Below are 57,671 nucleotides of genomic sequence, written 5' to 3'. Positions count from 1 at the left end.
TCAGTTTGAATATAAAGAAAAAAGCAGGAAAAAAATGCTCGGATTGTCACTAAACAACAATTCATTGATTTATAGCAACATACAAAACGGCTTGCCGTGCTAGGCAAGCCGTTGGCTTTGTCAGGGCATTATCGCGGCAAATTAATGCCCCGCGTGAGCGCCAGGCTTGCGCACCGTCATTTCCACGCCGCTTTTTGCCGCCGCCTTGCCCGCGCCCTGGCCGCGCACCGGTTCCGGCAAGGCGCCCGTCCATTCATAGGCCACGCTGCCGGCCGGGTGCTTGTACCAGCCAGGGTCGCGGTAGTCGCCGGTTTTCTGGTCCTTGCGCACCTTTACCGTGGTAAACATGCCGCCCATGCCGATGGCGCCGAAGGGGCCGTCGCCGGCCATCATCGGCAAGGTATTGTCGGGGATCGGCATCTGCATCTCGCCCATGTCGGCCATGCCCCGCTCGCCCATCACCATGTAGCCGGGCACGAGCTGGTTGACCTTCGCCGCCACGCCCTGGTGGTCGACGCCTATCATGGTGGGCACGTCGTGCCCCATGGCGTTCATCGTGTGGTGCGACTTGTGGCAGTGGAAAGCCCAGTCGCCCAAGTCCGTGGCCGTGAACTCCACGGCGCGCATCTGGCCCACGGCCACGTCCGTCGTCACTTCGGGCCAGCGCGATTCGGGGCGCGTCCAGCCGCCGTCCGTGCCCGTCACCTCGAATTCATGGCCATGCATGTGAATCGGGTGGTTGGTCATGGTCAGGTTGCCCACGCGCACGCGCACCTTGTCGCCCTGGCGCACGACCATGGGGGCTATGCCGGGGAAGACGCGGCTGTTGAAGGTGAACAGATTAAAATCCGTCATGGTCATGATCTTCGGCGTATAGCTGCCGGGATCGATGTCGTAGTTGCTGAGAAGGAAGACGAAATCGCGGTCCACCTTCATGAAATTCGGGTCTTTCGGGTGCGTCACCCAGAAACCCATCATGCCCATGGCCATCTGCGTCATTTCGTCCGCATGCGGGTGATACATGAAGGTGCCGGGCCGCTTGGCAACGAATTCATAGACAAAAGTCTTGCCGGGAGGAATGCCCGGCTGGGTCAGGCCCGTGACGCCGTCCATGCCGTTGGGCAAGCGCTGGCCATGCCAGTGCACGCTCGTGTGTTCCGGCAATTTATTGGTGACGAAGATGCGCACGCGGTCGCCCTCCACCACTTCGATGGTGGGACCGGGCGACTGGCCGTTGTAGCCCCACAGGTTGGCCATCATGCCGGGCGCCAGTTCGCGCACGACGGGTTCGGCCACCAGGTGGAACTCCTTGACGTTGTTATTCATGCGCCAGGGCAAGGACCAGCCATTCAGGGTGACGACGGGGTTGTACGGGCGACCGTTCGGCGGCGGGGGCGGCGCCTTCGTCTCCGCGCCGGCCATGCTGACGGCTTCCGGCAGGGACGCCGCACCGACGCGGCTCACCGCTGCCGCACTGAGGGCGACGGCGCCCGCGTTCATGAAAAAGTTTCTACGTGTAATCATCATTATTCCTTTGCCGCAGTTGCCGCACCTGGGCCGCTGCCGTTGATGGTCGATTGCAATTCAGTTTGCGCGATCCAGAAATCGCGCTGGGTTTCGATGGCGCTGTTTACGCTGGCGACCTGTTCGCGCGCATCGGCCAGCAGCTCGAACACGCTGGCCAGCATGCCGTTGTAACGCAGCAACACTTCATGCGAGATTGTCTTGCGCAGCGGCACGACTTCATCGCGGTAGTGGCGCGCCAGGTCGTAGGCCGTGCGGTAGCTCGAATACGCCTCGCGCACTTCCGAGCGGGCCCGTACCGCCGTGCCCGCCGTGCGCTGCAGCGACTGTTCATACAGCGCCTGCGCCCTGGCGTTGCGCGCCGTGCCCCAGTCGAACAGGGGCAGTTCCAGCGATACCTCATAGCCGTTTTCGCGCGGCGCCTCGCTCGTGCTCTTGTTGGTATAAGCCACGTCGAGCACATTGATGAAACCCGTGACCTTGGACAGGCCCAGTGCACTGGCGGTCGCATGGACGTCGAGTTTCGCTCTTTGCACGTCGAGGCGCTGCTCCATCGCCTGCGCCTCGATATTGCCCGCGTCGGCCGCCTGGGCCGGCAAGTCGGGCAAGCGCGACGGCAAAGTAAAGCTGGTCTGCCTGCCCCACAGGCCCAGCAAGCGCGTCAGGTGCTCGCGCGTCACCAATGCCAGGTGGCGCGCGCGCGCCAGGTCGCCGACGGCATCCGCATAAAACACTTGCTGGCGCGCCTGGTCGAGGCGGCTCCAGTTGCCCGCCTGCCGCAGGCGCGTGGCCAGCTCGGCGCCCGCCTCGGCCGACAGCAGCGCCCGCTGCATGAACGCTTCCGTCTGCACGGCGGCGACCGCATTGAAATAGGCGCGGCGCGTCTCAAGCGCCAGTTGCACGGCGCTGCTGGCCGCCTGCAGCTTGGCTTGCTCGAAACGGCCCCGCTCGATGTTTACGCGCATCGGCATGGTCAACAGGCCCGCCAGGTCGAAGCTGACGCCGCGGTCGATTTCATTGCCGTGGCTGCCGTGCGAGCGACCGAAGGACAGGCCCGGGTTGCGCAAGCGCCCCGCCTGCACCAGGTCCGCCTCGGACGCGCCCAGCTCGGCCAGTGCCACCTTCATGCCATGGTTGTTCATCAGGGCGATGCGCACGGCGCTGTCGGCGTCCAGGGGCCGGGCCAGCAGGGAGGCCAGCTTTTCCTCGCCGCCCTTGTCCGTCAATGCCGCGGGGGCGCCCGTGCGGGCGTCGGCCAGCGCGGACACCGTCTGCATGCCACCGTCCTCGCTGAAGCTGGCGCAGCCGCTGAGCAGCAAGGCGGCCGCCAGCGCCAGCGGCGTCAGGCAAGTTGATTTTGTGAAACGTGCCATCTCAGTGTCCCTCATGCTGGTGTTGCGGGGCGGGCCGGGCAGCCGGCTTGGGGCCGGACCTCTCCATCGGCATGGTGTGCCCTTCCATCGCGTGGCCCTGCATCTTGTGGCCCTCCATCTTTATCATGCCCATGTGGCCGCCGGCCTTGCCGACTTTGTCGTTGACGGCGCGCCAGGCCTGGTCGGGCGTGGCGTCTTCCTCGGCGGCGGGACGGTAGCCGGCAAAGGCGGAGCGGTAGGCGGGGGCCGGCACGGGCGCTTGCGCCTCTTGCGGGGCGGGCTGGGGCTGGGACTGCGCGGCGGCCGGCGGCAGCGCGGCTGATGCCACGCCGGCGGCCAGCGCGAGGCTGAATAATTGTTTCATGGTACTTCCTTGAATGACGGGGTATGGCGCGGCGGGCGCGCCGTCGGAACGCCGGGGGCGGCCGGCACGGCCGCGATGGGCGTGCAGCGGCCGCGCCGCCGGGTTCAAGGGCGGTCAGGCGGAGCGCGTGCTTCTCGGGGGACGTTCGGGGCCAGGCGGGATATGCCCGGCGAACAGGGAATCGGGCGCCAGCGCCGGGGGCGGCGCGCGCAGGGTCAAGGCGTGCAGGGCGGGCATGCCGGGCGGCGCCGTGGCGCCCACGGTGCAGGCGCCATGGTTGCTGCAATCGTGGCCATGGTGCGTGGCGCCGCCATCGGCCATGGCCATGTTCAGCGGCTGGCCTTGCATCTGCATGTCGCCCATGTCATGGCACTGGGGCGCCGGCATGGCCGCGACGGTGACGGTGACCGCTGCCGCCAGCTCGTCCACGCAGCAGCTGCGCATGGCCGACGCAAAGCCCTGCAAGGGCAGCGTAACGGCCAGCAGCCAGAGCAGCGAGCGGGCGAGTGAGCGGAAAAAGGCACGGTTCATGACACAACTATAAACCTTCCCACATGAGGAAGGTCAAGCCCCTATTTGCGCCCGTCGCCGTGCGTCAGCCAGATGACGTACACACCATCATATCCCTGCCCTTCGAAGATGGCCTGGCCATCGGCAAAAGTCACTTTCTGCACTTCATTGATGGTGAAATACGCGCGGCCATCGGCCGCCTCGACGTCGCCCCAATGGCGCGCGCGCGGTGGCCGGTAGCCGCTGGCGCGCCCGATGGCGACCAGCAGGTCGCCGATCATGAAGTCGAGCAACATGTCGGCCAGCAGCGGCCGGTGCCCCGCCAGCATGGCCGAGATGCCGGGGTAGCCCGCTTCCTTGAGTTCGGGCAAGTCGCTTTCCTCGTACTGCAAGTCGTCTTCGCGGCAAGTCTGGATAAAACTGTTGAACGGTTCGTCGAGCAGGCCCGCCAGCGCCGCTTCCGGCACGCTCAGGCGGAACGGGTGCAGCGGCAGCGCGCTGCGCTGGCCATAGTTGAGTTCGCGGCAGCCGAGGAAGGCCAGCGGGTGCAACCGGCCGCCGACTTCGCAGCGGATGCCCGACACCTGCGATACCTGCGCCATCAGCTGCCCATCCCCGCCGCCCGCATCAGCAGGCGCATCGCCCAGGCGGCCAGGCCCAGGGTGGCCACGCTGGCCAGCCAGATGCCGGCCAGCCACGCCAGTCGCTTCCGCCATGATTGTTGTCCTTGTTCAACTTGTTTCATCAGTGATAACCATCTTCCGGCAAGACTTTGCCACGAAACACATAATATGACCACACCGTATACATCAGGATCACGGGAATGATGAACAGCGCGCCCACCAGGGTAAAGCCCTGGCTTTGCGGCGGCGAGGACGCCTCCCAGATCGATACCGACGGCGGGATAATGTTGGGCCACACGCTGATGCCCAGGCCCGTGTAGCCGAGGAAGACGAGGGCCAGGGTGCACAGGAACGGCGCCGTTTGCCGCCCGCGCCGCAGGGAGCGCAGCAGCAGCCAGCCCGCGCCCGCCACCAGCAGCGGCACGGGCAGGAAGCAGAACAGTTGCGGCAGCGCAAACCAGCGCGCGGCGATGGCCGGATCGACCAGCGGCGTCCAGATGCTGATGACGGCAATCACGCCCAGCAGCAGCCACACGAGCACGCGCGTGAGGCGCCCGGCGCGCGCCTGCAGGCCCCCCTGCGTCTTCATGATCAGCCAGGTACTGCCCAGCAAGGCATACGCCGCCACCAGACCCGCACCCGCGAACAGCGAGAACGGCGTGAGCCAGTCCAGCGCGCCGCCCGCATAGCTGCGCCCTTCCATCGGCATGCCCTGGATGTAGGCGCCCAGGGTCACGCCCTGGAAGAAGGCGGCCGCCACCGAGCCGGCGATGAAGGCCTTGTCCCACAGGTGGCGCTCGCGTTCGCGCGCCTTGAAGCGGAACTCGAAGGCCACGCCGCGGAAGATCAGGCCCATCAGCATGAAGCTGAGCGGCAAATAGCAGGCGCTCAGCACCACGGAATAGGCAAGCGGAAAGGCGGCCAGCATGCCGGCGCCGCCCAGCACCAGCCAGGTTTCATTGCCGTCCCAGACGGGCGCCACCGTATTCATCATCACGTCGCGCTCGCTCTTGTCCTTGAAAAACGGGTACAGGATGCCGATGCCCAGGTCAAAGCCATCCATCACCACGTACATCATGATGCTGAACAGGATAATGACGGCCCACAGTAGCGGCAGATCAATGCCCATGCGAATTTCCTCCTTGTGCTGGTGCTTCAAGATGCGCGGCCGAGATAGGCCGCGCGGGCGTGCGTTCCTGGCCGGGGCCGCCTTGTTCGACGCGCTCGCCCTCATGCGGCTGCGGCCCCACGCGGATCAACCGCAGCAGGTAGCCGATGCCCGTGCCGAACACGGCAAAATAGATGACGACGAACAGCACCAGGGTGATGCCCAGCTGCGTGGCGCCATGCGCCGAGACGGCGTCTTGCGTGCGCAGCAGGCCGTAGACGGTCCACGGCTGGCGGCCGATTTCCGTCGTGTACCAGCCGGCCAGCATGGCCACCAGGCCGCTGGGTCCCATCCACAGCGCGCAGCGCAGGAACAGGCGCGAGCGCCACAGCGTGCCGCGCCAGCGCAGCCACGCGCTCCAGATGCCCAGCGCGATCATCAGCATGCCCAGGCCAGCCATGATGCGGAAGGACCAGAAGACGACGGCGGAAGGGGGCCGGTCGCGCGGCGCGAAGTCCTTCAGCGCGGGGATCGTGCCATTCCAGTCGTGCGCGAGGATCAGGCCGCCCAGGCGGGGGATTTCCACCTTGTACAGGGTTGCCTCGCGCGCCATGTCGGGCCAGCCGAAGAGGATCAGCGGCGTGCCCTCGCCGCCCTTGTTTTCCCAGTGACCTTCCATGGCGGCCAGCTTGGCCGGCTGGTGCTCGAGCGTGTTCAAGCCATGCAGGTCGCCGATCACGGCCTGGATGGGCGCGACGATCAGCAGCATGGACAGGCCCATGCTCATCATCTTGCGGATGGCCGCATTGTCGTTGCCGCGCAGCAAATGCCAGGCGGCCGACGCCACCACCAGCAAGGCCGTGGCAAGGAAGGCGGCCACGCTCATGTGCAGCAGGCGGTAGGGAAACGAGGGATTGAAGATGACGGCCAGCCAGTCCACGGGCACGATCCTGCCGTCGACGACTTCATGCCCCTGCGGCGTCTGCATCCAGCTGTTCGAGGCGATGATCCAGGTGGCCGAGATCAGGGTGCCCAGCGCCACCATGGACGTGGCGAACATGTGCAGGCCGGGCCCCACGCGGTGCCAGCCGAACAGCATTACGCCGAGGAAGCCCGCTTCCAGGAAGAAGGCCGTCAGCACTTCATAGGCCAGCAGCGGCCCCGTGATGCTGCCCGCGTAATCGGAAAAGAAACTCCAGTTGGTGCCGAACTGGTAAGCCATGACGAGGCCGGAGACGACGCCCATGCCGAAGTTGACGGCGAAAATCTTCGACCAGAAGTGGTACAGGTCGCGGTACACGGCGTCCTGCGTGCGCAGCCACGCCGCTTCCAGCACCGTCAGGTAACTGGCCAGGCCGATCGTGATGGCAGGAAAAATGATGTGGAATGAGATGGTGAAGCCGAACTGGACGCGCGCCAGCTCCAATGCCGTAAGCCCTAACATGTGTTGCCTTCCCGACGTGTGACGTCTGTTTTACCCAGGCCTCCACTCTAGGCTTGTCCGGCAAAACATAACAGACTCAGAAATCGGAGAAAACATAGGATCAGTTTGACGTTTCCCGAATGGCAAGGTCAAGCCGCTCCGGCGTAAAAACGCCTCAGGCCGGCTCCGTGATGCCCACGCGGTTGCGGCCGTTTTCCTTGGCCACGTACAGGGCCGCGTCGGCCGCCAGCAGCACGGCATCGGCGCCGCCCGCCTTGCCCGCCGCCTGCTCCGACGACACGACGCCCAGCGATACCGTCACGGGGCCGGCGCCGGGGATCTCGGCGGCGGCCACCCTGGCGCGCAGGCGTTCGGCCACCTGCAGCGCCACGTCGAGGTCGGCGTCGGGCAGCAGCATGATGAATTCATCGCCGCCATTGCGGCACAGCACGTCGGCATCGCGCGAGCAGGCGCGCATCAGCTGCGCCAGGCGCAGGATGACTTCATCGCCGACGGCGTGGCCCCAGCGGTCGTTGACTTGCTTGAAATGGTCGATATCGATGGCGATGACGGAAAACGGCCGCGCCTGGGCCTGCCAGGCATCGAGCGCCGCCGCCATGCCGCGCCGGTTCGACAGGCCTGTCAGCGGGTCCGTCTGCACGTCGAACTTCAGCTTGCCGATCTTGTTCTGCAACAACCCCAAGCCCTTCAGCAAGGCTTTCTTGATCTGCGCCGCTTCCACGTACCACGAGCGGATGGCGGCAATGCGCTCGGCCGTGCCGGGCGCATCCATGCGCCGCGCGCCCTCGGCCAGTTGCACCAGGGGCCGCGAAATCAGGCTGGCCAGCCACCAGATGAATGGCAGACTGAGCAAGGCAATCGGCAGCGAATGCCACACGGTATTGGCCATCAGCTGTTGCAGCGGCGCCAGGGTCATGGCCGTCGGCCGCTGCGCCACGATGCCCCAGCCCGTCGACGGCATGACGGCATAGCCGGCCAGCATGTCCACGCCCAGGCTGTTGCTCATGCGCTGGTTGCCGGCGCCGCGCTGCGCGATGATGGTGTCGATGACCTGGTTGCTGCCCGCCACGTCGCCCAGGCGATCCGGGTCCGGGTGGTACAGCAGGCGCCGGTTCTGGTCGACCACGTACAGGTAGGAGCCGTCGCGGTAATAATGCTGGCCCAGCATGGTGTACAGGATGTTTTTCTGTTTCAGGTAGATGCTGCCGCCCACATAGCCCAGGTAGCGGCCATCCTTGCCGACGATGGGGTGCGAAATGAAGACCACCAGGTTGCCGGCCGAGGACATGTACGGCTGCGTGATCAGGGGACGCCGTTCGCGCAGCGCCTGCGCGGCGCCGGCCGAATCGAGCGTGCGGTGCTTGAGGGCCAGCGTTTCCGGCGACACGCCCAGCACCTTGCCCTGGGCGTCGACGATGAGCACGGAGTTGAAGCTGTTCGTCTGCAGGCGCAGGCGCTGCGCCTCGTCCGTCAGCCACTGCTCGTCCTCCATGCGCGACGGCAGGCCGCCGGCGCTGTAGGCCAGCTGCTGGCGCGCCGACTGCAGGAAATCCTCGGCCGTGCTGGCCAGCTTGCTCGCGTAGGCGTGGTTCGCTTCCAGGGTGGTATCGATCAGCAGCTGGCGCTGCACGCTGTAGCTCGCATAAAAGGTGTTGGCCAGGGAAACCAGGGCGCTGGCAAAGGCCACGAGCACGATCAAACGGCGCAAGTTCATGCGCGGAACAGGTTTAGTCCACATGGAGTCGGCAGGAAATTGGAAAGTATTGCGCTACAGAAAGGGCGCATTATACCGAGACAGCCGTGCCAATATTGAAATCCTGGCATCGTTGGTCAAAGAATGTGAACAAGCGGCAACGCTGAGCGCTGCCGCCTTGATATGCATCAAGCGTGCACGGCGTGCTTGCGCACCCAGTCCGCATAGCGCTGCATCCAGCCCTGGAAGAAGCCCAGGCTGGCCGGGCCGATGCCGCCGTGCTCGTCGAACAGGCCGTCCTTGGCCTGGATAAACATTTCCGGCTGGCCCAGCAGCGGCACGTCCAGGTAGGCCAGCACATTGCGCAAATGCTGCTGCGCCAGCGCCGTGCCCGTGGCGCCCACGGACACGCCGAGCACGGCGCCCGGCTTGCCGCCCCACACGCTCTGGCCATACGGGCGCGAACCGTGGTCGAGGGCGTTTTTCAGCACGCCGGGAATCGAGCGGTTGTATTCGGGAGTGAGGAAGAGCAAGGCTTGCGATGCAGAAATGTCGGATTTGAGGCGCAGCACCTGCTCGGCCTGCGCGCCATCGTCATCCTGGTTGTACAGCGGCAAGTCGCCGATCTCGATATGTTTAAAAGAAAACTCGGGCGGCGCCAGCTTGACGAGCGCGTCGGCCAGCTTGCGGTTGAAGGAATCCTTGCGCAGGCTGCCGACGATGATAGCAACGTTATATTGACTCATAGAAATCCCCGATGATGGTAAAAAAATAGCCCTGGAGTGAAGTTCACTCCGGGGCTATCTTGCCACACAATTATCGGTTTCGCGCTGCTTAGCGTGCGAAACCAGCGCACCTGAAAAAATGCTCAGGGCTAGGCGCCTTGCCGAAGACAGTACGAATGTACGGCAAGGCAAGGCAACAACGCCAGGGGCGTTTTGGCAGGTGCGCTAACGTGCCAGGCCCCGGTACTCGCGGTAGTAGCGTCCGCCCAGGTTCGTCAGCACCTCATAGCCGATGGTATTGGCCATGGCCGCCACGGCGTCGACCGGGTGTTCGGCGCAGATCAGGTCGACCAGGCTGCCCGGCGCGATGCGCTCGCGGGCGACGGCGCTCACGTCGAGGGTGATGGAATCCATGGAAATGGCGCCGATCTGCGGCACTTTCACGCCGTCGACGATGGCCAGGCCCTGGTTGCTCATGCTGCGCAGCCAGCCGTCGGCGTAACCGACGGAAACAGTGGCCACCTGGCGCGGCTCGCTGGCCGTGTAGCGGCGGCTGTAGCCCACGTGGTCGCCGGCGGCAATCGTGCGCGTCTGCATGACCTTGCCCTGCAGGCGGACCACGGAGCGCAGGGGATTCGGCTCGCCGCCCTGCGGCCCGATGCCGTACAGGGCCGCGCCCGGGCGCACCAGGTCGAAGTGATAGTCGGGCGACAGGAAGATGCCCGAGGAATTGGCCAGGCTGGCGCGGTACTGCGGCAAGCGGGCGCGGATGGCGGTGAAACGGGCCAGCTGCTCGCCATTCATGGGGTTGGCGCGCTCGTCGGCGCACGCCAGGTGGCTCATGAGGTAGCGCACCTTGATGCCGTCGAGAAAGTGAGCATCCAGCAGCCAGGCGTCGATTTCCTGCGGCGACAGGCCCATGCGCGACATGCCCGTATCCACCTGCACGATGGCGTCCAGGGTGGTGCCCAGCGCCCTGGCATGCCTGCGCCAGCCCGCCACCTGCGGCTCGCTGTTGAGCACGGGGATCAGGCCGTGGGCCGTGAATTCGCCTTCCGTGTCGACGGGCGGGCCGTGCAGCACGAAGATGGCCGCGTCGGGCGCCACGTGCGGGCGCAGGCTGATGCCCTCTTCCAGGTGGGCCACGAAGAAATGGCGGCACCCTTCTTCATACAGGGCCGCGCCCACTTGCGCGGCGCCCAGGCCATACGCGTCGGACTTCACGACGGCCGAGCAGGCGGCCGGGTGCGCCTTGTCGCGCAGCAAGCGGTAGTTGGCGCGCACGGCATCGAGGTCCACCGTCAGGATGGCGCCGCTACGTTCCTTTGGAGGCATGCTTCCCGCCATCTCAGGCTCCCGCGTATTGCAGCTTGCCGCCGCGCTGCGCGCCGCTGTAGCGGCTGACGGACAGGTCCTCGGCCAGGATGGCCGGCTGTTTCGACGACATCAGGTCGGCCAGCAATTGCGCCGAACCGCAGGACATGGTCCAGCCCAGGGTGCCGTGGCCCGTGTTGAGGAACAGGTTGCGCAGCGGCGTGCGGCCGACGATGGGCGTGCCGTCCGGCGTCATCGGGCGCAAGCCCGTCCAGAACGTCGCTTCGGCCGTGTTGCCGCCGCCGGGGAACAGGTCGTTGACGACCATTTCCAGCGTTTCGCGGCGGCGCGGGTTCAGGTTCAGGTTGTAGCCGGCGATTTCCGCCATGCCGCCCACGCGGATGCGGTCGTCGAAGCGCGTCACGGCGATCTTGTACGTTTCATCGAGGATGGTCGAGACGGGCGCCTTGGCCGCGTTGACGATGGGCACGGTGATCGAATAGCCCTTCAGCGGATACACGGGGATGTCGAGCAGCGGCTGCATGAAGCCCGTCGAGTAGGAACCGAGCGCCACGACGTAGGAATCGGCTTTCACGATTTCCGCGCCGCATTGCACGCCGGCAATTTCATCGCCCTGCGTCAGCAGCGCATCGATGGCCACGCCGTAGCGGAATTTCACGCCCAGCGCGACGGCCATTTCGGACAGGCGCGTGGTAAACAGCTGGCAATCGCCCGTTTCATCGTTGGGCAGGCGCAGGCCGCCGAACAGCTTGTCCTTGACGGCTTCCAGGGCCGGTTCGGCGCGCGACAGTTCATCGCGCTGCAGCACTTCATACGGCACGCCCGCGTCCTTCAACACTTCGATATCCTTCGAAGCGTCGTTGTATTGCTTTTCAGTACGGAACAATTGCATCGTGCCTTGCTGGCGGCCTTCATAGGCGATGCCCGCCTCGGCGCGCAAGACCTTGAAGCAGTCGCGGCTGTACTCGGCCAGGCGCACCATGCGCTCCTTGTTCACGGCGTAGGCTTCCGGTGTGCAATTACGCAACATCTGCCACATCCATTTGAGCTGGGCGGCGCTGCCGTCGAGCGAGATGGCCAGCGGCGCGTGGCGCTGCATCATCCACTTCACGGCCTTCAGGGGAATGCCGGGCGCGGCCCATGGCGAAGCGTAGCCGGGCGAGATTTGCCCCGCATTGGCGAAGCTGGTTTCCAGTGCCGGGCCGGGCTGGCGGTCGATGACGGTCACTTCATGTCCTGCCTTGGCCAGATAGTAAGCACTGGTGACGCCGATGACGCCGCTACCCAGAATCACGATACGCATAGTTTCCTCATTATATTTTTTAGGCTATTGCCAGATTTACCGCTATGATATTGGGAATGACCCAGTATTTGTTCACGTATAAATCGAGAATTTCAGCAATAAATCATGAGAATACTTAAAGAATCGGCACGCGGACTGGATAAGCTGGACCGTCACATCCTGCGCATCCTGCAGCAGGATGGCCGCATCTCGATGAAAGACCTGGGCGAGCAGGTGGGCCTGTCGATTACGCCCTGCATCGAGCGTGTCAAGCGCATGGAGCGCGACGGCGTCATTACCGGCTACCACGCCAAGGTGAACCCGGCCGCGCTGGGCGCCAAGCTGCTCGTCTTTGTAGAGATTACGCTGAATCAGAAATCCGCGTCAGCCTTTGAGCAATTCCGGCGTGAAGTGTTGCAAATTCCCGAAGTGCAGGAATGCCACCTGGTGTCGGGCGACTTCGATTACCTGATCAAGGCGCGCATCCATGAAATGGCCGAGTACCGCAAATTGCTCGGCGACATGCTGCTGCAGCTGCCGGGCGCGGCCCAGTCGAAAAGCTATGTGGTGATGGAAGAAATCAAGGAAACCCTGGCGCTCTCGACCGACGTGTTGCAGAATCGCTAAAAGCACCGCCAACCAGTACCAGCAGCATCGAAATATGAGACTTTGTATAATCTGGTAGCACATTACCTGGTTCGCAAGCACACTCCCCTCCTGACATCACGCCCGTCCCCTCTGAGATTGGAAGCAGTGATGCACACCGGGAGTCCATATGAACACATTGATAAAACTGGCAGCTTCCTGCCTCGCGGGCCTGGCCGTGGCCATGTGCACCGCCAGTGAATACAAGGTCAACCGCGCGCCGGACAACGGCGCCATCTATCAGAACATCAAGGTGGGCAAGACCACCCGCCTCGACCTCGACGCGGCCCTGGGCAACGCCACCGTCGTCAGCTTCGACCCCGGCTATGAAGTCTGGGTCTACAAGAACCAGCTGCAAACGCCCGGCGTGACGCGGCTGATCCCCCTCCTGGGTGAAAAAGGCACGCGCGAAGTGGCCGTCATGTTCGACCAGGCGGGCGTGGTGAGAAAATTCCGCATACACGAGCCGCACAGGTAAGCCATGGGGACGCGCCAGCCGCGTTGGTCTACACTGGCGTTTTATTCTCCGCTCCCCCCCCATGCAACTACCTGCAAACCTCGCCCAGATCTCGACACACCAGGATTGGCGGCACGATACACCCTACCCGCCCCTCGGCTTCACCCCGTTTGCCGAGGGCGCGCTGGGCAATGGCGACACGTTCGGCCTGTACTGGCCCATCGGGCGCGAAGCGGCCGAGCCCATCGTCGTCGAAACGTGGCACGACGAGTGGCGATTGCAGCCGCACTTTTCCAGCCTGGCGGCGTTTCTGCAAGCCTACGCGACGGCGGAAGACGAGTACGTCGCCACGCCGTCGCTGGCCGACGACCCCGCCTCGCCCCGCGCCGCCTATCTGGAGGCCAGGGAATTGATTGCGCAGCGCAAGCCGGACGCCGCCGTCGCCCTGCTGGAAGCGGCGCTGGCCATCCTGCCCGAATACACGGATGCGCTGGTGCTGCTGCATGGCCAGTATGTGCGCGCAGGAAGAATCGACGACGCCGTCAAGGTGGCCATCCAGGCCATCATCTCTCCACCGTCGTTTGGCGGCCCGCCATTGAAGGCTTTGCAATGGCTGCGCGCGCAAGGCGTGCCGGACGGGGAACGCGACCCCATCCGGCGCGCCTGCGGGCAGTTGTCGCTGAACTTTGGCGGCAGCAAGGACAATGCCGACTACCGCGTGCTGCTGGCCGCCATCGACACCTATCTGGAGCAAGGCAAGCATGTTGCCGCCTCGACCCTGATGCAGACGTATGCCGAACTGATGAGCGCGGAAACCGTCTCGTTCCAGGAACGCCACGAATTTGACCAGGCCGCCTTCATCGCGCAGCAAATCGGCGTCAGCACCAAGCTCCAGCACGGCAGCCGCGACCCGGCATGCCAAGGGTAGCGCAAATTATTTGATATATTTGACATATTTATTTTTTATATTGCCGGCACACTTGTACCCACAAAGAAACATCTTCCCCCACGCCGCTCTGTAAAAACAAGAAAATCGGGTATCTTGCTTGGAAAATCTCAAATACCATTTGACTAATTCATTTAATATTTGTTTAATTGGGCATATTTAATTTATTTGTTTCCGCAGATGCCAAACCTGCGTCCGCCATCAAGCTACATCGCTCGCCTGTCTGACGGACACGTGGCACACACCGCCAGGAACAGTTGTGCCGGCGCGCGCCGGTCCGAGAACATTGGAGAATGCAATGAACCACCCGATCATGGACGCTGGCATCGCACGGCAAGGCATGGATGACATGGGCCTGCTTGCAGCACTGGGCAAGCTGCAAGGGCTGATGCAATTCGACCTGCGCGGCTGCGTGAGCGACGCCAACGCGTTCGCGCTGGACCTGTTCGGCTACCAGCGCGACGAATTGCTGGGCCAGCCACATCAGTTGCTATGCATGGCCACGCGCGAACGGCAACAGGAAGAACGGCAATTCTGGAGCCTGCTGGCCGAGGGCCAGTCGCAGGCGGGCGAATTTCGCCGCGTGGACAAGCAAGGACGGGAAGTGTGGATACAGGCCCGCTATGTGCCGCTGTCGCACGATGGCGGACAGCCCGACCATGTCATCGCGCTCATCGACGACATCACGGCCAATATGCACGCGCGCCAGGACTTTTCCGGCAAGATCCAGGCTATCGAACGGGTACAGGCCGTGATCGAATTCGATTTGCAGGGCCGCGTGCTGCGCGCCAATGACAACTTTCTGCGCACCTTTGGCTACCAGGAACAGGAATTGCTCGGCCGGCACCACCGCATGTTTTGCACCGAGGAAGATGTGCGGGCGAGCAGCTACCGGCAATTATGGGAAAGCCTGGAGCGCGGACAATTCCAGTCCGGCGAATTCCGCAGGCTGGACAAACTGGGCCGCGAAGTGTGGATACAGGCGTCGTACAACCCCATCCTGGATGTCGATGGCCGGCCGCTGAAGGTGATCAAGTTTGCCACCGACATCACGGCTGCCAAGCGCCTCAGCTCCGAAACGGCCGGCAAGATCGATGCCATCGCCCGTTCGCAGGCGGTGATCGAATTCGACATGCGGGGCACTATCCTGACGGCCAACAGCAATTTCCTGCGTGCCGTCGGCTACACGCTGGAAGAAGTGCAGGGCCAGCACCACAGCATGTTTTGCGACGACGCCCTGGTGCAGAGCGAAGGCTACCGCAACTTCTGGGCCGACCTGGGCGAAGGAAAGTTCAAGAGCGCCCGTTTCCACCGCCTCGCCAAGCATGGCGCCGCCATCTGGCTGCAAGCCACCTACAATCCCATACTCGACACCAACGGCCGCGCCTTCAAGGTCGTCAAATTTGCCATGGACATCACGCAGCAGGTCGAGCGCGAACAGACCGTCAGCAGCCGCGTCGCCGGCATCGGCGACGTCATGCAGGAGCTGGCCCGCGCCATCGACAGCATCGGCCAGGGTGCCGCGCATGCGAACACCATCGCACAGCAAACGGAACAGCATGCCCGGCAGGGGCGCGTACTGCTCGGTCAATCGATCGACTCCATCCTGGAGATCCAGAAATCGTCGCAGGACGTGCAGGAAATCGTCAGCACCATCAGCGATATTGCGATCCAGACCAACCTGCTGGCCTTCAATGCGGCCGTCGAGGCGGCCCGCGCCGGCGAACATGGCCGTGGTTTCGCCATCGTGGCCGATGAAGTGCGCAAACTGGCCGAAAAATCCGGCGATGCGGCGCGCAACATCGCGCGCCTGATCGACGCCACCATCGGCCGCGTCGATCAAAGCGGCACCCTGTCGGAACAGGTGCGCCTGTCCTTCGAACAGATCCGCGACTCCGTGCATAACACAACACAATCGATAGGCCAGATCGACCAGGCCACGGCCGCCCAGGTCGACTCCAGCAGGCATGTGGCGCAACTGCTGACGGACCTGCAGGCAACCGCCGCCGCGGGGCACTGAGCATGTCTGCCCCGGCACCGGCGGCGCAGGACTACGTGCAGGTGCGCATCGGCCTGCTGCAGGTGGGCATCGCGTCATTGCATGTGCGCCAGGCGCTGCCGCTACCGGCCGGCGTGCTGCCCATGCCGGGCGCCACAGGCGCCCTGGCAGGCGTGTTTTCGCACCTGGGCCAGGTGATACCCCTGATCGACTTGCGCGGCTGGCTCGACATGCCGGCCGATGCCCCCTGTGCCTACGTGCTGCTGCTGGCGGCGGAAGGCCGCCTGGCCGGCCTGGCGGTCGACGCCATCTGCAGCGTACGGAAAATCCATCCTGACCATATCGAGCAAGTGTGCCACGACGACGCGCCTGACCGTTTCTTCCGTCACGTCGCGCGTCACGCCGGCGGCGATGAGCTGCTGAACCTGCTGGAACCGCAGCGCCTGATGCTGCGGGCGCAAGCCTGGAGCCGGACGGCGGGCATGCAAACGGGACTCGATGCGCGCCCGCGCGATGCGCAAGCGGGCGGCAGCGTGCCGCTGGCGCTGTTCGAACTGGCGGGGCGCGTGCTGGCACTGCCCGCGACGCTGGTCGCCGAGGTCCTGCCGTGCCCGCCGCTGGACACGGCATTCGGCTGGAATGGACAACTGGCCGGGGTGGCGCGCTGGCGCGGACGGCAAGTCTATGTGCTCAACGGCGCCGTGCTCGACGGCGCCTTGCCGGCACCGTCCGCGCCGCCGCCCCTGCTGGCCGTGCTGGAACGCGACGGCCTTTGCCTGGGGCTGCGCGTCGACAAGACGCTGGCCGTGCGCGATACCGATAGCAGCCGCATCCTGCACGGAAGCGACGGGCCATGCGCTCACGCGCTGGTGGCGGCCACGATCACGGCGGCATCCGGCCCGCCGCAACTGGTGCTCGACGACGCGGCCTTGCTGGCCCTGTGCCCGCAGGCGTCGCAGGCAACGGGCGACCAGGCGCCGGCGCACGACGAGCGCAGCGGCGACGCCTACATCATCTGCGATGCGGGCGAGGAACTGGCCTTGCCGATGAGCGCCATCGTCACCATTCTGCCCCTGCCTGCCGACATGCAGGCGCCCGCTTCCGACGGCATGGCCGCGCCCGGCGGCAGCTGCACCTGGCAGGGACGCCCGCTGCCGCTGATCGCGCTCGGCCCGCAGGGTGCGCCAACGGCGCGCATCGTCGTCATCGAGCATGCGGCGCGGCATGTTGGATTGCTGGTACGCAATCTCATCACCCTGGTGCCCGCCTACGCGGCGACAAAATCACGCTTCCGCCAGTTTGGCGGGCCGCCGCTGACGATGATTACCCTCGACTCGGCGGAACGGGCCAGCAGTTACCGGCTGCTCGACGCGGCGGAAGTGGCAGCGGCGGCAGGCCATGCGCCTTGATTTCAGCGCGCCACGCACGCCTGTTTCTCGCGGAACAGCTTGCGGTACGCCGACGGCGACGTCTGCAAGCTGGCCCGGAAATGCTGGCGCAGCGACAGGGCCGTGCCGAAGCCGGCTTCTTGCGCCACGACATCGATCGAGGCCGCGCTTTTTTCCAGCAGGCTTTGCGCATGCGCAAGGCGCTGGTTCAGCAGCCATTGCTTGAACGACGTGCCCGTCGCCTGGCGGAAGTGGCGCGTGAAATTGCGCCGGCTCATGGCGGCCCGCTCGGCCAGCGCGTCGATGCTGTGCGCCTGGCCCAGGCTGGCCGTCACGCAGGCCAGCGCGTTTGCAGCCACGGACTTGCGCGCCTGGCTGGAGCGCCACGGCATCGACACCCTGGCGGTAACCGGCTACATGACGCACAACTGCGACGCCGCCACCATCTACCAGGCCGCGCACGACGGCTTGCAGGTCGAGTTCCTGCACGACGCCAGCGGCACCCTGCCCTACGCGAATGCGGGCGGCACGGCCAGCGCCGAGGAAATCCACCGCGTCTTTTGCACCGTGTTCCACTCGAATTTCGCCGCCGTCGCCAGCACGCAGGACTGGCTCGATGCCGTGCGCGAAGGCAAGCCGCTGGACAAGGACAATATTTATCTGTCGAACCAGCGCGCAAGAACAATTTCAATTACACCTTAATGGCAAGTACCGGATGCTTGAAAATATTTTCAGCCATCCCATTATCTTTCCCTGACACCGACCGTCAGATACGTTAGAGTTTTACAATTACACAGCTTAAAAAGGCTGTGTCCTTTTCCACGCTAACGGAACACGACCGAGATGGCTTTAGCTGTATTTGAATGCACACAATGTGGCGCGAACCTGGACGTAGAAGACCAGGCATCCACATTTACCTGTCCCTATTGTCACAATTCACATGAGCGCAGCCATGAGGCGGCATCCAGCCCCACCCCACAAACCTTGTGCGTCATGGCGGAGCGCTCGATTGCAAAAGGAATCTATGGCAAAGCCATGCAGTACGTTGAGCAGGGGCTGCTGCTTGATCCGTACCATGCAGGCTTGCTGGATCTGGAAATAAAAGCGCGCGATGGATTAAGCCAAGTCAACAATACACAGGCTGCGCGACGTGCCAACGAGGCAAAGCTGGCTGCCGACAAGGCCGAATCCGACCAGTATCACTATCAAGCGAAGCAAATGATGCGATTGCTGCGCGAGAATAAGAAAATCTACGGTACAAACATAGGTTTTAAAGTGCCGCAATCGGCCGATATGGATCTGGCACTGCAATATATCGACCGTTCGCTGGAGCTATTTCCCGAAAACCCGATCGCTCTCAATCTGAAGGGGCTGATTTTATGGGAAGGACACAAGAAAAAAGACGAGGCACGGGCTTTTCTGGAAAAAGCCGCCCAACTCGCGCCGCGCAATATCGACATCCAGAATAATCTCGCCTCGATCAATTCTTCGGCATGCTTCATCGCCACGGCGGCATTCGGAACACCTTTTGCAAGCGAAATCAATGTATTGCGGCATTGGCGTGACCGGCATCTGCTGCAATCTATTGGCGGACGCTGGTTTGTGGCGTGCTATTACCGCACCAGCCCTCCCTTCGCCAACTTCATTGCCACACGCCCAACATTGAAACGGCTGGTTCGCTGGCTACTCCAGCCACTGCTGACTTATGCGGCAGTCCGCTTGCGCAAGGGCCATCGCCATTCCGCCCCAGGAAAAACGTCACGGCATTGCGAATGATGCGAAAACTTACGCTTTTGGGCTTGGCCAGCCTTGCCACGTTCTCGCTGGCCACCACCGCCCTGGTACTGGAGGGCCTCAACGACAAGCTGGCGCCCGCCGACGTAATCGTCGTGCCCGGCAACACGATCCTGCCCGACGGCACGCCCAGCCCCCGCCTGCAGGCGCGGCTCGACGCGGCGCTGACGCAATTCCAGGCGGGCCGGGCGCCGCGCATCCTCGTCAGCGGGGCCACGGGCAAGGAGGGTTTTGACGAGGCCGCCGCTATGGCCCGCTACCTGCTCAAGCGCGGCGTGCCCGCCGGCGCCATCCTTGAGGATAATCAAGGCTGGACCACGGACGCCACGGCCCGCAACGCGGCGCTTCTCATGCGCGCGCACGGCTGGAAGACGGCCATGCTTGCCACGCAATATTTTCACGTGCCCCGCTTCCGGCTGGCGCTGGAGCGCAGCGGCATCGCCGTCAGCGGCCAGGTGCACGCGCCGTATGTCGAGTGGCGCGACCTGTATTCCGTGCCGCGCGAAACCGTCGGCTATGCCGTGTATTTCATGCGCCATTGATCCCGGTTCTTATAACGTCTGACAAAACCGTAGCGAGCGGCAGTGATTTGTGGCTAAGAAGCGCAACCGTGCTTAGCACGGGGCCGCCGAGGTGCGAGGTGGTGAGCATCGCAGGCCGCAAAGCGCGACGCGCAGTAGGTTTGGTCAGATGTTCTTACTCGCTCCAGTCGCGCGAGCGTTCCACGGCCCGCTGCCATTTATGCAAGCGCGTCAGCCGTTCGTCGGCCGCCATCTTCGGCTCGAATCGGCGTCCCACCTGCCACTGGGCGGCGATTTCTTCCTGCGACGTCCAGAAACCGACGGCCAGGCCCGCCAGATAGGCGGCGCCCAGGGCTGTTGTTTCCGTCACCACGGGGCGCACCACGGGCACATTGAGGATGTCGGCCTGGAACTGCATCAGCATGTCGTTGCGGGCCGCGCCGCCGTCCACGCGCAATTCACTCAAGGCAATGCCCGCGTCGTCCTGCATGGCCGACAGCACGTCGACGTTCTGGTAGGCCACGCCTTCCAGCGCCGCGCGCGCGATGTGCGCCTTGCCCGTGCCGCGCGTGATGCCGATCAGGGTGCCGCGCGCATACGGGTCCCAGTACGGCGCGCCGAGACCGGCGAACGCGGGCACGAAAACCAGGCCGCCCGAATCGGGCACGCTGGTGGCCAGCGCTTCCACTTCGGACGAGTCGCGGATGATGCCGATGCCGTCGCGCATCCATTGCACGGCCGCGCCCGCGATGAAGGCGCTGCCTTCGAGCAGATAATCGGTTTGATCTGTACCCGGCCCCAGGCTCCAGCCCACCGTCGTCAACAGCCGGTTTTTCGAGGGCAAGGGGCGCTTGCCCACGTTCATCAGCATGAAGCAGCCCGTGCCGTAGGTATTCTTCGCCATGCCCGGTTTCAGGCAGGCCTGGCCGAAGGTGGCGGCCTGCTGGTCGCCCGCGATGCCGGCGATGGGCACGGCCACGCCCAGCAGGTCAACGCAGGTGTGCGCGGCCACGCCGCTCGATGGCACGACGTCGGGCAGCAGCGAGGCGGGAATGTCCAGCAGCGCCAGCAAATCCGTGTCCCACTGCAAAGTATGAATGTTGAACAGCATGGTGCGCGCCGCGTTGCTCGTGTCCGTCAAGTGGGCGCCGCTCATCTTGTAGATCAGCCAGCTGTCGACGGTGCCGAAGGCCAGCTCCCCCCGCTCGGCGCGGGCGCGGGCGCCGGGCACGTTGTCGAGCAGCCATTTGAGTTTGGTGGCGGAAAAATAGGCGTCCAGCACGAGACCGGTCTTGCGCTGGATCAAGTCCGCCTTGCCCTGCTCGACCAGCTGTTCGCAGAACGCGGCATTGCGGCGGTCTTGCCAGACGATGGCGTTGGCGACGGGCACGCCCGTGGCGCGGTCCCACAGCACCGTCGTTTCGCGCTGGTTGGTCACGCCGATGGCGGCCACGTCGGAGGCCGTCACGCCGCTGTCGCGCAGCACCTGGTGCAGCACGCCTTCCTGCGAAGCCCAGATGTCGCCCGCGTCATGTTCGACCCAGCCCGGCTGGGGGAAGATCTGGCGAAATTCGCGCTGCGCGCTGGCGTGCGGCCGGCCCGCATGGTCGAACAGGATGGCGCGCGAACTGGTGGTGCCCTGGTCTAAAGCAAGTATGTATTTGGTCATGGTCGCTACTACGGCTATACAGTGAAAAAAGGGCACGGACAAGCGCCCGTGCCCCGGGAAAGCGGCGGCAGAAGTCTACACGACTACTTTACCTTGCCTTCTTTCCAAGCCTGCAATAATTTATCGTAGGCAATCGTTTCACCCTTCGGCTTTTCATTCGCCAGCTTTTTCCATGGGGCGTGCTGGTCCGACAGATACTGGTTCGGGTCGCCCTTGGCATTGAGCTTGGGCGCGCACGCCTTCATGCCGGCCCGCTGCAGGCGCGCCATGACCTGGTCCATTTCCTCGGCCAGGTTATCCATGGCGGCCTGCGGCGTTTTTTCCGCCGTGATGGCCGTGGCCACGTTCTTCCACCACAGCTGGGCCAGCTTCGGATAGTCGGGCACGTTGTTGCCCGTCGGCGTCCACGCCACGCGGGCGGGGCTGCGGTAGAACTCGATCAAGCCGCCGTATTCGTTCGCGTGCTTCGTGAAGTAATCGTGGCGGATGTCGGAATCGCGGATGAAGGTCAGGCCGACGATGGATTTCTTCAGCGACACGGTTTTCGAGGTAACGAACTGCGCGTACAGCCAGGCTGCCGCCTTGCGGTCATCGGGCGTGGACTTGAACAGGAACCAGGAACCGACGTCCTGGTAGCCGTTCTGCATGCCCTCTTTCCAGTACGGGCCGTGCGGCGACGGCGCCATGCGCCATTTCGGCGTGCCATCCTTGTTGACCACTGGCAAGCCCGGTTTCGTCATGCCGGCCGTAAATGCCGTGTACCAGAAGATTTGCTGGGCGATTTCGCCCTGCGCCGGCACGGGGCCCGATTCCGAGAAATTCATGCCGTTCGCCTGCGGCGGCGCGTATTTCTTCATCCAGTCGATATATTTCGTCAGCGCAAATACGGCCGCCGGCGAGTTGGTGGCGCCGCCGCGCGACATCGACGCGCCCACGGGCGTGCACTTGTCGGCCGCCACCTTGATGCCCCACTCGTCGACGGGCATGCCGTTCGGAATGCCCTTGTCGGCCGCGCCAGCCATCGACAGCCACGCATCGGTAAAACGCCAGCCCAGCGACGGATCTTTCTTGCCGTAATCCATGTGGCCGTAGACTTTCTTGCCGTCCAGTTCCTTCACGTCATTCGTGAAGAAATCGGCGATGTCTTCATACGCGGACCAGTTTTGCGGCACGCCCAGTTCGTAGCCATACTTGGCCTTGAACTTGGCTTGCAAATCCTTGCGCGCAAACCAGTCGGCGCGGAACCAGTACAGGTTGGCAAATTGCTGGTCGGGCAATTGATACACCTTGCCGTCCGGCGCCGTGGTAAAGCTGATGCCGATGAAATCCTTCAGATCGAGACCGGGATTCGTGAATTCCTTGCCCTTGGCGGCCATGTAGTCGGACAGCGGTTCCACGGCGCCATAGCGGTAGTGCGTGCCGATCAGGTCGGAATCGGAAATCCAGCCGTCATAGATGCTCTTGCCCGATTGCATGGACGTCTGCAGCTTTTCCACCACATCGCCTTCCTGGATGATGTCGTGGCGCACCTTGATGCCCGTGATTTCCTCGAAGGCCTTGGCCAGGGTCTTCGATTCGTAGACGTGGGTGTCGATGGTTTCCGAGACCACGGAAATTTCCTTGATGCCCTTGGCTTTCAGCTTGGCCGCCGCATCGATGAACCATTTCATTTCGGCAAGCTGTTGCTGCTTGCTCAGGCTGGATGGCTGGAATTCCTTGTCGATCCAGGTTTGCGCCTGCTTGGCGTCGGCCAGGGCCGCGTTCGACACGAGCATGGCCGCAGCCGCGAAGACCGTGAACTTCAATTTCATCGTGAATCTCCTTTTATTTTATTGCCGGCCGCCTGCTGACGGTCCGGCCTCCATCAACACCGGCAAGCCGGTCATCCCCAACGCATTACCACTAATAACATTACAAAACTGATGGCAGCACCTATCGCCTGCTGCATTTCCGTGAATCCCGCCCAGGCCAGATTCACGTAGGCCGCCGTGAGCAAGCCAATGAACAGGCGGTCGCCGCGCGTCGTCGGCATGGGCAAAAAACCCTTGCGTTCGATGCTGGGCGAACGGATTTGCCACACCGTCATGCCGGCCAGCATCAAGCCGATGCAGATGAAGAAGATGGCCACTTCCGGCGTCCACGCCATCCAGCCGAACAGGCTGGCTGTGCTATCGCTATTGTTTTCCATGTCACACCCTCCCCATCGCGAAACCCTTGGCTATGTAATGGCGCACGAACCAGATCACCAGCGCGCCGGGCACGATGGTCAGCACGCCGGCAGCGGCCAGCACGCCCCAGTCCATGCCGGCCGCCGAGACGGTGCGCGTCATGGTGGCGGCAATCGGCTTGGCATTGACGGACGTCAAGGTGCGCGCCAGCAGCAGTTCCACCCAGCTGAACATGAAGCAGAAGAACGCCGTAACACCGACGCCCGACTTGATCATCGGCAAGAAGATGCGGAGGAAGAAGCGGGGAAAGCTGTAGCCGTCGATATACGCCGTCTCGTCGATTTCCTTGGGCACGCCGGACATGAAACCCTCCAGTATCCACACGGCCAGCGGCACGTTGAACACCATGTGCGCCAGCGCCACGGCCAGATGCGTATCCATCAGGCCCACCGTCGAATACAGCTGGAAGAACGGCACGAGGAAGACGGCGGGCGGCGTCATGCGGTTGGTCAACAACCAGAAGAACAAATGTTTATCGCCGACAAAGTTATAGCGGGAAAACGCATACGCGGCCGGCAAGGCGACGGTGACCGACATGACCATGTTCAAGGCCACGTAAATCATGGAATTGATGTAGCCGCTGTACCAGGAACGGTCGGTAAAAATCGTGTGGTAGTTGGCGAACGTCCATTGCTGGGGCCACAGGCTCAAGACGCCGACGATTTCCTCGTTGGTCTTGAGCGACATATTGAGCATCCAGTAGATGGGCAACAGCGAGCCCAGCAAGAAGACCACGAGGATGGTGCTGCTCATTTTCTTGTGCATCATTTCTGGTCTCCCGTGCCGACGCGCTGCATCCACGTGTACAGCACAAAGCAGAACAGCAGGATGATGAGGAAATAGATCAGTGAGAAGGCCGAAGCCGGCCCCAGGTCGAACTGGCCCACGGCCTTTTGCGTCAGGTATTGCGACAAAAAGGTGGTGGCATTGCCCGGCCCGCCGCCCGTCAGCACGAACGGTTCCGTGTAGATCATGAAACTGTCCATGAAGCGCAGCAGGACGGCGATCATCAGCACATTGCGCAGTTTCGGCAGCTGGATGTAGCGGAACACGGCCAGGCGCGAGGCGCCGTCGATGCGCGCCGCCTGGTAATACGCGTCGGGAATGGCGCGCAAGCCCGCATAGCACAGCAGCACGACCAATGGCGTCCAGTGCCAGACATCCATCACCATCACGGTCAGCCAGGCGTCGAGCGAATTGCCGTTGTAATTGTAGTCAAATCCCAGCTGGTTCAGGGTATAGCCCATCAGGCCGATGTCGCCGCGGCCGAAGATTTGCCAGATGGTGCCCACCACGTTCCAGGGAATGAGCAAGGGCAGCGCGATCAGCACCAGCGCCAGCGAGGCCTTCCAGCCATCGGCCGGCATGCACAGGGCGATCAGGATGCCGAGCGGAATCTGGATCGCCAGCACGGAGCCGGAAAACAGCAGCTGGCGCAGCAAGGCGCTGTGCAGGTCGCCGTCGAGCATGACCATGCGGAACCACTCGGTGCCGACGAACACCTTTTGCGTGGGACTCAGAATATCCTGCACGGAATAATTGACCACCGTCATCAGCGGCAGGATGGCGGAAAAGGCCACGCACAGCAGCACGGGCAGGATCAGCAGCCAGGCGCGGCGGTTGTTATCGGTTTTGCCGTTATGTATCATCAGGCCACCCGCTTATCGTTGACATAGAACAAGGTGCGTTGCGGCGGAAAACGCAGCCGCACAGCATCGCCCACCACCGCATCGATGGCGCGCAGCTTGGCCGCCACCGTCGCGCCGCCCAGCTGGAATTCCGCCAGGTAATGCGTGCCCATGTTGCGCACGGCCGTCACTATGGCGTCCAGGCAGTGATCGCTGCCCGCGCCGCCCTCGCCCGCCGGCAGGCATGCGACGAATTCGGGCCGCACGCCCAGCGTGATTTTCCCTTGCGCGCCAGCCAGGGCCGCGCGGGCGGCGGCGGACGCGGCCAGCGGCTGTCCCGCCACGCGCACGCCGCCGTCGTCCAGGCTGCAATCGAGCAAGTTCATGCCCGGGTTGCCGATGAAATAGCCGACAAACGTGTGCTCGGGTTCCTCGAACAGCGCTTGCGCGCTGCCCGTCTGCACCACTTCGCCCTGGGTCATGACGACCACCTGGTCGGCAAAGGTCAAGGCTTCCACCTGGTCGTGCGTGACATAGATCAAGGACAACTTCAGTTCGTGATGAATTTCCTTGAGTTTCCTGCGCAGCAGCCATTTCAAATGCGGATCGATCACCGTCAGCGGTTCGTCGAACAGCACGGCCGCCACGTCGGGGCGCACGAGCCCCCGCCCCAGCGAAATCTTTTGCTTGGCGTCCACGGACAAGCCGCTGGCGCGCAGCTTCAGGTCGTCCGTCAGCTCCAGCATCTGCGCCACCTGCTGCACGCGCTTTTTCACCTCGCTCTCTTTCCAGCCGCGATTACGCAGCGGAAACGCCAGGTTGTCGTGCACGGTCATGGTGTCGTAAATGACGGGAAACTGGAACACTTGCGCGATATTGCGCGCCTCGGTCGGCAGCTGCGTGACATCCTTGCCGTCGAACAGCACCTTGCCATGCGACGGTTTCACGAGGCCGGAGATGATATTGAGCAAGGTCGTCTTGCCGCAGCCGGACGGTCCCAGCAAGGCGTAGGCGCCGCCGTCGCGCCACTCCATGCTCATGGGCCGCAGCGCATAGTCGCTTGGCGCCGTGGGATTCGGTTTGTAGGCGTGGGCCAGGTCCGCCAGTTCGATGCGCGCCATGTCAGACTCCTCCCTGCGCAGGAGCGAACAGCAGGCCGCCATCGTCGGCGAAGATCAGCAAGGCATGCGGCTGGCAATACACGGTGCAGGCGCTGCCGATCTCCAGGTCGTGCACGCCGCCGAGCTGCGCCACCAGGGCCAGCTCGCCGCGGCGCGCATGCACATAGGTTTCCGAGCCGCTGATTTCGGCCAGGTCCACCGTCGCTGCGATGGGCACGTCGCCATCGGAGCGGGGCGACAGGTGCAGGCTGTGCGCGCGCACGCCGAGGATCACCTCCGTGCGGCCCGCCAGGCGGGCGCGCTGCGCGCCGCTCAGGTGGATGGCCAGGCCGTCGGCCGCCTGCGCCACGCCGTGCGCATCGACGCGGGCGGGAATCAGGTTGATCGGCGGGTCGCTGAAGGTGCGCGCCACGGCGATGGAATTGGGCGCGTTGAAGACGTCCAGGGTCGGCCCCTGCTGCAGCAATCGCCCTTCGTGCAGCACGGCCACGTGGCCGCCCAGCTGCAGCGCTTCCAGCGGTTCCGTGGTGGCGTACACGACCGTCGTGCTGCCGCTGGAAAACAGTTCCGTCAATTCGCGGCGCAATTCCTCGCGCAGTTTGTAGTCGAGGTTCACCAATGGCTCGTCGAGCAGCAGCAAGGACGCATCCTTGATCAGCGCGCGCCCCAGCGCCGTGCGCTGCTGCTGGCCGCCCGACAACTCTCCGGGCGTGCGCTGCAGGTAGGGCGTGATATGCAGGCGCTCGGCCAGCGCCTGCACTTTCGTCCGTATCTGTTCCTCGGGCACCTTGCGCAAGCGCAAGGGCGAGGCGATATTGTCGTAGACGGTGAAGGCCGGGTAATTGATGAATTGCTGGTACACCATGGCCAGGTTGCGTTTGCTGACGGGCACGCCCGTCACGTCGACGCCGTCGGCCGTGACCGTGCCCGCGCTGGGCTTGTCCAGGCCCGCCATCACGCGCATCAGGGTGGTCTTGCCGGCACGCGTGGTGCCCAGCAAGACGTTGATGGCGCCCGGCACGAGGGCCAGCGACATCGGATATAAATAGTCGTCAGCCCCCTGCTTCCTGCTGATCTTGTCCAGTACCAGTTGCACGCGCTTCTCCTCCAGTGATGTGTTCTTATTCTTCGCCGCGCCCTCTGCGGGGTGCGGTCGCCAGCACAGTCTTTTCTACGGCAATACGGGATGCTGCAACAGCCAGGCATCGAGCCTGTCCGCCGTCTCGCGCGGCAGGTGCAGGCCCAGCTTGGAGCGCCGCCACAGGATGTCGGCCGCGCTGACGGCCCATTCGTGGCGCCGCAAATAGTCCACTTCCGCCGCGTACAGGCCGGCGGCGATTTCCTCGCCCATGGCCGCCACGTCCGCCCGCCCGGCCAGCAGCACATGGATGCGCGTGCCGTAGGCGCGCGCATAGCGCGCCACCAGCGCGGCCGGCAGCCATGCATAGTCGCGCTGCAGGCCCTGCACGAACTGGCCGAACTCGCGCACGGACCGGTTCTGCGGCGTGCTGCCGGACACGTCGCCGCCGGGCAGGCAGGCGTTGGCCGTCCAGGCCGGCCGCGCATTGCCTGGCACCGGCGCCAATAAGGGTGCGAGCACATCGAGCGCTTCCTCGGCCAGCTTGCGGAAGGTGGTGATCTTGCCGCCGAAAATGCTCAGCAGCGGCGCGCCTTCCCGGTCCAGTTCGAAGCGGTAATCGCGCGTGACGGCCTTGGCGTCGGCCGCCGCGTCTTCCACCAGCGGGCGCACGCCCGCATACGTCCACACCACGTCGGCCGGATCGACGGGCTTGCTGAAATAGTAACTGGAAAGCTCGCACAAGTAACGAATTTCCTCGTCGTCGATTTCCACCTTGCCGCTGTCGCCGTGGTAGTCGAGGTCGGTGGTGCCGATCAGGGTGAAATCGTGCTCATACGGAATGGCAAACACGATGCGCCCGTCCGGATGCTGGAAGATGTACGCGTGATCATGCTCGAACAATCGCTTGACGACGATGTGGCTGCCCTTGATCAGGCGCAAATGCCGGCCCTGCCCGCCGGGCGCCGCCTGCTGCAGGAATTCGGCCGTCCACGGCCCGGCCGCATTGACGACGCTGCGCGCCCGCACGGACAACTCCCGCCCGTCGGCTTGCAGCAGGGTGGCCAGCCAGCAAGCGTCCGCACCCGCGCCCTCGCGCCGCAGGGCCGTGCAGCGCGTCTGCGTCAGGATGGCCGCGCCCTTCTCCGCCGCATCGATGGCATTGAGCACCACCAGGCGCGCATCATCGACCCAGCCGTCCGAATACACGAAGCCGCGCCTGAACTGGGGTTTTAATGGTTTGCCGGCCGCGTGGCGCGCCAGGTCGATGCCGCTGGAGGCGGGCAGGATTTCGCGCCTGGCCAGCATGTCGTAGAGGAACAGGCCGGCGCGTATCAGCCAGGCCGGGCGCTGGCCTTTGGCGTGCGGCATGACGAAGCGCAGCGGCCACATGATGTGCGGCGCCGAGCGCAGCAGCACTTCGCGCTCGATCAGCGCCTTGCGCACGAGGCTGAATTCATAATATTCGAGGTAGCGCAGGCCGCCGTGTATCAGCTTGGTGGAGGCCGACGACGTGTGGGCGGCCAGGTCGTCCTTTTCGCACAGCACCACGGACAGGCCACGCCCGGCCGCGTCGCGCGCGACGCCGGCGCCGTTGATGCCGCCACCGACCACGAGAACGTCGCATGCCATCGCTGTCTCCACACCTTGCTGTGCTGCCGCCATCGGGACTCCATCGCTGTCAGGAACCGGCGCCCAGGAAAGACTAGGCATCGCCGGCGACTGTCGTTAAGATCAATACAGATGTCATTCGAATGCAATATGGATAAGATACGCCAGATTGCGAATCGATAGCAACATATTTTTATCACTATTTGTTCGTTTTTGTTCGTTTGTGATTTTTAAAGAGACAAGCCCATGATTTTGAATCCCCGCCAGCGGCGCCTGCTTGAAGTGGTGCGCCAGAAGGTCACCATGTCCGTCGAAGAGCTGGCGCAGCAGCTGGACGTGACGCCGCAGACCGTGCGCCGCGACGTCAAGCAGATGGAAGAGGCGCGCCTGCTGGCCCGCTACCATGGCGGAGTCGGCTTGCCCTCGTCCGTGGAAAACATCGATTACAGCCAGCGGCAAGTGTTCAACAGCGACGCCAAGCGGCGCATCGCCGCCGCCGTCGCCGCGCAAGTGCCGCAGGGCTGTTCGCTGCTGATCAATATCGGCACGACGACCGAGGAAGTGGCGCGCGCGCTGGGCCGGCACACGGGCTTGCACGTGGTGACGAACAACCTGAACGTGGCCGCCATCCTGGCCGACAACGCCGCCTGCGAAGTCATCGTGGCCGGCGGCGTGGTGCGCGGGCGCGACCGCGGCATCGTCGGCGAGGCCACCATCGACTTCATCCGCCAGTTCAAGGTCGACATCGGCATCATCGGCATTTCCAGCATCGACGAAGACGGCAGCCTGCGCGACTTCGACGCGCGCGAAGTCAAAGTGGCGCAAGCCATCATCGAGCAGTCGCGCGAAGTGTGGCTGGTGGCCGACCAGCACAAGTTCGGCCGCAAGGCCCTGGTGCGCCTGGCCGACCTGGCCCAGGTCGACATGCTGTTCACGGATGCGCCCGCCCCGCCGCGCTTTGCCCAGGTACTGCGCGAGGCGGGCGTGAAGGTGGTGGTGGCCGCCTGACGACGGGGAAACGGACGGCCATTGCTGGCCTGCCGGCGCACGGGCGAGTGGCGACTGTCGCGCGGGCAAGACGCGAATGGGGGCGAACGCAGCGATGGACGTGAAATATTTATCAATTCGGCAAAAATGCTGTTACCATTGATGCAACATGCGTTATTTTTTTAATCTTCCTCTCCAGCAATACGATTATTTGCTTGATATTAGTTTTTTTGTATATCCAGAGCAAGGAAATAGAGAAAAGTACCGAAGCTGCAAATGCTTTCCTGTTAAATCAGTGTTAAAAGTACCATCAGCAAACTGCGTCCCTAAACAAAACCACTCGACCGCAAGTGCGAAGGCCTTAACCATGCCGGCTGCATCGCCCAGTGAAGGAATAGAAATGAGCCATAATTTTGAAGCGGCCGTCACGCCGCAAGTCAGCCACCCCAACAGCGTGCGCGTCAGCGAGCTCGAAGCGCACCTCGGCTACTGGCTGCGCTTCGTCTCCAACCACGTTTCCCACAGCTTCCAGAAAAAAGCCGAAGCCAACGGCGTAACGGTCTCCGAATGGGTAGTACTGCGCGAAATGTTCCGCCTCGGCTGCACCTCGCCCACCGTGCTGGCGCAAGTGGCCGGCATGAGCAAGGGCGCCGTGTCGAAGCTGATCGACCGCCTGGAAAGCAAGGGCATGGTCAGCAAGTCCATCCTGCTGGCCGACCGCCGCCAGCACTCGATCGAACTGACCACGGAAGGCGAAGCGCTGGTACCCGTGCTGGCCGAGATGGCCGACCAGAACGACGAGGAATTCTTCGGCCAGCTGCCGCGCCAGTTGCGCGACGACCTGCTCGAAGCGCTGAAGGAAGTGGCGCGCAGGCACCAGCTGAAGAGCGCGCCCCTGAATTGACGGGGTGTGGCAACGGTGATGCGGCGGCGCGGGCGCTTCGGCTATGATGCTGGCCTGACTGTCTTCCAGGAAAACGCATGGCCCTGCACATCGAAACCCCTCTGCTCAACTCGCGCGCGCTGAGCCTGCTCAGCGAGCGCGCCATCTGGCTCAAGCTGGAAGCCTTGCAGCCGCCCGGCTCGTTCAAGATCCGCGGCATCGGCCTCGCGTGCGAAGAATACGCGCGCCGCGGCGCCAGCCGCTTCATTTCCTCTTCCGGCGGCAATGCCGGCATCGCCGTCGCCTATGCGGGACGCCAGCTGGGCATCCCCGTCGTCGTCGTCGTGCCGGAAACGACCAGCGAACGGGCCAGGGCCCTGATCGTGCAGGAAGGCGCCGAGGTCATCGTGCACGGCGCCGCCTGGCAGGAGGCGAACGCGCTGGCGCAAGCCATGCTTACGCCGCAGGACGCCTTTTTGCACCCGTTCGACGACCCGCTGCTGTGGCAGGGCCATGCCGGCATGATCGATGAAGTGGCCCGCGCGGGCCTGAAACCGGACGCCGTCGTGCTGTCGGTGGGCGGCGGCGGCCTGCTGGCCGGCGTGGCCGAAGGCTTGCAGCGCAACGGCTGGGATGACGTGGCCCTGGTGGCCGTGGAAACGCAAGGAGCAGCCTCGCTGGCCGCCGCCGTGGCCGCGCGCGAACACGTGGCCCTGCCGGCCGTGAGCAGCATCGCCACGTCGCTGGCCGCGCGCCAGGTGTGCGCGCAGGCGTTCGCCATCAGCCAGACGCGCCCGCTGCACAGCGTGGTGGTGTCGGACCTGGCCGCCGTCGACGCCTGCCGGCGGTTTATCGAAGATCATCGGCTGGTGGTGGAACCGGCCTGCGGCGCGGCCCTGGCCGCCGTCTACGGCAAGGCGCCGGCACTGGCGCCCTACCGCAATGTGCTCGTCATCGTCTGCGGCGGCGTGACGGCCACCACGCAGCAGCTCGACCACTGGGCCGCCACCCTGTAGGCGCTTACGCCGGCGCGCCTGCCTCGATCAGGGCCACGCCGTCGCGGCCTTGTCCCTTGGCGTCGTACAGGGCCTGGTCGGCCAGGTCCAGCAGCTGGGCCGGCGCCAGCGCCCCGTCGCGGAAGATGGCGATGCCGATGCTGGCCGTCACCGGCAGCGCGCCGCCGGCCAGGTCGAACGGCTGGCGGATGGCGCCGATGATCTTGGCGCCGATATGGCGCACTTCGGCAGCGCTCTTCACGCCTTCGAAAATGATCACGAATTCATCGCCTGCCAGGCGCGCCACCAGGTCGCTGGCGCGCACGCTGCGGGCCAGGCGGGCGGCAAACTCCTTGAGCACCTCGTCGCCCGCCTGGTGTCCCAGGCTGTCGTTGATGGCCTTGAAGCGGTCGATATCGAGATAAGCCAGCGCCATCGGCGCGCGCGTGGCGCGCGTGCGCTGCATGCTCTGTGCCAGCTGCTCGTCGAAGCGGCGCCGGTTGGCGATGCCCGTCAGGATATCGGTGGCGGCGGCAAACCGCAGCGCCGTCTGCACCGCCTTGACCTTGGTGATTTCGTGGATCAGGCCATACACGCCTTCCACCGTGCCGCTTTCGCCCACGTCGGGCACGTAGGTGGTGTGGAAGGTGCGCTCCCCCGTCTCGCCGGCACCGGCGGCCTCGGCGGCATCGGCATCGACGGTGAATTCGTACTCGACCTCCTCGCCCCGGAATGCCCGCCGCAGGTACTGCTCGCGCAGCTGATAGGCTTCCTCGCCCAGCACCTCGCGCATGGAATGCATCAGGCTCTCCCTGGCCGAGACGCCGAACCATCGTTCAAACGTGGCGTTGATGAACTGGTAGCGGTGCTCGCGGTCGATGTAGACGATCACCACGGGCACGTGGTCCGTCAGCAGCTTCAGGCGCCGCTCGCTGTCGCGCGTCTGCGCCTCGGCGCTCTCGCGCTCGGCCACCAGCGAATAGAAATCGCGGCTCAAGTCGCCGATTTCGTCGCGCCGCTCGATCTGCAGGGCTTCGATGCCCAGGCGCTGGCGGCGGATCTCATGCACATGGTGGCGCAGGCGCGCCAGGGGGCGCAGCAGGCGCAGCACCGCGCGCCATCCGGCCAGGCCCGCCAGCGCCGCCAGCAGCACGGCGGCCAGCAGGATCTTGCTGCGGATGGCGTGCAGCGGCGCGAAAGCCTCGCGCATGGGATACACGGAGGCCAGTATCCAGCCCGTCGAGGCGATGCGGTGGTAGGCGAACAGGGCGTCGACGCCGCCCGTGGTGGTGCCCGTCTGCCAGCCTTCAAAGCCCTGCATGGCGCGCCGCGTCGGCTCGCTGAGCGGGCCATGGGCCCCGATATGCTGCATGATGCGCGACTTGTCGGGGTGTTCGACGATGACGCCGTCATTGGTCATGATGTACAGGTAGCCGCCCGCGCCGGGCTTGAGGACGCCAAGGCGGCCCAGGAAGTCGGGCTGGCGCAGGTTCACGCTGGCCGCCAGCACATAGCGCATGGCGCCCTGCGCATCGAACACGGGCTGCGTCACCACCACGATGGGCATGCCGGAAATGCTGCCGTTGAGCGGCGCGGAGATCACCGAGCGCCGGGTCGCCAGCGTCTGTTCGAAGTAGGGGCGGCCTTTCAGGTTCAGCCCCGCCTGCGGCTTGAAGGGACTGACGCTGGCCAGCACCGCGCCGTCGACGCCGACCACGCCGGCCGAGTAAAACTCCTTGCCCAGCACCGTCTGCCCGGCCAGGAAGCGCTGCAGGCCGGCGCCGTCATGTGCCCCGCTCTGCGCCAGGCTGTCGGCGATGGCGCGCAGCACGTTGCGCCTGGCGTCGAGCTCCTCGTCGATGAAGACGGCGGCGCTGGCCAGGGACACGTACTGCTGCCGGCCCGTGACGTCGCGCATGCCCCGTTCGGCCACGGCCAGGGTGGCCAGCGCCAGCAGCGCCACGGCGCCCAGCACCAGCAGGAAGACGACCATGCTCATGCGCGCCTTCAGGCTGGCGGGCAAGCGCCGGCGCAATCGTTTGCGCCAGGTCGTCACGGCCGCTGCCGCAGGTGCCGGCAGATGCGCGCGACCGACTCGTCCAGCGCCAGGATGCCCGCGTCCAGGGCCAGCGCGGCCGCCAGCGGCGCTTCATAGGGCGCGGAAACGCCGGTGAATTGCGCAATCTGCCCCGCGCGCGCCTTTTCATACAGGCCCTTGGGATCGCGCGCCTCGCACACGGCCAGCGGCGTGCTGACGTGGACTTCGATGAAATGCGCGGCGCCGATGATGGCGGCGGCCATGGCGCGGTCGGCGCGGCTGGGCGAGATGAAGGCGGCGATGACGAGCAAGCCGGCGTCATTCATCAGGCGCGCCACTTCGGCCGTGCGGCGGATGTTTTCATGCCGGTCTTCGGGGCTGAAACCGAGGTCGCGGTTCAGGCCATGGCGCAGCTGGTCGCCGTCGAGCACCGTCACGGCCTGGCCCTGGGCCATGAGCGTTTGCGCCAGCGCAAGCGCAATGCTGGTCTTGCCGGCGCCGCTCAAGCCCGTCAGCCAGACCGTAGGGTGTTGTCCTGCTGTCATCACACTGCCTCTCTGTTATAGAGCTGGCAATATAACAAAGCCGTGCCGGAAAGGACAGATTTTCAGGCCGCGCTGCGCGCCTCAAGCAGCAACTGTCGTATCTCGGGCACGCAGGAGCCGCAATTGCCGCCCGCCTTGACGCAGGCCGTCACCTGCGCCGTCGTCGTCAGCTTGCGTTCCACGATGGCGGCGCAGATGGTGTTGCGCCCCACCCCGAAGCATGAGCACACGGTCGGTCCCGCGTCGACGCCCTTGCCGATGGGCTGGCCCAGCAGCACGCCGGCGCGATCAAGCGCCTCCATTTGCACATGCGCAAACAGGCTGGCCAGCCAGCTGCGCGACGGCAGGTCGGGACGGGGCGAGACGTACACGCACTGCGCGATGCGCCCTTCGTCCAGGTGCACGGCGCGGTACACGCCGGCGCTGGCGTCGGCGTAATCGAGCCAGTCGGCCTCGCTATCCGTCACGCCCAGCAGCGCGCGCGCCCAGGCGCCGAGATCCTCGATGCGCTGGCGGCCCGCCAGCTCGTAGCGCAAGAACTGCTCGCCCTGCACGCGCGTCCAGTGCGCCACGCCGTCAAGGTTGAGCGGCGTGCGGCTGAGCACGAACGCATGCCAGTGCACGCGGAACTGCTCGATGCGCACGGGCGTGTGCTTGAATTCCGGCTCGCCCGAGACGGGATCGACGGCCGGGTTGACGACGGCGCCCACGCGCGCGTCGGAGGCATTCGCGTCGCTCCAGTGGATGGGCAAGAAGACCTGGCCGCGCGCGATGCCGCCGCCATGCACGACGCGCGCCACCATGGCGCCCCAGGCGCTGGTGACGCGCGCCAGTTCGCCTTCGCGCACGCTGTACAGCAGCGCATCCTGCGGGTGAAGGTCGATGAAGGCCTCGGCGACGTGGCCCGACAGTTTCGCCGCCTTGCCGGTGCGCGTCATCGTATGCCACTGGTCGCGCACCCGGCCCGTGTTCAGGATCAGCGGATAGTCTTCATCGGGCGCGTTGCGCGGCGCGCGCGGCGCCGTCGGCACGAAGCGGGCGCGCCCGTCCGCATGGGCGAAGCGGCCGTCGCCGAACAGCCGCGCCTGGCCCTGCGGCCACTGCTGCGGCGCCAGCGCGTCGTATTGCGCTGCATCAAGGCTGTCCAGTCCCGCCAGGCTGAACAGGCGCGCCGTTTCCGCTCCGTTGCGGAAGGTGGACAGCCGTGCATGCTCGCTAAAAATCGCTTGCGGCGACGTGAAATCAAAGCCGGCATAGCCCATGCGCCGCGCCACGTCGCACAGCACGTCCCAGTCGGCGCGCGCCTCGCCCGGCGCCGGCAAAAAGGCGCGCTGGCGCGAGATGCGCCGCTCCGAGTTCGTCACCGTGCCGTCCTTCTCGCCCCAGCCCAGCGCGGGCAGCAGCACGTCGGCATGGGCGTTGGTGTCCGACTGCGCGCTGATGTCCGACACCACCACCAGCTCGCACCTGGCCAGCGCGCGGCGCACCTGGTCGGCGTCCGGCATGCTGACGAGCGGGTTGGTGGCGATGATCCACACGGCCTTGACCTTGCCCGATTCGATCGCGTGGAACAGTTCCACGGCCTTCAGGCCCGGCTTGTTCGCCATGCGGGGAGAGTCCCAGAAGGTTTGCACTGTGTCGCGGTGCAGCGGATTGTCCAGTTCCAGGTGCGCCGCCAGCATGTTGGCCAGGCCGCCCGCTTCGCGCCCGCCCATGGCGTTGGGCTGGCCCGTGAGCGAAAACGGCCCCATGCCGGGCTGGCCGATGCGCCCTGTCGCCAGATGGCAGTTGATGATGCTGTTGACCTTGTCCGTGCCGCTGGACGACTGGTTCACGCCCTGCGAAAAGGCGGTGACGACCTTGCGCGTGGCGGCAAACGCCTGGTAAAACGCCAGCAGGGCGTGCGGGTCGACCTTGCAGATGCGCGCCACCTGCAGCGGGTCGCCGCAATCCGCATGGGCCGCCGCCAGCGCCTCGTCCAGGCCGCGGCTGTGCAGCGTGACGAAAGCGTCATCGACCACGCCTTCACGCGCCAGGTGGCACAGCAAGCCGTTGAACAGCCACACGTCCGTGCCCGGTTTCACGGGCAGGTGCAGGTCGGCCAGCTCGCAGGTAGCCGTGCGGCGCGGGTCGATCACCACCAGTTTCATCTCCGGCCGGGTTTCCTTGATGCGGGCGATGCGCTGGAACAAAATCGGGTGGCACCAGGCCGTGTTCGAGCCCGCCAGCACGATCATGTCGGCCAGTTCCAGGTCTGCATAGCAGCCGGGCACGATATCCTCGCCGAACGCGCGCTTGTGTCCCGCCACGGCCGACGACATGCACAGGCGCGAATTGGTGTCGATGTTCGCGCTGCCCACATAGCCCTTCATGAATTTGTTGGCGACGTAATAATCTTCCGTCAGCAGCTGGCCCGACACGTACAAGGCCACGGCGTCCGGCCCGTGCTCGGCGATGATGGCGCGCAAGCCGCCGGCGACCTGGTCCAGCGCGGCATCCCAGGAAGCGCGCCGCAGCACGCCGTCCACGCGTACCTGCGGCTGCAGCAAACGGTTGTCCAGGTCCAGGGTGTCGCCCAGCGCCGAGCCTTTCACGCACAGGCGGCCCAGGTTGGCCGGGTGGCTGGCGTCGCCGGCGATGCGGATGGCGCCGTCCGGCAGGCGTGTCGCTTCCACGCCGCAGCCGACGCCGCAGTAAGGGCAAGTGGTTTTCACGGGCGTGCAGCTGGTCATGAAAGTGTCCTGTCGGTCGCTGTCAGGCGGCCTGGCCGCACTGGGCCTGGCCGAACAATAAATGGGAACGCAGCCTGCTGATGTCGCGGCGCTGCTGGATCAGGTCGAAATACCAGGGGCCGTCCTGCACGTCGCCATACAGCACGGCGCCGGCCAGGCGGCTGCCCTGCACCACCAGGCGCTTGTAGATGCCGCGGCGCGGATCGCGCAGCACCAGGTCTTCGCTGCCCTCGCCGCCGAGGATGTCGCCGGCCGAATACAGGTCGATGCCCGTCACTTTCAGTTTGGTGGCGCTGGCCTGCTGCACGTAGCGCCGGTGTCCGGCGCCGGCCAGGTGCGCGCCGCACACGCGCGCCTGCTCCCAGATGGGCGCCACCAGGCCGAAGGTGGCGCGCCGGTGCTGCACGCATTCGCCTACGGCATACACGCGCGGATCATAGCTTTGCAGGCAGTCGTCGACGACGATGGCCCGCTCGCAGTGCAGGCCCGCGTCCTGCGCCAGGGCGATGTTGGGGCGCACGCCGGCCGTCATCACCACCAGGTCGGCGGGAATGCTGCTGCCGTCCGCAAACTGCACGCCTTCCACCCGGCGCGTGCCCGTAATGGCGCTGGTACTCGCCTGCATCAGGAAGCGCAGGCCGCGCGCTTCCAGCGCCGTTTTCAGCAAGGCCGACGCGGGCTGATCGAGCTGCTGGTTCATCAGGCTGCCGCCCATGTGCACGACGGTGACGTCCATGCCCTGGCGCTGCAGGCCGTTGGCCGCTTCCAGGCCCAGCAGACCGCCGCCGATGACCACGGCGTGGCGGTGCCGGCGCGCCGCCCGCAGCATAGTGTCGACGTCGTCGATGTCGCGAAAGCCGATCACGCCCGGCAGTTCGTGGCCCGGCACGGGCACGATGAAGGGCGTGGAACCGGTGGCCAGCAGCAGGCGGTCATAGGCGACCGTGATGCCGGACAGGGCCTGCACGGTGCGCGCCTGCCGGTCGATGCGCACCACGGGGTCGCCCGCGTGCAGGGTGATGCCATGCTGCGCATACCAGTCGCGCGTGTGCAGCATGATGTCGGCCACGGTCTTGTCGCCGGCCAGCAGGGGCGACAGCAAAATGCGGTTGTAGTTGCCGTGCGGTTCGGCACCGAAGACGGTGATGTCGTACAGGTCCGGCGCGAGTTTCAAGAGTTCCTCGACGGTGCGCATGCCGGCCATGCCGTTGCCGACCACCACCAGCGAGGGGCGCGCAGTGGCCCTGACCGGCGGGTTCACAGGGCCACCCATACGAAGCCGTCGGCCACGCGCGCCGGCCAGGCCTGCACCGAATGCCCGGGCGCTTCCAGGCACTCGCCGCTGGCCAGGTCGAAATGCTGCTTGTACAGCGGCGACGCCACGACGACGCGTTCGCCGATGCTGCCCACCAGGCCCCGCGACAGCACGGAAGCGCCCGCATTCGGGTCGACATTGTCGATGGCGTACACGCGCGGCGCGGCATCGCCGACGCGGAACACGGCCACGTGCCGCCCCCCCAGCAGCGCGCACACGCCCGTGTCGGGCACGATGTCGGTCAGGGGGCAGACGGCCATCCAGCTGGCGTCGGCGATAGTGCTGCTCAATTCATTCATCGCATTCATGGCTCACGCCTCCACGGCAAGGATGGGGATCACGGTGCTGCGGCGTTCAAGGGGCGTGGCCGGCCGGATCTGGCCCCGCTCTTCGACGAACACCACGTTTTCATCGTTCTTCCCGCTATTGACGAAATGGCGGAAACGCTGGCGCACGGCGGGGTCGGTGACGGCCGCTTTCCACTCGCAGGCATAGGTGTCGACCACGTGCTGCATGTCCGCTTCCAGCTCGTGGGCGATGCCCAGGCTGTCGTCGAGGATGACGCGCTTGAGGTAATCGAGGCCCCCTTCGAGATTATCGCGCCACACGCTGGTGCGCTGCAGGCGGTCGGCCGTGCGCACGTAGAACATCAGAAAGCGGTCGACATAGCGCACCAGGGTCGCTTCATCCAGGTCGGCCGCCAGCAATTCCGCATGGCGCGGCTTCATGCCGCCGTTGCCGCACACGTACAGATTCCAGCCCTTTTCCGTGGCGATCAGGCCGATGTCCTTGCCCTGCGCCTCGGCGCATTCGCGCGTGCAGCCGGAGACGCCGAACTTGATCTTGTGCGGCGTGCGCAAGCCCTTGTAGCGGTTTTCCAGTTGAATGGCGAAACCCACGCTGTCGGCCACGCCGTAGCGGCACCAGGTGGAGCCGACGCAGGATTTGACCGTGCGCAAGGATTTGCCGTAGGCGTGGCCCGATTCGAAGCCGGCCGCGATCAATTCTTCCCAGATGGCCGGCAACTGGTCCACGCGGGCGCCGAACAGGTCGACGCGCTGGCCGCCCGTGATCTTCGTATAGAGGCCGTATTTTTTCGCCACCATGCCCACGGCGATCAAGCCGTCGGCCGTCACTTCGCCGCCCGGCATGCGCGGCACCACCGAGTAGGTGCCGTCCTTCTGGATATTACCAAGGAAATAATCGTTGCTGTCCTGCAGGCTGGCGTGCACGGGCGACAGCACGAAATCGTTCCAGCACGAGGCGAGGATATTCGCCGCCACGGGCTTGCACACGTCGCAACCGAGGCCCTGGCCATGCGCGCCCAAGAGTTCGCCGAAGCTGCGGAGCTTGCCGACACGGACCAGGTGGTGCAATTCCTGGCGCGAATACGCAAAGTGTTCGCATACGTGGTTGTTCACGGCCAGGCCCTGCTTCTGCATTTCCGCCTTCATGATCTGCGTCACCAGGGGCACGCAGCCGCCGCAGGCCGTGCCGGCGCACGTAGCGCTTTTGAGGGCGCCGATGGTCGTGGCGCCCCCGGCCACGGCCGCGCACAGCGCGCCTTTCGAGACGTCGTTGCACGAGCAGATCTGCGCCGCATCGGGCAAGGCATCGACGCCCAGTCCCGTCTTGTGCTGGCCGTCCGCCTGCGGCAGGATCAGGAACTCGGGGAACTCGGGCAGCTCGATCTTGTTGAGCATCATCTGCAAGAGCGTGCCGTATTCGCTGGCGTCGCCCACCATCACGCCGCCCAGCAGGTACTTGCCGCAGTCGGAAACGACGATCTTCTTGTAGATCTGCTTGCGCTCGTCCATGAACTGGTAGGAGCGGCTGCCCGGCGCATTGCCGTGCGGGTCGCCCAGGCTGGCCACGTCCACGCCCATCAGTTTCAATTTGGTGCTCATGTCGGCGCCCTTGAACGACGCCTCGCCCGCTTCTCCTTCTTCCTCCTGCAGCAGGTGGCGGGCAGCGATGCGCGCCATTTCGTAGCCGGGCGCCACCAGGCCGAACACCAGGCCGCCCCACAGCGCGCATTCGCCGATCGCATAAATATCGGGGTCGGACGTGAGGCAGCTGTCGTCGATGGCGATGCCGCCCCGCGGTCCCACGTCCAGGCCGCAGGCGCGCGCCAGTTCGTCGCGGGGGCGGATGCCGGCCGAGAAGACGATCATGTCCGCTTCCAGGTGGCCGCCGTCGGCGAACTGCATGCGGTGCGTGGCAGATTCGCCGTCAACGATGGCCAGCGTGTTTTTTTGCGTGTGTACGGTCACGCCCAGCTCCTCGATCTTGCGGCGCAGGACGCGCGCGCCGCCCTCGTCGACCTGCACGGCCATCAGGCGCGGCGCGAATTCCACCACGTGGGTATCGAGTTTCAAATCGCGCAAGGCCTTCGCGCATTCGAGGCCCAGCAATCCCCCGCCGATCACCACGCCCGTTTTCGACTTGCCACCCCAGGCCAGCATGGCTTCCAGGTCTTCGATGGTGCGGTAGACGAAGCAGCCTTCCCTCTCCTTGCCCGGCAGCGGCGGCACGAACGGCGTCGAGCCGGTGGCAAACACGAGTTTGTCGTAGATCAAGACTTCGCCCGTGCTGGCCGTGACGGTTTTCGCCGCGCGGTCGATGGACACGGCCCGCGCATTGAGCTTCAGGACGACGTTGTCCTTGTCGAAGAAGCCGGGCGCCACCAGCGACAGCTCGTCCGCCGACTTGCCGCTGAAAAATTCGGACAGGTGCACGCGGTCGTAGGCGGGGCGCGGCTCTTCGCACAGGACGGTGACGTCCAGGTGCGGCGCGTTTTCCAGCGCCAGGCGTTCGAGGAATTTATGCCCGACCATGCCATGGCCGAGGACGACGATCTTCAGGGGGGGCTTCATGCTTGTCTCCTCAGGCCGCGGCCATGGTCGGTTCGGCCGCCAGTCCCGTGAAACGGGCGGCGATGGCGCACAGGGCCGAGATCACCACCAGCGCGCTGAGGATGATCAAGGTCTGGCGGATGTCGCCCGTGCCCTTCATCAGGAAGCCGGCCGCCACGGCGCCCACGTTGCCGCCCGCGCCGATGATGCCGGCCACGCCGCCGAGGGCGCGGCTGTCGATGAAGGGCACCAGCGCGTAGGTGGCGCCGCAGGCCATGTGGGTGAACAGGCCGAAGACCAGCATGGCGATGACGGCATACGTGACGCTGTCGACCTTGGCAAACCACAGCAAGCCCACGCCTTCGCCTATCATCAGCATGAACAGCAGGGTCACGCGGCTGTTCAGGTTGCCGCGCAGGGCCAGCTTGTCGGACAGCCAGCCGCCCAGGGCGCGGGCAAACAGGGCCAGCAGGCCGAAGCTGCCGGCGGCCAGGCCGGCCGATTTCAGCGACAGGCCGAAATGGTCGACGTAGTAGACGGCGGCGATGTTGTGGATGAAAATCTCGATGCCGAAGCAGGCGCCGTAGGTGACGAACAGCAGCCAGACGCGATAATTGCTGCTGGCGGCCTTGAAGCTGTCCCAGCCACCCTTTTTTCCTTCGATGGCCACGCCGGCGGCGCGCAAGTCCGAGTAATTACCTTCAGGGCAATCCTGCGTATAGCTCCAGTACAGGGCCGCCATGACCAGCATCAGCACGCCCGGCACCAGCAGCGCCACGCGCCAGCCCAGCGATTCGGACACGCCCAGCATCAGCACGGCGCCGAGCAGCAGCGGCATCAGCGCCTGCGCCGCGCCGCCGCCCGCATTGCCCCAGCCGGCGGCGGCCGCATTCGCCGTGCCGACGACTCTGGGGGCGAACATCACGGACGTGTGATATTGCGTAATGACAAAGCTGGCGCCCACGGCGCCTATGCCCAGGCGAAAGAACAGAAAGCTTGCATAGCTTTGCGACGCCGCCACGCCCAGCACGGGAATGGCGCCCAGCAGCAGCAAGCCCGTGTACGTCTTGCGGGGGCCGTAGCGGTCGCACAAGGGGCCGACGATCAGGCGCACGAGGATGGTGATGGCGACGGCCGCGATATTGATGTTCGCCACTTGCGCCAGGGAAAGGCCAAACTCGCCCTTGATGACCGGCATCAGCGGCGCGCAGGCGAACCAGGCGAAGAAACACACGAAAAACGCCATCCACGTCAGGTGGAATGCCCGCATGGGCGGCGTGGCGAGGGAGAAGAGCGCGATGCGCGTTGCTTTTTGGCTGGCCATGATAGGTTCCCGAAGTATCCCGAAAATAACAAAGATGCAAACAAAAACGGCGCCCGCCCCCGCCGATGCAAGATCAGCCTGGGCGGACGCCGTTGTCCAGGTGGTCCGTCGTTGGACCGTTGTGCGTTTATTCAGGGGATCGCCGTTGACCCGTATCTCCTGTTTAGCAAGCGCCGTGCCAGGTCCGCCGCAGGGGACCGCCCTCCTGTCCGTACGAACTTTGCGCCAGATCATGGCCAATCGCGGTGCAGGCGCGCCTCTTCTTGGTGCGTCGCGGAACTCGCACATGGCAAGAATTGTCTAATTACTATTGCGATCAGGATGCGGAGGCTGCCATGGTCAGGCAACTGCGGCAAGTGCCGCCACGCGTGGCGCGTGCGCTGGCGTGCGCCTGCGCGGGGGCGCTGTTGATCGCCTGGAGCAATAGTGCTGCGGCGCAAGATGGCTCCGCGGCCCCCCGCGAGCACAGCGAGCTGGACGCGACCGTGTTCGCGCCGTTCCACGCGGCGCGCGGCGGACGGGTCACGCAGGCGCGCAGCTCGCAGTCACGTACATTTATTGTGCGCCTCAGCTATCCCGACGAGGGCCGCCCCCATGCGGTGCGCTGGACCTTGACCTTGTCCGGTCCCGGCCCGCAAGGGGCCGTGCTGCGGCGCTGGTCAGGCACGGAACAGGTCGATGCGGGCGGCACGAGCATGAACTTGCCCTGGGATGGCCGCGCAGACGCCGACGCGCGCGAACGGCGCGAGCTGGCGCCGGACGGCTTGTACGAACTGCGCCTGCTGGCCGTGGCCGATGCCGGCACCCCACGCGAAGCGCAGGTGGTGCAGCAATGGCAAATCGCGGTGCAGCGGGGCGCCAGCACGGCGCCCACGGTGCCCGCCTTCCAGGCCGGCTTGCAACAATTGTCCCGCCTGGATGGGCAGCCCGGCTACCGCATCGTCTATGCCAACCTGCACAGCCAGACGCGCCACAGCGACGGCGGCGCCCCGCTCGACGCCTGCCATGGCGCGCAGGAGCCGCAAACGGCGCCCTTCGGCCCCATCGATGCCTATCAATATGCGCAGGATCACGGCCTGGATGCCCTGCTGACATCCGAGCACAACCATATGTATGACGGTTCGGACGGAACCAATCCCGCAGCCACGCCTGCCGAAGCGAAGGCCTTGTACCAGACGGGGCTGGCCGAAGCGGCCGCCTATACGGCTGCCCACCCCGGCTTCCTGGCCCTGTACGGCATGGAATGGGGCGTCATCAGCAAGGGCGGCCATTTGAACATCTTCAATAGCGAGCAGTTGCTGGGCTGGGAAAGGAATGCCCGGGGCGAGCTGCTGGCCGACGTGGAAACGCCGAAAAGCGACTACGCCGCCCTGTATGCGCTGATGCGCGCACGGGGCTGGATCGGCCAGTTCAACCACCCTGCCTATGCGGGCCAGTTTCTCGTCGATGGCCAGCCGCTGGGCTACACGCCGGATGGCGACGCGGCCATGGTGCTGTGCGAAGTGATGAACACGTCCGCCTTTTCCAGCAACGACGAGGAAACGGAAACGCGGCGCAGCAACTATGAAGCGGCCTGCAACCGGGCCCTGGCGGCCGGCTACCACGTGGCCTTCAGCAGCAACCAGGACAACCACTGCGCCAACTGGGGCGCGGCCTACGGCAACCGCACGGCCGCGCTGGTGATCGCTGATGCGGCCGACGCGCCGCTGTCGCGCGAGCAACTGTTTGAAGCGCTGCGCGCGCGCCGCGTGTTTGCCACCATGGACAAGCACGCGCAACTGCTGTTCACGGCGAATGGCAGGCTGATGGGCGAGCGCTTCGACAATCAAGGGCCGCTGCACCTGGCCACCAGCTTCAGCAACAGCGCCGGGCGGCAAGCGGCGGCCGTCGCCATCTTCCACGGCGTGCCGGGCGGCAACGGTTCCGTTACGCCAGTATCGGACCAGGCCGAGCTTACCGTCTTGCCCGCAGCTGGCGCCCATTTCTACTATGCAAGATTGACGCAGGACGACGGCAATATCGCCTGGTCGGCGCCCGTGTGGGTCAATCAGCTGCCTTGAGGAGGCTGCCTCGCCTGTATAGCACCGCAGATTCGACGGCCCTGCTCTTTTCCAGCAAACAATATTGGAAAAGTATTTATTTTTTAAGTAGTCGCCCATAGACACTGGTTCCCCACAGCAATCCATGGCACCATGGATGCGCCGTTTTGCCTGCAACGCGGCCTCCATCGGACCAACCAGGAACCCTATATGTCGTCATATCGCACCGTTACCGGCAGCATGCTGCTCGGCCTGGCCGCAGCGGGCATTGCCCATGCGCAAGCTCCCTCCCCTGCCGCCGCCAATACCGATCCCCACCTGTGGCTGGAAGAAGTCCTCGGCGACAAGCCGCTGGCCTGGGTCAAACAGCACAACGCCGTCACCACGACGGAACTGGAAGCCCGGCCCGGCTTCCCGGCCCTGCAGGCGCGCCTGAAAACCATTCTCAACTCGAAGGAGCGCATTCCCTACGTCAGCAAGGAAGGCGAGTATTACTACAATTTCTGGCGCGACGCCCAGCATGTGCGCGGCATCTGGCGCCGCACCACCCTGGCGCAGTACCAGCAGGCCGAACCCGCGTGGGAAACCGTGATCGACCTCGACCAGCTGGCCGCCGGCGAGCATGAAAACTGGGTCTGGGGCGGCGCCTCCTGCCTGTATCCGAAGGGCGAACGCTGCCTCATTTCCCTGTCGCGCGGCGGCGGCGACGCCAAGGTCGTGCGCGAGTACGACGTGGCGAAACGCGCGTTTGTCGACGGCGGCTTCAGCCTGCCCGAGGCGAAGGGCAGCGCCAGCTGGATCGACGCCGATACCCTGTTCGTGTCCACCGATTTCGGCCCCGGCTCGATGACCAGCTCGGGCTACCCGCGCATCATCAAGGAGTGGCGGCGCGGCACGCCGCTGGCCCAGGCGCGCACCTTGTATGAAGCCAAGCCCGACGACCTGAGCGCCGGCGCCTACAAGGATTTCACGCCCGGCTACGAGCATCAGTTCATCGAGCGGCAAATCGATTTCTACAGCGGCGAAACCTTCCTGCGCGAGGGGACGGAACTCAAAAAAGTGCCGAAGCCGGACGACGCCACGGCCTTCACCATGCGCGACCAGCTGCTCATCACCCTGCGCTCGGACTGGAAAGTGAACGGCAAGACCTACCTGCAAGGCTCGCTGCTGGCCACCGACTTCAAGGCCTTCATGCAGGGCGGACAGGAGCTGGAAGTGCTGTTCGCGCCCACGGCCACCTCGTCGCTGGACAATGTCACGCCGACGAAGTCAGCCATCCTCGTCACCACCCTGGACAAGGTCAAGAACCGCCTGACGGAACTGCGCCACATGGACGGCAAGTGGCAGCGCCGCAGCGTCGACGCGCCCAAGCTGGGCACCCTGGCCGCCAGCGCGCTCGACCCGGTCGACTCGGACCAGTACTTCCTGACGGTGACCGACTTCCTCAACCCGACCACCCTGTACCTGGGCGCGGCGGGCAGCGACCAGCGCACGAAAATCAAGTCGCTGCCGGCCTTTTACGACGCCACGCCGTACAAGGTGCAGCAGTTCGAATCGACGTCGAAGGACGGCACCAGGGTGCCCTACTTCGCCATCATGAACAAGAAGACGAAGTTCGACGGCCGCAACCCCACGGTGCTGTATGGCTATGGCGGCTTTGAAGTGTCGCTGAAACCGAGCTACAGCGGCACCACGGGCGTGGCATGGCTGGCAAAGGGCGGCGTGTATGTGCTGGCCAATATCCGCGGCGGCGGCGAGTTCGGCCCCCGCTGGCACCAGGCGGCGCTGAAGGAAAACCGCCAGCGCGCCTATGACGATTTCATCTCCGTGGCGCAGGATTTGATCAAGCGCAAAATCACCAGCCCGCGCCACCTGGGCATCATGGGCGGCAGCAACGGCGGCCTGCTGACGGGTGCCGTGCTGGTGCAGCGTCCCGATTTGTTCAACGCCGTCGTCAGCCAGGTGCCGCTGCTCGACATGCGCCGCTATAACAAGATGCTGGCGGGCGCCTCGTGGATGGGAGAATACGGCGACCCGGACGTGCCGGAACAATGGGCCTACATCAGCAAGTACTCGCCGTACCAGAACGTCTTCAAGGATAAAAAGTATCCGCGCGTGCTGTTGACCACCTCCACGCGCGACGACCGGGTCCATCCCGGCCATGCGCGCAAGATGGTGGCGAAGATGGAAGAGCAAGGCCACGACGTGCTGTACTGGGAAAACACGGAAGGCGGCCACGCGGGCGCCGCCAACAACGACCAGCAGGCGCTGATGTGGGCGCTGACCTACACCTTCCTGCACGAGCAGCTGCAGTAAAGAAGTTGAAGCAAGCGGGGCCCGACGGGCCTTGCGCAAGCAAAAACGCCTGCACCGGAGACGCCGGCGCAGGCGTTTTGCATTTGGCCCTTACTTCGCCTGCGCGCTGGGACGCTCGGCGATGCGGTCGCGGTAAGCCTGCAGGTTGGCTAAACCTTCCGCGCCCGGACGGTACTTCATCAGGCCACGCGCGAATTCCAGCGCGCAGAAGGCCGTGATGTCGGCAATCGTAAAGCGTTCGCCGGCGATGTAGGGCTGGCTGGCCAGCACCTGGTCCAGCCACTGCGCCGTCTCGCGCAGCTTGCCCGCCTGCGCCAGGGCGAAGTCGGGAAACTGCGGATTTTCCAGCGCCACCAGGGCCGGGTGGCCGTGGCGCACCCAGTTGGCGGCGGCGCTGAACAGGTGCAGTTCCACCCGGCGGTCGGCCATCTCGATAAACGCGCGCTCTTCAAAACCTTCGCCCATCAGGTTCGGCTGCGGCTGCAAGCCTTCCAGGTAGGTGCAGATGGCGCGCGTCTCGGTCAGCACGCGCCCGTCGGCCAGTTCCAGCACGGGCACGCGGCCCAGCGGATTTTTCGCCAGGAAGGCGGGATCGCGGTGCTGGCCCGCCATCAGGTCGAGCGCCACTTCCTCGATGCCGGTGAGGCCCTTCTCGGCGATGAACATGGTGACGCGGCGTGGATTGGGCGTGCGGGGGCTGATATACAGTTTCATGTGCGTGGATCTCGTCTCGTTATGGTGGTTGACAATCAGGCGCGACACCGGCCTGCGGCGGTACAGTCAGGCCACCATCATACCAGCGCATGGCAGGCGCGCGGCGCCCCTGGCGCGTTGACTTTGCTCCCGTTTCGCCTTAGATTGCCATACGGGAACGCTGGCCGCCAGTTCCAGCGATGTCCCCCAAACCGTCATCGACGCCTGCAGCCTATCCGGCTGGCGGGCGTTTTATCCATGAACCAAGGGCATACCATGCATCGCACACCGACTCCGCGCTTCCGGCGCAGCCAACTGGCCGCCGCCGTCCTGGCGCTGGCCTGCATCGCCGCCGCTGGCGTTCCCCAGGCGGGCCACGCCGCTCCCGCCGCCAGATACGCCTCGGCCAGCCATGCGGCGGCGACCACCACGCAGCTGCCGCGCGGCGTCACGCCGCTGCACTATATCGTGTCGATCACGCCGGACGCCGCCGCCGCCACCTTCAAGGGCGAGGCCGCCATCAAGGTGGCGGTCGACGCGCCGACCGCCAGCATCACCTTCAATGCCCTGAACCTGGCGTTTGCCGCCGCCGCCATCGAAGGCAAGGGCGGCAGCAAGCAGGTGACGCGCAAGATCGAGTTCGATGCGGACAAGCAGACGGCCACCGTGCATTTCGCCGAGCCCGTGGCCAGGGGCGAATACCTGCTGCGCATCGACTACAGCGGCAAGATCGGCACGCAGGCCACGGGCCTGTTCTCGCTCGACTACGACACGCCCGAAGGCCGCCAGCGCGCGCTGTACACGCAATTCGAGAACTCGGATGCGCGCAGCATGCTGCCGTCGTGGGATGAGCCGGACTACAAGGCCACCTTCGATCTCAGCGTGGTCGTGCCGAGCGGCCAGATGGCCGTGAGCAACATGCCGATTTCCAGCAGCGAAGAACTGGGCAACGGCATGAAGCACGTGTATTTCGCCACCACGCCGCGCATGTCGACCTATCTGCTGTTCTTCGGCCTGGGCGACTTCGAGCGGGCGACAACGATGGCCGACGGCACGGAAATCGGCGTCATCACGAAAAAGGGCGCGCTGGCGCAAAGCCGCTTCGCGCTCGACGAGTCCAGCGCCCTGCTGCGCGAATACAACGATTATTTCGGCGTGCGCTACCCGCTGCCCAAGCTCGACAACATCGCCGCGCCCGGCCGCAGCCAGTTCTTCGGCGCCATGGAAAACTGGGGCGCCGTGTTCACCTTCGAATACGGCCTGCTGCTCGACCCGGCCATCTCGACCCAGGCCGACAAGGAAAACATCTACACCACGCTGTCGCATGAAATGGCGCACCAGTGGTTCGGCGACCTGGTCACCATGCGCTGGTGGGACGACCTGTGGCTCAACGAAGGTTTTGCGTCGTGGATGGAAAGCCGCACCACGGAGCGCCTGCATCCGGAATGGAACACGGCCCTGTCCAGCGTGGCCGGGCGCGAGTCGGCCATGAGCCAGGACGCGCTGCGCACCACGCACCCCGTGGTGCAGCGCATCGCCACCGTGGAACAGGCCAGCCAGGCCTTCGACGGCATCACCTACCAGAAGGGCGAGGCGGTGATCCGCATGCTCGAAGCCTATGTGGGCGCCGACACCTGGCGCACGGCCGTGCGCAGCTACATGCGCAAGCATGCGTACGGCAATACGGTGTCGGACGACCTGTGGCGCGAAGTCGACGCGGCGGCGCGCAAGCCTGTCAGCGCCATCGCCCATGATTTCACCCTGCAGCCGGGCGTGCCCATGATCACGGTGGGCGACGCCGTGTGCCGCAAGGGCCGCACGCGCGTGACCCTGACGCAGACGGAATTTTCCAAGGACCAGGCGGACAAGAAGCCGCTGGCGTGGAAAGTGCCCGTCATCGCCTCGACGGTCGGCAGCCACAAGCAGGCGCGCGTGCTGGTGAAGGATGGCAAGGCGACCCTGAACGTGCCTGGCTGCGGCGCCCTGCTGGTGAATGCGGGCCAGAGCGGCTACTACCGCACCCTGTACGCGCCGGCCGGCACGCGCGCGCTGGCGCGCAGCTTCGCGCGCCTGGCGCCCATCGACCAGCTGGGATTGCTGGCGGACAGCCAGTCGCTGGGCATGGCGGGCCTGCAGGACCCGGCCGCCTTCCTGGAACTGGCAAAAGCCGCGCCGCTGTCGGCCGACCCGCAGGTGCTGGGCCGGGTCGCCGGCGCGCTGGGCGGGCTGTACGAACAGTACGCGGGCGACAGCGCGGAAAGCAAGGCGCGCCAGCAGGCGTTCGGCCGCTACGCCATCGCGCGCCTGGCGCCGATGATGGCGCAGACGGGCTGGGAAGCGCGCACGGGCGAAGCGTCCAGCGTGGCGACCCTGCGCGGGCAGCTGATCGCCATTCTCGGCGACATGGGCGAAGCGGGCGTGATCGCCGAGGCGCGCCGCCGCTACGCGGCCAGCGAGCAGGATCCGTCCGCCATGCCCGCGCCGCTGCGCCGCACCATCCTGGGCGTGGTGGCCCAGCATGCGGACGCCGCCGCCTGGGAGCAGCTGCACGCCAGGGCGCGGCAGGAAAAGACGCCGCTGATCAAGAACCAGCTGTACGACCTGCTGGCCTCGAGCGATGATACGGCCCTGGCGCAGCGCGCGCTGGCGCTGGCGCTGACGGAGGAGCCGGGCGTGACCAACAGCCCGGCCATGATCTCGCGCGTGGCGCGCACGCATCCGGAACTGGCGTTCGACTTCGCGCTGGCGCACCTCGAGCAAGTCAATGCGCGCATCGACGCCAGCTCGCGCAGCCGCTACTTCCCGCGCCTGGCGGCCGGATCGGCGCAGCCGCAGATGATCGCCAAGCTGCGGGCGTACGCGCAGGCCAACCTGCCCGAAGGCGCGCGCGGCGACGCCGACAGCTCCGTGGCCGGCATCGAGTACCGCATCAAGGTGCGCGCCGAGCGCCTGCCGGCGATCGATGCATGGCTGGCGAAACAGGCGGGCTGAGTGGATTTCCCGGCGCCGCGGCGCCGGGAACGGATAAAAACGCAGGCAAAAAAAACCGGCTTCGCAAAGTGCGGTAGCCGGTTGAAACGCTGTTTCAGAGCGCAGGGATAAAACGGGAAGACACATGAAAAGTGGAAACCGTGCCGGTCATTGAGGTGTCCGGCAACCTTGGGCCCGGGGTTTCCGTGCGCCATGTGTCCACTATGCCAGCCCTTCCCGGCGTCAGGCTTAGGACTTCATTAAATTCCATCCCATTTCCTGCGTTTCCCCTGCCAACCTTGCCATCGCAGCAATGTTTTCGCGCTGCGCCAGCCTGTCTGGTGCCGATGGTTGAGCTCACCGGCTAAGCTGTTGAGTCATGCCTGCATCCTATCGCTCCCGGAGCGTAGTGATCTGCGCAACGCATGCTGTGTGCCAACAAAAGCATCATAGCAGCGTCATATGACCTCCTTATGACGTAGCTCTAACATTGCGCGCGCGCCGCGGCGCGGATCGCGTACCATTCCCCCATCGCCCTTGTCCCTTTTGCCCCCATGTCCAGCCAGAACTGCCGCCTGCCGTCCGCCATCCGCGCCCCGCTCCTGCTTGCCTGCGCCGTGCTGGCCGCCTGCACGCCACTGCCGCCCGCTCCTGCTCCTGCCCCCGCTTCCGCCGCCCGGGCCGCCATGCCGGCGCCCGCGTGGCAGCGGCCAGGCGTGCAGCTGCTGCACATCGCGCCCGAAGAATCCCTGCTGACCATTACCGTGCGCCGCGGCGGCGCGCTGGCGCGGCTGGGGCATGACCATGTGGTGGCCAGCCGCGGCCTGCAGGGCGTGGTGGCGCCCGCGCAGGGACGTGCGCAGTTCCAGTTCCGGCTCGACGAGATGAGCGTCGACGAGGAGGCATTGCGCAAGACGGCCGGCCTGACGACGACGCCGTCGGCCGACGCCATCGCCGGCACGCGCCACAACATGCTGGTGCGCGTGCTCGAGGCCGAGCGCTATCCGTGGGTGCGCATCGACGCCCGCCAAACGGGCAACAGGGACATGCTCGAGGCCGACATCACCCTGCATGGCGTGACGCGCACGCTGCAGGTGCCCGTGCAGATCACGGAGGCGGCCGGCGGGCGCGGCCTGCAGGCCAGCGGCAGCCTGCTGCTGAAACAGAGCGATTTCGGCATCGTGCCGTTCGCCATCCTGGGCGGCGCCATGGCCGTGCAGGACCAGATGGAACTGGCGTTCCGCATCACGGCAAGGCCGGAGCCTAGCGCGCCAGCACCAGGCGCAGGCCCAGGGCGATGAAGATGGTGCCGGCCAGGCGGTCCAGCCACAGGCCGGCGCGCGGGCGGCGGTTGATCCATTTGCCGACGGCGCCCGAAAAATAGCCGAGCAGGCCGAACAGCACGCACGCCTGCGCCGTGAAGACCAGCCCGAGCTGGGCTGTCTGCCAGCTGGCGCTGCCCTGGCCCGTGACGATAAACTGCGGCAGGAACGAGAGGAAAAACAGCACGACTTTCGGATTGATACTGTTGGCAAACAAGCCCTTGCCGAACAGGCGCAGCAGCGATTCATCGGGCAGGGCCGCCGCGCCGTCGACTTTCGCGCCGCCACGGCTGCGCAGGGCGCCGATGCCCAGCCACACCAGGTACAGGCCGCCGGCCACTTTCAGCGCCGTAAAAGCAGCGGGCGAAGCGGCCAGCAGGGCCGACACGCCGATGCTCGCCAGCACGGTGTGCGTGAGGCAGCCCAGGGCGCAGCCGAGGCCGAAAGCCATGCCCTGGCGCCGCCCGCGCGACATGCCCACGCCCAGCACCATCAGGTTGTCGGGGCCGGGGCTGGCGGTAATGAGGACGGCGGCGGCCAGGAAGGCCAGGAACTGGTCGGGACTGAGCATGGAAGACTCGCAGGCAAAAAGCGACATGATACCGGAGCGGACCAACATACCAACGAGCAACATGCTTGCGTGACAAGAAATTGCGCATGCGCAAGCCGAGTCGATTAAAATGGACACTCCACAGCACAGGGCTTTGCCGCCATTCCCCGCGCGACAATCACCATACTCACCGATGCCAGCCCACCCGCCCCCGTCCAGCCACAGCGCCCACCACTGCCGCGTCAGCACCTGGCTGTGCTGGTGCCTGCTGCTGATCGGCCTGCTGGGCCCGGGCTGGGCGGCGCGCGCGCAAGCGGCCACGCTGCCCCTGACGCAGCAAGGCATCGGCCACCTGGGCGATGGCGCACGGCTGTTTCTTGCCGACAATTATGACGTGCCCGCCGATGCCGCCGCCCTGCCCGCCTGGTTGGCGCGCCAGCGCCCGGCCGCAGAGGTCGACCTGTTCGGCGGCGCCTACTGGCTGTATGCGCAGGTGCGCAACGACAGCGCCGAAAGCGCCTGGGTCATCGATCCGAACGACACCCTGATCGATCTGGTCGACATCCACGTGTATGGCCCCGGCCAGCATGCGGCGCCGCAAACCCTGCTGTCGGGCTACCAGCGTCCGCACGAATATTTGCTGCACTACGGCAAGAACGTGCAACTGGCGCCGGGCGCCACCTACGCCATCCTGATCCGCTTTTCCAGCCCCTACTACGCGCGCGCGCCCATGTTCGGCCTCACGACGCAGCAGGACTACCGCAAGCTGGTGGGCAAGGAAAACTTCCTGATCGTCGCCTCGATCGGCGCCCTGCTGGCGCTGGGCCTGTTCAATTTCTTCATCTTTTCCATCACCCTGGAAAAAGCCTCCGTGTATTACGCGCTGTACGTGCTCACGTACGGCGTGGCGTGGGCCATGACCTTCCACGTCTTCTCCGACCTGTTCGACTGGCGCCAGCTGCAGCTGCATTACGTGCCGTTCTTTCTGCTGCCCGTCTTCAGCACCCTGTTCTACACGCATTTCCTGCGCCTGCGCGAGTACTCGCCCCTGCTCGACCGCATCAGCCGGATCAACGTGATCCTGCCCCTGCTGCTGCTGCCCAGCTGCTTCGTCGCCCTGTCGTATGCGCACGCGCTGGCCACCGTCGCCATCACCATCTGGATGCTGCTGGCGCTCGTCAGCGGCATCGTCGTCTGGCGCCGCGGCTACCAGCCGGCGCGCTTCTTCGTGCTGGCCTTCGTCGCCCTGATGCTGCCCGGCTTCCTGATCCTGCCGGCCAACCTGGGCCTGATGCCGGCGCTGGTGGCCAACGCCCAGCTGGTGGCCTTGCTGGGCGGCACCATGGATGGCCTGCTGCTGGCCTTTGCCCTGGCCGACCAGATCCGCCTGCTGCGCAACAACCTGGAACAGCGCGTCAGCGAGCGCACACTGGCGCTGACCCTCAGCAACGAGGCCCTGCTGAAAGCCAAGGAACATGCGGAAGTGGTCAGCCGCCACCGCATCGAATTCCTCTCGGCCATGAGCCACGACATCCGCACGCCGCTGGCCGGCGTGATCGGCATGCTGCAATTCGCCCTGCGCGACCAGTCCGTCAAGGGCCGCACGCAGGAATACCTGCGCATCGGCCTGCACAACGGCGTGTCGCTATTGACCATTCTCAATGACATCCTCGATTTCTCGAAGATCGACGCGGGCAAGCTGACCTTGGAAACGGTGGACTTCGACCTGCTGGCGCTGATCGGCGACGCGGCCGGCATCGTGCAGGGCCAGGCCGACGCCAAGAGCCTGCTGCTGCGCCGCGAACTGGCGCTGGACCTGCCGCGCTACGTGCGCGCCGACCCCACGCGCCTGCGCCAGATCCTCATCAACCTGCTGGGCAATGCCTTGAAGTTCACGGCCAACGGCGAAGTACTGCTGGAAGTGCGGCGCGCCCGCACGCCGCCGCGCCCCGACGGCCGCAGCGACATCGAATTCATCATCAGCGACACGGGCCCCGGCATCGACGCCGACACCCTGCCGCGGCTGTTCCAGAAATTCGAGCAGGCCGACCATTCCACCACGCGCCGCTACGGCGGCACGGGCCTGGGCCTGGCCATCTGCAAGGAGCTGGTGGAACTGATGCAGGGCACGATAGGCGTGGAAAGCCGCGTCGGCACCGGCTCGCGCTTCCATTTCACCTTGCCCCTGACGCCAGGCAGCGCGCCGGCGGCCGACACGCGCCTGGCGCCGCGCCATGCGCACCACGCCTGCCGCCTGCGCATCCTGTGCGCCGAAGACGTGCGCACCAACCAGATCATCATCGGCACCCTGCTGGAAAACATGGGCCATGCCGTCACCATCGTCGACAATGGCGAGGAAGCGCTGCGCGCGCTGGGCAGCGCCGCCTACGACTGCGTGCTGATGGACGGCCGCATGCCGCAGATGGACGGCGAACAGGCCGCGCGCCTGATCCGCGACGGCGGCAACGCGCAGTTCCCCATTCCCGACGCGCAGATCCCCATCATCGCGCTGACGGCCAACGCCAGCGAACATGACCGCCAACGCTACCTGGCTTGCGGCATGGACGACTTCCTCAGCAAGCCCGTCGACGAAACGCTGCTGTTCGAGAAAATCGACGCCGTCATCGACCTGCTGCTGGCGCGCGGCCACGCGCTGCCGCCGGGCCGGACGCAGGACGATGACGCGCTGGCGCGCCAGTTCGGCCTGGACGACGGGGGCGCGCCGGCCAGGCCGGCCGAGGCGCCGGCGCCGGCCGACCCCATGAGCGCGCCCGTGCATATCCTGCCGCTGGCCGGCCTGTCGCCGCAGCACGTGCAGCGCATCGCGCAAGCCTTCCTCAGCGAAGCGCCGCGGCGCCTGGACCTGGCTTGCCACGCCGTGCGCGACGGCAACGCCAGCGCCGCGGCGGCCGCCTTCCACGCCCTGAAAGGCAGCGCCGGCTACCTGAGCCGCCCCACCCTGCACGGCCTGTGCCACCAGATGGAAAACCTGGCGTCGAACGGCCAGCTCGACAACGTGGAAAAATTCCTGCCGCAGCTGCAGGCGGCGCTGGACGAGGCGCGCCGCGACCTGAACGCGCCGGCCGGCGCCATCGACTGATTCAATCGGCCAGCCAGCCACGCGTCCGCAGCCACGCCAGCAGCAGCCGCGGCCAGGCGGCAGGCTCGCTGCCCGGCTGGCCCAGGCCCCAGCCATGGCCGCCGTGCCGGAACTGGTGCAGTTCAACAGGCACGCCCGCGCGGCGCAGGGCCGCCGCCATCAGCACGCTGTTCCCGGGCGGAGAAATGCCGTCGTCGAGCGCCTGCGCAATGAACATGGGCGGCGCGCGCGCATCGGCTTGCCGCTCCACCGACAGCGCGTCGCGCGCCGCCTGCGCCGGGTGGCGTCCCAGCAGCTGCCGCTTCGCCTGCGTCGTGTCGAATGGCGGCTGCATGGTCAGCACGGGATACAGCAGCACGGCAAAGTCGGGCCGCGCCGACACCGCATCGAGCGCATCGACGGGCGCATACAGGGCGGCGTCCGGCTGGACGGCCGTCATGCCGGCCAGGTGCGCGCCGGCGGAAAAGCCGAGCATGCCGATGCGCGCCGGGTCGATGCGCCACTCGGCGGCGCGCGCGCGGATCACGCGCATGGCGCGCTGGCCGTCCTGGAACGGCGCGGCCACCCCGCCGCCCTCCTGCGGCAGGCGGTACACGAGTTCAAACGCCGTGATGCCCTGCGTTTGCAGCCAGGCCGCCGCCGGGCCGCTCTCCTTGCCCGCTTCGACACGCGCATAGCCGCCGCCGCTGGCCAGGAGGATGGCCATGCCGTTCGGCTGCGCCGGCCGGTGCACGATCAGATACGGCTGCCCGACCTGCGTGATGGCGCCTTTGGCGCTGTCGCGCTGCGGCCCCGGCGCCGCGCCGCCGGGCGGCGCGCCGGGCCACAGCACGATGGCGCCGGGCGGCGCCGCGCCCGCGTGCTGCTTGAGCAGGATCAAGCACAGGAACAGCAGGCCTCGCTGGGCGCCCTCGCGCAGGATTGAATAAAGCGCCATCATGCCTGGAAGTCTGTCTCTCCCTGGATCACGGCCGGATAGCCCGTCATGGCGCGCGAGGTCTGCATGCCGGCCATCACGGCCGCCTCCACGCAGCCCGCGTTCAGGCCCGTCCTGATCCAGTCGCCCGTGAGGAACAGGTTGGAAAAACCCGACTGGTCGGTGGCCAGCCGGTACTGCGTGCTGTTCACCACCGACATCACGTAGCGCTCGGACGGGTCGACATTGGCGCGCCAGTACTGGCTGTCGAAGCGCGCCGGGCCCGTGCCCGCCCTGGCGTCGACCAGCCATTGCCACGGAAACGCGCCGGGAGCGCCCGCTTCGGGCCACAGCGCGCCGATTTCGCGCTCCAGCTGGTGCAGCGCGCCCGCTTTCGCCCTGGCCGCGCAGCGGGCAGGAAATGCCGTGTCGGTGACGGGCGGGTAGCTGTCGACGGGGAAGGCGCTGCAAAAGTAGGAGACGTTTTTCGGCTCCAGCCCCGCCGGCCAGTCCTCGCGCGCCAGCAACTGGTCCATCGGCGCCCACGTGTCGTACGGCTCCGTGAAGGCCGACAGCACCGGCTGCTGGCCCTTCGGCTGCGTGGTCCAGCCCATCTGCGCCAGGTTCTTGTTGAGCCACACCTGATAGGCCTGCGTGGCCACCGTTTTCACCTTGTCGGACGCCAGCTGCAGGGCCGGGCTTTGCGCCAGCAACTGCGGACACAGGGCGGGCAGCGCACCGATGGAAATGCCGAACACCACCTTGTCGAAGTCCACGCCCTTCTTCAGTACCGTGACGGGCAGCTGCCGGCCGAACGCCTGCTGGTACTGCTGCGGCCAGTCGCTCCAGTACGATTCCAGGTTGACTTCCTGCGCTTGCAGCAGCGCCGCTTGCGCGGGATCAAGCTGCGCATAATCGGGCGCACTGGGCCAGCAGGCCAGGCCTTTGACGTCCACCAGCGGCGCATAGCCGGCGGCCGGGTCCTTCAACTGCGCCTGCTCGCTGATGCGGATGCTGTCGATGTC

Annotated in this window: 46 protein-coding genes and 2 pseudogenes (1 of these 48 only partly in view); 16 read left to right on the top strand and 32 right to left on the bottom strand. The window is 65.5% G+C overall.

Annotated elements, in window-relative coordinates; genetic code table 11:
* Positions 1-141 precede the first annotated feature (141 nt).
* The 12 genes from AC07VI_RS12825 to AC07VI_RS12770 all read right to left on the bottom strand — a co-directional run bounded on the left by AC07VI_RS12825 (position 142) and on the right by AC07VI_RS12770 (position 12,002).
* Entirely contained in the window at positions 142-1,524 is a 1,383-nt protein-coding gene (locus AC07VI_RS12825) for a multicopper oxidase family protein (RefSeq protein WP_086146649.1), read from the bottom strand.
* A 2-nt stretch (positions 1,525-1,526) separates the two neighbouring features.
* Positions 1,527-2,897 carry a TolC family protein gene (locus AC07VI_RS12820; protein ID WP_492994881.1) on the bottom strand — a complete coding sequence of 457 codons (1,371 nt, stop codon included), beginning with the start codon at positions 2,895-2,897 and terminating at the stop codon, positions 1,527-1,529.
* A gap of 1 nt (position 2,898) precedes the next feature.
* On the bottom strand, positions 2,899-3,261 hold the full coding sequence (locus AC07VI_RS12815; protein WP_492994883.1) for a hypothetical protein: 363 nt from the start codon (positions 3,259-3,261) through the stop codon (positions 2,899-2,901).
* 114 nt (positions 3,262-3,375) lie between these two features.
* On the bottom strand, positions 3,376-3,792 hold the full coding sequence (locus tag AC07VI_RS12810) for a hypothetical protein (protein WP_086147091.1): 417 nt from the start codon (positions 3,790-3,792) through the stop codon (positions 3,376-3,378).
* Positions 3,793-3,833: 41 nt separating this feature from the next.
* Positions 3,834-4,373: a hypothetical protein gene (locus AC07VI_RS12805; RefSeq protein WP_492994885.1), complete on the bottom strand. Its 540-nt coding sequence runs from the start codon at positions 4,371-4,373 to the stop codon at positions 3,834-3,836.
* Positions 4,373-4,516 carry a DUF2474 domain-containing protein gene (locus tag AC07VI_RS12800; protein ID WP_086147093.1) on the bottom strand — a complete coding sequence of 48 codons (144 nt, stop codon included), beginning with the start codon at positions 4,514-4,516 and terminating at the stop codon, positions 4,373-4,375. Before AC07VI_RS12800 ends, AC07VI_RS12805 begins: the two co-directional genes overlap by 1 nt.
* Positions 4,516-5,523, bottom strand: a complete 1,008-nt coding sequence (gene cydB / locus AC07VI_RS12795; protein ID WP_086147094.1) for a cytochrome d ubiquinol oxidase subunit II — start codon at positions 5,521-5,523, stop codon at positions 4,516-4,518. The genes AC07VI_RS12800 and cydB overlap by 1 nt, the downstream gene beginning before the upstream one ends.
* A complete protein-coding gene (locus AC07VI_RS12790) occupies positions 5,513-6,946 on the bottom strand; it encodes a cytochrome ubiquinol oxidase subunit I (protein WP_099420786.1) in 1,434 nt (477 codons plus the stop codon). Before AC07VI_RS12790 ends, cydB begins: the two co-directional genes overlap by 11 nt.
* A 154-nt stretch (positions 6,947-7,100) precedes the next feature.
* The gene (locus tag AC07VI_RS12785; protein ID WP_086147096.1) at positions 7,101-8,684 is read right to left on the bottom strand and encodes a sensor domain-containing diguanylate cyclase; all 1,584 of its coding nucleotides are present in this window, start codon (positions 8,682-8,684) and stop codon (positions 7,101-7,103) included.
* Between the two features lie 143 nt (positions 8,685-8,827).
* Complete coding sequence (locus AC07VI_RS12780) at positions 8,828-9,385, bottom strand: NADPH-dependent FMN reductase (protein WP_086147097.1); 558 nt, start codon at positions 9,383-9,385, stop codon at positions 8,828-8,830.
* Between the two features lie 204 nt (positions 9,386-9,589).
* Complete coding sequence (gene alr / locus AC07VI_RS12775) at positions 9,590-10,699, bottom strand: alanine racemase (RefSeq protein ID WP_226935892.1); 1,110 nt, start codon at positions 10,697-10,699, stop codon at positions 9,590-9,592.
* Positions 10,700-10,712: 13 nt separating this feature from the next.
* On the bottom strand, positions 10,713-12,002 hold the full coding sequence (locus AC07VI_RS12770; protein ID WP_086147099.1) for a D-amino acid dehydrogenase: 1,290 nt from the start codon (positions 12,000-12,002) through the stop codon (positions 10,713-10,715).
* A gap of 105 nt (positions 12,003-12,107) precedes the next feature.
* Here AC07VI_RS12770 and AC07VI_RS12765 point away from each other — a divergent pair, with 105 nt between their 5' ends.
* The 5 genes from AC07VI_RS12765 (at position 12,108) to AC07VI_RS12745 (ending at position 17,437) form a co-directional block, all read left to right on the top strand.
* Positions 12,108-12,608 carry an Lrp/AsnC ligand binding domain-containing protein gene (locus tag AC07VI_RS12765; RefSeq protein ID WP_070222192.1) on the top strand — a complete coding sequence of 167 codons (501 nt, stop codon included), beginning with the start codon at positions 12,108-12,110 and terminating at the stop codon, positions 12,606-12,608.
* A 148-nt stretch (positions 12,609-12,756) separates the two neighbouring features.
* Entirely contained in the window at positions 12,757-13,104 is a 348-nt protein-coding gene (locus AC07VI_RS12760; RefSeq protein WP_086147100.1) for a hypothetical protein, read from the top strand.
* Between the two features lie 61 nt (positions 13,105-13,165).
* A complete protein-coding gene (locus AC07VI_RS12755) occupies positions 13,166-14,011 on the top strand; it encodes a tetratricopeptide repeat protein (RefSeq protein ID WP_492994891.1) in 846 nt (281 codons plus the stop codon).
* Between the two features lie 316 nt (positions 14,012-14,327).
* On the top strand, positions 14,328-16,049 hold the full coding sequence (locus tag AC07VI_RS12750; RefSeq protein ID WP_099420784.1) for a methyl-accepting chemotaxis protein: 1,722 nt from the start codon (positions 14,328-14,330) through the stop codon (positions 16,047-16,049).
* A gap of 2 nt (positions 16,050-16,051) precedes the next feature.
* Positions 16,052-17,437 (top strand): chemotaxis protein CheW, encoded by a 1,386-nt coding sequence (locus AC07VI_RS12745; RefSeq protein WP_086147103.1) that lies wholly within the window; start codon positions 16,052-16,054, stop codon positions 17,435-17,437.
* Between the two features lie 2 nt (positions 17,438-17,439).
* Here AC07VI_RS12745 and AC07VI_RS12740 read toward each other — a convergent pair.
* Positions 17,440-17,769, bottom strand: a pseudogene (locus AC07VI_RS12740) (helix-turn-helix domain-containing protein); the annotation flags it as partial.
* Here AC07VI_RS12740 and AC07VI_RS12735 point away from each other — a divergent pair.
* From AC07VI_RS12735 to AC07VI_RS12725, 3 genes and pseudogenes are all read left to right on the top strand, one after another.
* Positions 17,750-18,118: pseudogene (locus AC07VI_RS12735) on the top strand (isochorismatase family protein); the annotation flags it as partial. The pseudogenes AC07VI_RS12740 and AC07VI_RS12735 sit on opposite strands and share 20 nt — an antisense overlap.
* Before the next feature lie 141 nt (positions 18,119-18,259).
* A complete protein-coding gene (locus tag AC07VI_RS12730) occupies positions 18,260-19,192 on the top strand; it encodes a CFI-box-CTERM domain-containing protein (RefSeq protein WP_139842574.1) in 933 nt (310 codons plus the stop codon).
* Between the two features lie 23 nt (positions 19,193-19,215).
* Positions 19,216-19,752 (top strand): YdcF family protein, encoded by a 537-nt coding sequence (locus AC07VI_RS12725; protein WP_494808797.1) that lies wholly within the window; start codon positions 19,216-19,218, stop codon positions 19,750-19,752.
* Positions 19,753-19,906: 154 nt separating this feature from the next.
* Here AC07VI_RS12725 and glpK read toward each other — a convergent pair whose 3' ends face one another.
* The 8 genes from glpK to glpD form a co-directional block, all read right to left on the bottom strand.
* Positions 19,907-21,400 carry a glycerol kinase GlpK gene (gene glpK / locus AC07VI_RS12720; RefSeq protein WP_099420782.1) on the bottom strand — a complete coding sequence of 498 codons (1,494 nt, stop codon included), beginning with the start codon at positions 21,398-21,400 and terminating at the stop codon, positions 19,907-19,909.
* A gap of 83 nt (positions 21,401-21,483) precedes the next feature.
* On the bottom strand, positions 21,484-23,211 hold the full coding sequence (locus tag AC07VI_RS12715; protein WP_086147108.1) for an ABC transporter substrate-binding protein: 1,728 nt from the start codon (positions 23,209-23,211) through the stop codon (positions 21,484-21,486).
* Positions 23,212-23,282: 71 nt separating this feature from the next.
* Positions 23,283-23,558, bottom strand: coding sequence for a DUF2160 domain-containing protein (locus AC07VI_RS12710; protein ID WP_086147128.1), 276 nt, complete (start codon positions 23,556-23,558; stop codon positions 23,283-23,285).
* Between the two features lie 31 nt (positions 23,559-23,589).
* Complete coding sequence (locus AC07VI_RS12705; protein WP_086147109.1) at positions 23,590-24,396, bottom strand: carbohydrate ABC transporter permease; 807 nt, start codon at positions 24,394-24,396, stop codon at positions 23,590-23,592.
* The gene (locus AC07VI_RS12700) at positions 24,393-25,277 is read right to left on the bottom strand and encodes a carbohydrate ABC transporter permease (protein WP_086147110.1); all 885 of its coding nucleotides are present in this window, start codon (positions 25,275-25,277) and stop codon (positions 24,393-24,395) included. The genes AC07VI_RS12705 and AC07VI_RS12700 overlap by 4 nt, the downstream gene beginning before the upstream one ends.
* The gene (locus AC07VI_RS12695) at positions 25,277-26,377 is read right to left on the bottom strand and encodes an ABC transporter ATP-binding protein (RefSeq protein ID WP_086147111.1); all 1,101 of its coding nucleotides are present in this window, start codon (positions 26,375-26,377) and stop codon (positions 25,277-25,279) included. Before AC07VI_RS12695 ends, AC07VI_RS12700 begins: the two co-directional genes overlap by 1 nt.
* Before the next feature lies 1 nt (position 26,378).
* Entirely contained in the window at positions 26,379-27,473 is a 1,095-nt protein-coding gene (locus tag AC07VI_RS12690; RefSeq protein ID WP_099375779.1) for an ABC transporter ATP-binding protein, read from the bottom strand.
* A 75-nt stretch (positions 27,474-27,548) separates the two neighbouring features.
* Positions 27,549-29,087 (bottom strand): glycerol-3-phosphate dehydrogenase, encoded by a 1,539-nt coding sequence (glpD, locus tag AC07VI_RS12685; protein WP_086147113.1) that lies wholly within the window; start codon positions 29,085-29,087, stop codon positions 27,549-27,551.
* A 225-nt stretch (positions 29,088-29,312) separates the two neighbouring features.
* Between glpD and AC07VI_RS12680 the strand changes: the two genes are divergently transcribed.
* The 3 genes from AC07VI_RS12680 (at position 29,313) to AC07VI_RS12670 (ending at position 31,952) form a co-directional block, all read left to right on the top strand.
* Positions 29,313-30,074 carry a DeoR/GlpR family DNA-binding transcription regulator gene (locus AC07VI_RS12680; RefSeq protein ID WP_492994897.1) on the top strand — a complete coding sequence of 254 codons (762 nt, stop codon included), beginning with the start codon at positions 29,313-29,315 and terminating at the stop codon, positions 30,072-30,074.
* Between the two features lie 379 nt (positions 30,075-30,453).
* Positions 30,454-30,957 carry a MarR family winged helix-turn-helix transcriptional regulator gene (locus tag AC07VI_RS12675; RefSeq protein ID WP_086147114.1) on the top strand — a complete coding sequence of 168 codons (504 nt, stop codon included), beginning with the start codon at positions 30,454-30,456 and terminating at the stop codon, positions 30,955-30,957.
* A gap of 77 nt (positions 30,958-31,034) precedes the next feature.
* Entirely contained in the window at positions 31,035-31,952 is a 918-nt protein-coding gene (locus tag AC07VI_RS12670; RefSeq protein WP_086147115.1) for a pyridoxal-phosphate dependent enzyme, read from the top strand.
* Positions 31,953-31,956: 4 nt separating this feature from the next.
* On the opposite strand, the gene AC07VI_RS12665 is transcribed toward AC07VI_RS12670, so the two are convergent.
* The 7 genes from AC07VI_RS12665 to AC07VI_RS12635 form a co-directional block, all read right to left on the bottom strand.
* The gene (locus AC07VI_RS12665) at positions 31,957-33,987 is read right to left on the bottom strand and encodes a diguanylate cyclase domain-containing protein (RefSeq protein ID WP_492994900.1); all 2,031 of its coding nucleotides are present in this window, start codon (positions 33,985-33,987) and stop codon (positions 31,957-31,959) included.
* Positions 33,984-34,514, bottom strand: coding sequence for an adenylyl-sulfate kinase (gene cysC, locus AC07VI_RS12660; protein WP_492994902.1), 531 nt, complete (start codon positions 34,512-34,514; stop codon positions 33,984-33,986). Before cysC ends, AC07VI_RS12665 begins: the two co-directional genes overlap by 4 nt.
* A 62-nt stretch (positions 34,515-34,576) precedes the next feature.
* The gene (locus AC07VI_RS12655; protein WP_492994904.1) at positions 34,577-37,246 is read right to left on the bottom strand and encodes a molybdopterin-dependent oxidoreductase; all 2,670 of its coding nucleotides are present in this window, start codon (positions 37,244-37,246) and stop codon (positions 34,577-34,579) included.
* A 22-nt stretch (positions 37,247-37,268) separates the two neighbouring features.
* On the bottom strand, positions 37,269-38,507 hold the full coding sequence (locus AC07VI_RS12650) for an NAD(P)/FAD-dependent oxidoreductase (RefSeq protein ID WP_253251962.1): 1,239 nt from the start codon (positions 38,505-38,507) through the stop codon (positions 37,269-37,271).
* Positions 38,504-38,860, bottom strand: coding sequence for a nitrite reductase small subunit NirD (gene nirD, locus AC07VI_RS12645; protein WP_086147120.1), 357 nt, complete (start codon positions 38,858-38,860; stop codon positions 38,504-38,506). Before nirD ends, AC07VI_RS12650 begins: the two co-directional genes overlap by 4 nt.
* A gap of 12 nt (positions 38,861-38,872) precedes the next feature.
* Positions 38,873-41,437 (bottom strand): nitrite reductase large subunit NirB, encoded by a 2,565-nt coding sequence (gene nirB / locus AC07VI_RS12640; RefSeq protein ID WP_492994906.1) that lies wholly within the window; start codon positions 41,435-41,437, stop codon positions 38,873-38,875.
* A 10-nt stretch (positions 41,438-41,447) separates the two neighbouring features.
* A complete protein-coding gene (locus AC07VI_RS12635) occupies positions 41,448-42,740 on the bottom strand; it encodes an MFS transporter (RefSeq protein ID WP_492994908.1) in 1,293 nt (430 codons plus the stop codon).
* Positions 42,741-43,075: 335 nt separating this feature from the next.
* On the opposite strand from AC07VI_RS12635, the gene AC07VI_RS12630 reads away from it, so the two are divergent.
* A complete protein-coding gene (locus AC07VI_RS12630) occupies positions 43,076-44,800 on the top strand; it encodes a CehA/McbA family metallohydrolase (protein ID WP_492994910.1) in 1,725 nt (574 codons plus the stop codon).
* A gap of 189 nt (positions 44,801-44,989) precedes the next feature.
* The gene (locus tag AC07VI_RS12625) at positions 44,990-47,095 is read left to right on the top strand and encodes a prolyl oligopeptidase family serine peptidase (protein WP_492994912.1); all 2,106 of its coding nucleotides are present in this window, start codon (positions 44,990-44,992) and stop codon (positions 47,093-47,095) included.
* 90 nt (positions 47,096-47,185) lie between these two features.
* Here the strand turns inward: AC07VI_RS12625 and AC07VI_RS12620 are convergent, their stop codons facing one another.
* On the bottom strand, positions 47,186-47,809 hold the full coding sequence (locus tag AC07VI_RS12620) for a glutathione S-transferase family protein (RefSeq protein WP_086147125.1): 624 nt from the start codon (positions 47,807-47,809) through the stop codon (positions 47,186-47,188).
* Between the two features lie 255 nt (positions 47,810-48,064).
* Here AC07VI_RS12620 and AC07VI_RS12615 point away from each other — a divergent pair, with 255 nt between their 5' ends.
* Both AC07VI_RS12615 and AC07VI_RS12610 read left to right on the top strand, forming a co-directional pair.
* Positions 48,065-50,779, top strand: coding sequence for a M1 family metallopeptidase (locus AC07VI_RS12615; protein WP_099375789.1), 2,715 nt, complete (start codon positions 48,065-48,067; stop codon positions 50,777-50,779).
* A gap of 533 nt (positions 50,780-51,312) precedes the next feature.
* The gene (locus AC07VI_RS12610) at positions 51,313-52,059 is read left to right on the top strand and encodes a YceI family protein (RefSeq protein ID WP_226935884.1); all 747 of its coding nucleotides are present in this window, start codon (positions 51,313-51,315) and stop codon (positions 52,057-52,059) included.
* Here the strand turns inward: AC07VI_RS12610 and AC07VI_RS12605 are convergent.
* Positions 52,022-52,651, bottom strand: coding sequence for a LysE family translocator (locus tag AC07VI_RS12605; protein WP_086147130.1), 630 nt, complete (start codon positions 52,649-52,651; stop codon positions 52,022-52,024). The two genes, AC07VI_RS12610 and AC07VI_RS12605, sit on opposite strands and share 38 nt — an antisense overlap.
* A 172-nt stretch (positions 52,652-52,823) precedes the next feature.
* Here AC07VI_RS12605 and AC07VI_RS12600 point away from each other — a divergent pair, with 172 nt between their 5' ends.
* On the top strand, positions 52,824-55,730 hold the full coding sequence (locus tag AC07VI_RS12600; protein ID WP_100198549.1) for a hybrid sensor histidine kinase/response regulator: 2,907 nt from the start codon (positions 52,824-52,826) through the stop codon (positions 55,728-55,730).
* A 1-nt stretch (position 55,731) separates the two neighbouring features.
* On the opposite strand, the gene AC07VI_RS12595 is transcribed toward AC07VI_RS12600, so the two are convergent.
* Both AC07VI_RS12595 and AC07VI_RS12590 read right to left on the bottom strand, forming a co-directional pair.
* Positions 55,732-56,670 carry an alpha/beta hydrolase gene (locus AC07VI_RS12595; RefSeq protein WP_099420949.1) on the bottom strand — a complete coding sequence of 313 codons (939 nt, stop codon included), beginning with the start codon at positions 56,668-56,670 and terminating at the stop codon, positions 55,732-55,734.
* Positions 56,667-57,671: the final stretch of an NAD(P)/FAD-dependent oxidoreductase gene (locus tag AC07VI_RS12590; protein ID WP_492994917.1), read on the bottom strand. 2,139 nt of this gene lie beyond the right edge of the window; 1,005 of the gene's 3,144 nt are visible here — the last part of the coding sequence; the start codon falls outside the window, past its right edge; the stop codon is at positions 56,667-56,669. The genes AC07VI_RS12595 and AC07VI_RS12590 overlap by 4 nt, the downstream gene beginning before the upstream one ends.

The sequence above is a fragment of the Janthinobacterium sp. GW821-FHT03A03 genome (assembly GCF_059421435.1).
The sequence above is the reverse complement of the archived record's forward strand: the minus strand, read 5'-3'. Positions and strand labels throughout refer to the sequence as shown.

Excerpts from the sequence above, each read along its gene's own strand:
- glpK (WP_099420782.1), bottom strand. The coding sequence starts at position 21,400 with ATGACCAAATACATACTTGCTTTAGACCAGGGCACCACCAGTTCGCGC.
- AC07VI_RS12615 (WP_099375789.1), top strand. The coding sequence starts at position 48,065 with ATGCATCGCACACCGACTCCGCGCTTCCGGCGCAGCCAACTGGCCGCC.
- AC07VI_RS12760 (WP_086147100.1), top strand. The coding sequence starts at position 12,757 with ATGAACACATTGATAAAACTGGCAGCTTCCTGCCTCGCGGGCCTGGCC.
- AC07VI_RS12770 (WP_086147099.1), bottom strand. The coding sequence starts at position 12,002 with ATGCGTATCGTGATTCTGGGTAGCGGCGTCATCGGCGTCACCAGTGCT.
- AC07VI_RS12675 (WP_086147114.1), top strand. The coding sequence starts at position 30,454 with ATGAGCCATAATTTTGAAGCGGCCGTCACGCCGCAAGTCAGCCACCCC.
- AC07VI_RS12600 (WP_100198549.1), top strand. The coding sequence starts at position 52,824 with ATGCCAGCCCACCCGCCCCCGTCCAGCCACAGCGCCCACCACTGCCGC.
- AC07VI_RS12825 (WP_086146649.1), bottom strand. The coding sequence starts at position 1,524 with ATGATTACACGTAGAAACTTTTTCATGAACGCGGGCGCCGTCGCCCTC.
- AC07VI_RS12715 (WP_086147108.1), bottom strand. The coding sequence starts at position 23,211 with ATGAAATTGAAGTTCACGGTCTTCGCGGCTGCGGCCATGCTCGTGTCG.
- AC07VI_RS12820 (WP_492994881.1), bottom strand. The coding sequence starts at position 2,897 with ATGGCACGTTTCACAAAATCAACTTGCCTGACGCCGCTGGCGCTGGCG.
- AC07VI_RS12610 (WP_226935884.1), top strand. The coding sequence starts at position 51,313 with ATGTCCAGCCAGAACTGCCGCCTGCCGTCCGCCATCCGCGCCCCGCTC.
- AC07VI_RS12780 (WP_086147097.1), bottom strand. The coding sequence starts at position 9,385 with ATGAGTCAATATAACGTTGCTATCATCGTCGGCAGCCTGCGCAAGGAT.
- AC07VI_RS12805 (WP_492994885.1), bottom strand. The coding sequence starts at position 4,373 with ATGGCGCAGGTATCGCAGGTGTCGGGCATCCGCTGCGAAGTCGGCGGC.
- AC07VI_RS12785 (WP_086147096.1), bottom strand. The coding sequence starts at position 8,684 with ATGTGGACTAAACCTGTTCCGCGCATGAACTTGCGCCGTTTGATCGTG.
- cydB (WP_086147094.1), bottom strand. The coding sequence starts at position 5,523 with ATGGGCATTGATCTGCCGCTACTGTGGGCCGTCATTATCCTGTTCAGC.
- AC07VI_RS12730 (WP_139842574.1), top strand. The coding sequence starts at position 18,260 with ATGGCTTTAGCTGTATTTGAATGCACACAATGTGGCGCGAACCTGGAC.
- alr (WP_226935892.1), bottom strand. The coding sequence starts at position 10,699 with ATGCCTCCAAAGGAACGTAGCGGCGCCATCCTGACGGTGGACCTCGAT.
- AC07VI_RS12745 (WP_086147103.1), top strand. The coding sequence starts at position 16,052 with ATGTCTGCCCCGGCACCGGCGGCGCAGGACTACGTGCAGGTGCGCATC.
- AC07VI_RS12695 (WP_086147111.1), bottom strand. The coding sequence starts at position 26,377 with ATGGCGCGCATCGAACTGGCGGACCTGGCCCACGCCTACAAACCGAAT.
- AC07VI_RS12635 (WP_492994908.1), bottom strand. The coding sequence starts at position 42,740 with ATGGCCAGCCAAAAAGCAACGCGCATCGCGCTCTTCTCCCTCGCCACG.
- AC07VI_RS12670 (WP_086147115.1), top strand. The coding sequence starts at position 31,035 with ATGGCCCTGCACATCGAAACCCCTCTGCTCAACTCGCGCGCGCTGAGC.
- AC07VI_RS12655 (WP_492994904.1), bottom strand. The coding sequence starts at position 37,246 with ATGACCAGCTGCACGCCCGTGAAAACCACTTGCCCTTACTGCGGCGTC.
- AC07VI_RS12595 (WP_099420949.1), bottom strand. The coding sequence starts at position 56,670 with ATGATGGCGCTTTATTCAATCCTGCGCGAGGGCGCCCAGCGAGGCCTG.
- cysC (WP_492994902.1), bottom strand. The coding sequence starts at position 34,514 with ATGACAGCAGGACAACACCCTACGGTCTGGCTGACGGGCTTGAGCGGC.
- AC07VI_RS12765 (WP_070222192.1), top strand. The coding sequence starts at position 12,108 with ATGAGAATACTTAAAGAATCGGCACGCGGACTGGATAAGCTGGACCGT.
- nirD (WP_086147120.1), bottom strand. The coding sequence starts at position 38,860 with ATGAATGAATTGAGCAGCACTATCGCCGACGCCAGCTGGATGGCCGTC.
- nirB (WP_492994906.1), bottom strand. The coding sequence starts at position 41,437 with ATGAAGCCCCCCCTGAAGATCGTCGTCCTCGGCCATGGCATGGTCGGG.
- AC07VI_RS12605 (WP_086147130.1), bottom strand. The coding sequence starts at position 52,651 with ATGCTCAGTCCCGACCAGTTCCTGGCCTTCCTGGCCGCCGCCGTCCTC.
- AC07VI_RS12755 (WP_492994891.1), top strand. The coding sequence starts at position 13,166 with ATGCAACTACCTGCAAACCTCGCCCAGATCTCGACACACCAGGATTGG.
- AC07VI_RS12815 (WP_492994883.1), bottom strand. The coding sequence starts at position 3,261 with ATGAAACAATTATTCAGCCTCGCGCTGGCCGCCGGCGTGGCATCAGCC.
- AC07VI_RS12630 (WP_492994910.1), top strand. The coding sequence starts at position 43,076 with ATGGTCAGGCAACTGCGGCAAGTGCCGCCACGCGTGGCGCGTGCGCTG.
- AC07VI_RS12750 (WP_099420784.1), top strand. The coding sequence starts at position 14,328 with ATGAACCACCCGATCATGGACGCTGGCATCGCACGGCAAGGCATGGAT.
- AC07VI_RS12700 (WP_086147110.1), bottom strand. The coding sequence starts at position 25,277 with ATGATACATAACGGCAAAACCGATAACAACCGCCGCGCCTGGCTGCTG.
- AC07VI_RS12625 (WP_492994912.1), top strand. The coding sequence starts at position 44,990 with ATGTCGTCATATCGCACCGTTACCGGCAGCATGCTGCTCGGCCTGGCC.
- AC07VI_RS12680 (WP_492994897.1), top strand. The coding sequence starts at position 29,313 with ATGATTTTGAATCCCCGCCAGCGGCGCCTGCTTGAAGTGGTGCGCCAG.
- glpD (WP_086147113.1), bottom strand. The coding sequence starts at position 29,087 with ATGGCATGCGACGTTCTCGTGGTCGGTGGCGGCATCAACGGCGCCGGC.
- AC07VI_RS12800 (WP_086147093.1), bottom strand. The coding sequence starts at position 4,516 with ATGAAACAAGTTGAACAAGGACAACAATCATGGCGGAAGCGACTGGCG.
- AC07VI_RS12810 (WP_086147091.1), bottom strand. The coding sequence starts at position 3,792 with ATGAACCGTGCCTTTTTCCGCTCACTCGCCCGCTCGCTGCTCTGGCTG.
- AC07VI_RS12620 (WP_086147125.1), bottom strand. The coding sequence starts at position 47,809 with ATGAAACTGTATATCAGCCCCCGCACGCCCAATCCACGCCGCGTCACC.
- AC07VI_RS12790 (WP_099420786.1), bottom strand. The coding sequence starts at position 6,946 with ATGTTAGGGCTTACGGCATTGGAGCTGGCGCGCGTCCAGTTCGGCTTC.
- AC07VI_RS12705 (WP_086147109.1), bottom strand. The coding sequence starts at position 24,396 with ATGATGCACAAGAAAATGAGCAGCACCATCCTCGTGGTCTTCTTGCTG.